49 protein-coding genes (1 of these 49 only partly in view) are annotated in these 56,584 nt (G+C 71.5%); 26 read left to right on the forward strand and 23 right to left on the reverse strand.

What is annotated here, in order from left to right; translation table 11 throughout:
- The 4 genes from FCH28_RS17080 to FCH28_RS17095 form a co-directional block, all read right to left on the reverse strand.
- Nucleotides 1-835, reverse strand: the 5' portion of a protein-coding gene (locus tag FCH28_RS17080; protein WP_136740899.1) for a 1,4-dihydroxy-6-naphtoate synthase. 35 nt of this gene lie to the left of the window's left edge; 835 of the gene's 870 nt are visible here — the first part of the coding sequence; its start codon is at nt 833-835; its stop codon lies off the left edge, out of view.
- A gap of 9 nt (nt 836-844) precedes the next feature.
- Entirely contained in the window at nt 845-1,564 is a 720-nt protein-coding gene (locus FCH28_RS17085) for a futalosine hydrolase (protein WP_136740900.1), read from the reverse strand.
- Between the two features lie 25 nt (nt 1,565-1,589).
- Nucleotides 1,590-2,096 (reverse strand): hypothetical protein, encoded by a 507-nt coding sequence (locus FCH28_RS17090; RefSeq protein ID WP_136740901.1) that lies wholly within the window; start codon nt 2,094-2,096, stop codon nt 1,590-1,592.
- A gap of 78 nt (nt 2,097-2,174) precedes the next feature.
- Nucleotides 2,175-3,563, reverse strand: coding sequence for an MFS transporter (locus tag FCH28_RS17095; RefSeq protein ID WP_136740902.1), 1,389 nt, complete (start codon nt 3,561-3,563; stop codon nt 2,175-2,177).
- A gap of 428 nt (nt 3,564-3,991) precedes the next feature.
- On the opposite strand from FCH28_RS17095, the gene FCH28_RS17100 reads away from it, so the two are divergent.
- A complete protein-coding gene (locus tag FCH28_RS17100) occupies nt 3,992-4,903 on the forward strand; it encodes a DUF3027 domain-containing protein (RefSeq protein WP_136740903.1) in 912 nt (303 codons plus the stop codon).
- Between the two features lie 124 nt (nt 4,904-5,027).
- The gene (locus FCH28_RS17105; RefSeq protein WP_136740904.1) at nt 5,028-8,318 is read left to right on the forward strand and encodes a sacsin N-terminal ATP-binding-like domain-containing protein; all 3,291 of its coding nucleotides are present in this window, start codon (nt 5,028-5,030) and stop codon (nt 8,316-8,318) included.
- Between the two features lie 97 nt (nt 8,319-8,415).
- Here the strand turns inward: FCH28_RS17105 and FCH28_RS17110 are convergent, their stop codons facing one another.
- From FCH28_RS17110 to FCH28_RS17120, 3 genes are all read right to left on the reverse strand, one after another.
- Nucleotides 8,416-8,613, reverse strand: coding sequence for a hypothetical protein (locus tag FCH28_RS17110; RefSeq protein ID WP_136740905.1), 198 nt, complete (start codon nt 8,611-8,613; stop codon nt 8,416-8,418).
- A 34-nt stretch (nt 8,614-8,647) separates the two neighbouring features.
- The gene (locus tag FCH28_RS17115) at nt 8,648-11,077 is read right to left on the reverse strand and encodes a cation-translocating P-type ATPase (protein ID WP_136740906.1); all 2,430 of its coding nucleotides are present in this window, start codon (nt 11,075-11,077) and stop codon (nt 8,648-8,650) included.
- 97 nt (nt 11,078-11,174) lie between these two features.
- Complete coding sequence (locus FCH28_RS17120; RefSeq protein ID WP_136740907.1) at nt 11,175-11,429, reverse strand: DUF2530 domain-containing protein; 255 nt, start codon at nt 11,427-11,429, stop codon at nt 11,175-11,177.
- A 294-nt stretch (nt 11,430-11,723) separates the two neighbouring features.
- Between FCH28_RS17120 and FCH28_RS17125 the strand changes: the two genes are divergently transcribed.
- Nucleotides 11,724-13,193 (forward strand): NCS2 family permease, encoded by a 1,470-nt coding sequence (locus FCH28_RS17125; protein WP_136740908.1) that lies wholly within the window; start codon nt 11,724-11,726, stop codon nt 13,191-13,193.
- Nucleotides 13,194-13,223: 30 nt separating this feature from the next.
- On the opposite strand, the gene FCH28_RS17130 is transcribed toward FCH28_RS17125, so the two are convergent.
- Entirely contained in the window at nt 13,224-13,448 is a 225-nt protein-coding gene (locus tag FCH28_RS17130; protein ID WP_136740909.1) for a ribbon-helix-helix protein, CopG family, read from the reverse strand.
- Between the two features lie 127 nt (nt 13,449-13,575).
- On the opposite strand from FCH28_RS17130, the gene FCH28_RS17135 reads away from it, so the two are divergent.
- From FCH28_RS17135 to thpR, 3 genes are read left to right on the forward strand one after another with little or no spacing between them, the layout of a single operon-like run.
- Nucleotides 13,576-14,013: a MarR family winged helix-turn-helix transcriptional regulator gene (locus FCH28_RS17135; RefSeq protein ID WP_136740910.1), complete on the forward strand. Its 438-nt coding sequence runs from the start codon at nt 13,576-13,578 to the stop codon at nt 14,011-14,013.
- A gap of 27 nt (nt 14,014-14,040) precedes the next feature.
- Entirely contained in the window at nt 14,041-15,651 is a 1,611-nt protein-coding gene (locus tag FCH28_RS17140; RefSeq protein WP_246102935.1) for an MFS transporter, read from the forward strand.
- Nucleotides 15,648-16,211, forward strand: a complete 564-nt coding sequence (gene thpR, locus FCH28_RS17145; RefSeq protein WP_136740911.1) for an RNA 2',3'-cyclic phosphodiesterase — start codon at nt 15,648-15,650, stop codon at nt 16,209-16,211. The genes FCH28_RS17140 and thpR overlap by 4 nt, the downstream gene beginning before the upstream one ends.
- 180 nt (nt 16,212-16,391) lie before the next feature.
- On the opposite strand, the gene FCH28_RS17155 is transcribed toward thpR, so the two are convergent.
- Together FCH28_RS17155 and FCH28_RS17160 are read right to left on the reverse strand one after the other, a co-directional pair.
- Nucleotides 16,392-17,390 (reverse strand): aldo/keto reductase, encoded by a 999-nt coding sequence (locus FCH28_RS17155; RefSeq protein ID WP_136740913.1) that lies wholly within the window; start codon nt 17,388-17,390, stop codon nt 16,392-16,394.
- Between the two features lie 66 nt (nt 17,391-17,456).
- Nucleotides 17,457-18,158, reverse strand: a complete 702-nt coding sequence (locus tag FCH28_RS17160) for a GDSL-type esterase/lipase family protein (RefSeq protein WP_136740914.1) — start codon at nt 18,156-18,158, stop codon at nt 17,457-17,459.
- An 89-nt stretch (nt 18,159-18,247) separates the two neighbouring features.
- Here FCH28_RS17160 and FCH28_RS17165 point away from each other — a divergent pair, with 89 nt between their 5' ends.
- Nucleotides 18,248-19,300, forward strand: a complete 1,053-nt coding sequence (locus tag FCH28_RS17165) for an esterase-like activity of phytase family protein (protein WP_136740915.1) — start codon at nt 18,248-18,250, stop codon at nt 19,298-19,300.
- 23 nt (nt 19,301-19,323) lie between these two features.
- Here FCH28_RS17165 and FCH28_RS17170 read toward each other — a convergent pair whose 3' ends face one another.
- Complete coding sequence (locus tag FCH28_RS17170) at nt 19,324-19,791, reverse strand: PPOX class F420-dependent oxidoreductase (protein ID WP_136740916.1); 468 nt, start codon at nt 19,789-19,791, stop codon at nt 19,324-19,326.
- Between the two features lie 162 nt (nt 19,792-19,953).
- Here FCH28_RS17170 and FCH28_RS17175 point away from each other — a divergent pair, with 162 nt between their 5' ends.
- The gene (locus tag FCH28_RS17175; RefSeq protein ID WP_136740917.1) at nt 19,954-20,751 is read left to right on the forward strand and encodes a DUF6333 family protein; all 798 of its coding nucleotides are present in this window, start codon (nt 19,954-19,956) and stop codon (nt 20,749-20,751) included.
- Between the two features lie 104 nt (nt 20,752-20,855).
- Here the strand turns inward: FCH28_RS17175 and serC are convergent, their stop codons facing one another.
- Nucleotides 20,856-21,974, reverse strand: coding sequence for a phosphoserine transaminase (gene serC, locus FCH28_RS17180; protein ID WP_136740918.1), 1,119 nt, complete (start codon nt 21,972-21,974; stop codon nt 20,856-20,858).
- Nucleotides 21,975-22,036: 62 nt separating this feature from the next.
- On the reverse strand, nt 22,037-23,128 hold the full coding sequence (locus FCH28_RS17185; RefSeq protein ID WP_136740919.1) for a helix-turn-helix transcriptional regulator: 1,092 nt from the start codon (nt 23,126-23,128) through the stop codon (nt 22,037-22,039).
- An 85-nt stretch (nt 23,129-23,213) separates the two neighbouring features.
- On the opposite strand from FCH28_RS17185, the gene FCH28_RS17190 reads away from it, so the two are divergent.
- Nucleotides 23,214-24,797, forward strand: coding sequence for an FAD-binding oxidoreductase (locus FCH28_RS17190; RefSeq protein WP_187363853.1), 1,584 nt, complete (start codon nt 23,214-23,216; stop codon nt 24,795-24,797).
- 48 nt (nt 24,798-24,845) lie between these two features.
- Nucleotides 24,846-27,812, forward strand: a complete 2,967-nt coding sequence (locus FCH28_RS17195; protein WP_136740920.1) for an FAD-binding and (Fe-S)-binding domain-containing protein — start codon at nt 24,846-24,848, stop codon at nt 27,810-27,812.
- 1,161 nt (nt 27,813-28,973) lie between these two features.
- Here the strand turns inward: FCH28_RS17195 and FCH28_RS17210 are convergent.
- Nucleotides 28,974-29,501 carry an ATP-binding protein gene (locus tag FCH28_RS17210; protein WP_136740921.1) on the reverse strand — a complete coding sequence of 176 codons (528 nt, stop codon included), beginning with the start codon at nt 29,499-29,501 and terminating at the stop codon, nt 28,974-28,976.
- A gap of 225 nt (nt 29,502-29,726) precedes the next feature.
- On the opposite strand from FCH28_RS17210, the gene FCH28_RS17215 reads away from it, so the two are divergent.
- Entirely contained in the window at nt 29,727-30,578 is an 852-nt protein-coding gene (locus FCH28_RS17215; protein ID WP_136740922.1) for a helix-turn-helix domain-containing protein, read from the forward strand.
- A 16-nt stretch (nt 30,579-30,594) separates the two neighbouring features.
- Nucleotides 30,595-30,795 carry a DUF397 domain-containing protein gene (locus tag FCH28_RS17220; RefSeq protein WP_136740923.1) on the forward strand — a complete coding sequence of 67 codons (201 nt, stop codon included), beginning with the start codon at nt 30,595-30,597 and terminating at the stop codon, nt 30,793-30,795.
- Here the strand turns inward: FCH28_RS17220 and FCH28_RS17225 are convergent.
- Genes FCH28_RS17225 through FCH28_RS17235 form a run of 3 tightly spaced genes read right to left on the reverse strand, consistent with a single transcriptional unit; the run spans nt 30,724 to nt 33,020 of the window.
- Entirely contained in the window at nt 30,724-31,386 is a 663-nt protein-coding gene (locus FCH28_RS17225) for a DUF5753 domain-containing protein (protein WP_136740924.1), read from the reverse strand. The genes FCH28_RS17220 and FCH28_RS17225 overlap by 72 nt on opposite strands.
- Nucleotides 31,387-31,402: 16 nt before the next feature.
- A complete protein-coding gene (locus FCH28_RS17230; protein ID WP_136740925.1) occupies nt 31,403-32,251 on the reverse strand; it encodes a helix-turn-helix domain-containing protein in 849 nt (282 codons plus the stop codon).
- Between the two features lie 13 nt (nt 32,252-32,264).
- Nucleotides 32,265-33,020, reverse strand: coding sequence for a DUF6879 family protein (locus FCH28_RS17235; RefSeq protein ID WP_136740926.1), 756 nt, complete (start codon nt 33,018-33,020; stop codon nt 32,265-32,267).
- Between the two features lie 170 nt (nt 33,021-33,190).
- Between FCH28_RS17235 and FCH28_RS17240 the strand changes: the two genes are divergently transcribed.
- From FCH28_RS17240 to FCH28_RS17255, 3 genes are all read left to right on the forward strand, one after another.
- Nucleotides 33,191-33,406, forward strand: coding sequence for a hypothetical protein (locus FCH28_RS17240; RefSeq protein WP_136740927.1), 216 nt, complete (start codon nt 33,191-33,193; stop codon nt 33,404-33,406).
- Between the two features lie 1,079 nt (nt 33,407-34,485).
- On the forward strand, nt 34,486-34,692 hold the full coding sequence (locus tag FCH28_RS17250) for a hypothetical protein (protein ID WP_136740929.1): 207 nt from the start codon (nt 34,486-34,488) through the stop codon (nt 34,690-34,692).
- The gene (locus FCH28_RS17255; protein WP_136740930.1) at nt 34,676-35,200 is read left to right on the forward strand and encodes a DUF6879 family protein; all 525 of its coding nucleotides are present in this window, start codon (nt 34,676-34,678) and stop codon (nt 35,198-35,200) included. Before FCH28_RS17250 ends, FCH28_RS17255 begins: the two co-directional genes overlap by 17 nt.
- Nucleotides 35,201-35,290: 90 nt before the next feature.
- Here FCH28_RS17255 and FCH28_RS17265 read toward each other — a convergent pair whose 3' ends face one another.
- The 3 genes from FCH28_RS17265 to FCH28_RS17275 form a co-directional block, all read right to left on the reverse strand.
- On the reverse strand, nt 35,291-36,187 hold the full coding sequence (locus tag FCH28_RS17265; RefSeq protein WP_136740931.1) for a DUF2268 domain-containing putative Zn-dependent protease: 897 nt from the start codon (nt 36,185-36,187) through the stop codon (nt 35,291-35,293).
- Between the two features lie 142 nt (nt 36,188-36,329).
- A complete protein-coding gene (locus tag FCH28_RS17270) occupies nt 36,330-36,830 on the reverse strand; it encodes an RICIN domain-containing protein (RefSeq protein WP_169314186.1) in 501 nt (166 codons plus the stop codon).
- A gap of 452 nt (nt 36,831-37,282) precedes the next feature.
- The gene (locus tag FCH28_RS17275) at nt 37,283-38,152 is read right to left on the reverse strand and encodes a LysR family transcriptional regulator (protein WP_136740933.1); all 870 of its coding nucleotides are present in this window, start codon (nt 38,150-38,152) and stop codon (nt 37,283-37,285) included.
- Between the two features lie 285 nt (nt 38,153-38,437).
- Here FCH28_RS17275 and FCH28_RS17285 point away from each other — a divergent pair, with 285 nt between their 5' ends.
- Nucleotides 38,438-39,319 (forward strand): EamA family transporter, encoded by an 882-nt coding sequence (locus tag FCH28_RS17285; protein WP_169314199.1) that lies wholly within the window; start codon nt 38,438-38,440, stop codon nt 39,317-39,319.
- Between the two features lie 124 nt (nt 39,320-39,443).
- Here FCH28_RS17285 and FCH28_RS17290 read toward each other — a convergent pair whose 3' ends face one another.
- Together FCH28_RS17290 and FCH28_RS17295 are read right to left on the reverse strand one after the other, a co-directional pair.
- Nucleotides 39,444-40,967: a cytochrome P450 gene (locus tag FCH28_RS17290; protein WP_169314187.1), complete on the reverse strand. Its 1,524-nt coding sequence runs from the start codon at nt 40,965-40,967 to the stop codon at nt 39,444-39,446.
- Between the two features lie 249 nt (nt 40,968-41,216).
- A complete protein-coding gene (locus FCH28_RS17295; protein WP_136740935.1) occupies nt 41,217-41,678 on the reverse strand; it encodes a hypothetical protein in 462 nt (153 codons plus the stop codon).
- 382 nt (nt 41,679-42,060) lie between these two features.
- Between FCH28_RS17295 and FCH28_RS17300 the strand changes: the two genes are divergently transcribed.
- From FCH28_RS17300 to FCH28_RS17335, 8 genes are all read left to right on the forward strand, one after another.
- The gene (locus FCH28_RS17300) at nt 42,061-42,870 is read left to right on the forward strand and encodes a TIGR03084 family metal-binding protein (protein ID WP_136740936.1); all 810 of its coding nucleotides are present in this window, start codon (nt 42,061-42,063) and stop codon (nt 42,868-42,870) included.
- A complete protein-coding gene (locus FCH28_RS17305) occupies nt 42,867-44,612 on the forward strand; it encodes an acyclic terpene utilization AtuA family protein (protein WP_136740937.1) in 1,746 nt (581 codons plus the stop codon). The genes FCH28_RS17300 and FCH28_RS17305 overlap by 4 nt, the downstream gene beginning before the upstream one ends.
- The gene (locus FCH28_RS17310; RefSeq protein ID WP_136740938.1) at nt 44,609-46,216 is read left to right on the forward strand and encodes an acyl-CoA carboxylase subunit beta; all 1,608 of its coding nucleotides are present in this window, start codon (nt 44,609-44,611) and stop codon (nt 46,214-46,216) included. The genes FCH28_RS17305 and FCH28_RS17310 overlap by 4 nt, the downstream gene beginning before the upstream one ends.
- Nucleotides 46,217-46,224: 8 nt before the next feature.
- Entirely contained in the window at nt 46,225-48,087 is a 1,863-nt protein-coding gene (locus FCH28_RS17315) for an acetyl/propionyl/methylcrotonyl-CoA carboxylase subunit alpha (RefSeq protein ID WP_136740939.1), read from the forward strand.
- A gap of 61 nt (nt 48,088-48,148) precedes the next feature.
- Nucleotides 48,149-49,312 carry an acyl-CoA dehydrogenase family protein gene (locus tag FCH28_RS17320; protein ID WP_425471954.1) on the forward strand — a complete coding sequence of 388 codons (1,164 nt, stop codon included), beginning with the start codon at nt 48,149-48,151 and terminating at the stop codon, nt 49,310-49,312.
- A gap of 163 nt (nt 49,313-49,475) precedes the next feature.
- The gene (locus FCH28_RS17325) at nt 49,476-50,924 is read left to right on the forward strand and encodes a zinc ribbon domain-containing protein (protein WP_136740941.1); all 1,449 of its coding nucleotides are present in this window, start codon (nt 49,476-49,478) and stop codon (nt 50,922-50,924) included.
- Nucleotides 50,905-51,705: an enoyl-CoA hydratase family protein gene (locus tag FCH28_RS17330; protein WP_136740942.1), complete on the forward strand. Its 801-nt coding sequence runs from the start codon at nt 50,905-50,907 to the stop codon at nt 51,703-51,705. The genes FCH28_RS17325 and FCH28_RS17330 overlap by 20 nt, the downstream gene beginning before the upstream one ends.
- The gene (locus FCH28_RS17335) at nt 51,693-52,334 is read left to right on the forward strand and encodes a TetR/AcrR family transcriptional regulator (protein ID WP_136740943.1); all 642 of its coding nucleotides are present in this window, start codon (nt 51,693-51,695) and stop codon (nt 52,332-52,334) included. Before FCH28_RS17330 ends, FCH28_RS17335 begins: the two co-directional genes overlap by 13 nt.
- Nucleotides 52,335-52,395: 61 nt before the next feature.
- Here FCH28_RS17335 and FCH28_RS17340 read toward each other — a convergent pair whose 3' ends face one another.
- Nucleotides 52,396-53,499 (reverse strand): citrate synthase 2, encoded by a 1,104-nt coding sequence (locus tag FCH28_RS17340; RefSeq protein ID WP_136740944.1) that lies wholly within the window; start codon nt 53,497-53,499, stop codon nt 52,396-52,398.
- Between the two features lie 496 nt (nt 53,500-53,995).
- Here FCH28_RS17340 and pdxH point away from each other — a divergent pair, with 496 nt between their 5' ends.
- Together pdxH and FCH28_RS17350 are read left to right on the forward strand one after the other, a co-directional pair.
- Nucleotides 53,996-54,637, forward strand: a complete 642-nt coding sequence (gene pdxH / locus FCH28_RS17345; RefSeq protein ID WP_136741140.1) for a pyridoxamine 5'-phosphate oxidase — start codon at nt 53,996-53,998, stop codon at nt 54,635-54,637.
- A gap of 580 nt (nt 54,638-55,217) precedes the next feature.
- Nucleotides 55,218-56,558 (forward strand): PAS domain-containing protein, encoded by a 1,341-nt coding sequence (locus tag FCH28_RS17350; RefSeq protein ID WP_425471955.1) that lies wholly within the window; start codon nt 55,218-55,220, stop codon nt 56,556-56,558.
- Nucleotides 56,559-56,584 lie beyond the last annotated feature (26 nt).

Here is a 56,584-nt window from a genome sequence, read left to right on the forward strand (position 1 = left end):
CATCGCGGCCGAGGGGCGGTACCAGCCCCTCGGCCGCGGCGCGGGTGAGCAGCCCGCGCACCGCGGCATAGCCGTCCTCCCCGAGGGCGGCGGTGTACTCGTTGACGTACAGCCCGATGTGCTGGTCGGCGACGTCCGGGTCCATCTCCTGGGCGTGCTCCAGGACATATGGCCGCGAGGCCTCCGGGTCGTCCCAGGCCATCCGGACCGAGGTGCGGACGGCCGCCGCGAGACCGCGCAGCGTCTCCTCGCCCAGCGACCGCTTGGCGATGATCGCGCCCAGCGGGATCGGCAGCCCGGTGGTGTCCTCCCAGTGCGCGCCCATGTCGGCGAGGCAGCTGAGGCCGTAGTTCCGGTAGGTGAAGCGGGCCTCGTGGATGACCAGTCCCGCGTCCACCTTGCCGTCCCGCACGGCCGGCATGATCTCGTGGAACGGCAGCACCACGATCTCGCCGACGCCGCCCGGCACCGCGGTGGCCGCCCAGAGCCGGAACAGCAGATACGCGGTGGACCGCTCGCTGGGCACCGCGACGGTCCTGCCCGCCAGATCCGCCGCCGTGCCCTGCTCCTTGGTCAGCACCAGGGGGCCGCAGCCGCGCCCCAGCGCACCGCCGCAGGGCAGCAGCGTGTAGTCCTCCAGCACCCACGGCAGCACCGCGTACGACACCTTCAGCACATCGAACTCACCGCGCTCGGCCATGCCGTTGGTGAGGTCGATGTCGGCGAAGGTGACCGCGAGCTCCGGCGCGTCCTGGACGCGGCCGTGCGCCAGCGCGTCGAAGACGAAGGTGTCGTTCGGGCACGGCGAGTACGCGATGTGCAGCGGCCGGGTCACGGGTCCTCCTCAGGGATGGTGCGTCGGCCCGGCCGGTCCCGTGACCGTCGCCAGGGCTCCGGGGAGCGTACGGAAGGCGCCGGTCAGCGCGGCGAGGGCGTCGCCGATCCGCCAGGCGGCGCGGTCGCGGGGGCCGACGGCGTTGGAGACGCCACGGATCTCCATGACCGGTACGCCGTGCGCGGCGGCCGCCTCGGCGACCCCGAAGCCCTCCATCGCCTCGGCCAGCGCGCCCGGGTGACGGGCCGCCAGCTCGGCGGCCCGCGCGGCGCTGCCGGTGACCGTCGAGACGGTGAGGACGGTGCCGGCGGCCGCGCCGCAGGCCGCCGCGACGGCCTCGACCAGCGCGGGGTCGGGGCGGTGCGCCACCGTCCCGAAGCCCAGATCGGTGACGGGGGTGAAGCCGTCGGGGGTCTCGGCGCCCAGGTCGGCGGCGACGATCGCGTCCGCGACGACGACGGAGCCCAGTGGCGCGCCGGGGGAGAAGCCGCCGCCGATACCGGCCGAGACGGCCAGCGCGTACGGCTCGCCGGCGAGCGCGGCGGTGGTCAGCGCGGTGGCCGTGCCGGCGGCCGCGGCGGCCGGTCCGACACCGGCGGCCAGCACGTCGAACGGCCCCGCCCGGTGCACCACATAACCGCCCGGCAGCCGCACCGTGTCGTGCGGCTCCGCCGCGGCGCACACCGCGTCACCTTCGGCCGTCACCGCCGTGACGACAAGCACCCGCATCAGACGCGCACCCGCCTCAGCTGACTCAGTTCGCCTGCTTCAGCGTGAAGTGCCACATCGTCTTGGGGCCGCCCTCGCCGTCGCCGAGCTCGGCGACCTGGAGGGTGACCTCCTTGGTGTACGTGGTCTGGCCGGTCTGCGGATTCTGCTGCTGGAAGAGCGTGTCCGCGTCGAACGTGCGGTACGTGTCCTTGCTGGGCTCGCGCATCACGGGGCCGCCGCCGATCACGATCCAGCCGGACTTGGCGACGTCCGGCTCGACGCCGATCCGCACCTTCTCACCGGCGTGCACGCTGATCGACTTGCCGCCCTGCTTGGTGATGCAGGATTCGATCGTCTTCTTGTCGAGGACCTTGCCCTCGCCGTCGCAGCCGGGGGTGGCTTCGGACTGCACCGTCGTCGAGCCGACGGTCACGGTCGCGAGCGCGGTCGGCTTCTCGCAGGCGGAGAGGGTGATGAGGCCCAGGGACACGGCACCGATGGCGGCAGCGGCTCGGCGGCCCTTGCCCCAGGAGATCAACGCAGCGGTCATACGGGCAGGCTATCGGGCGCCCCTGCTCACACCACGCGCGGGTACGGCGTGCCGCGAACCGAGGCCGCCCCGGCCACGTCACGTCACCCGCGCGCCCGCCCGTCCGCCGTGCCGGGCCGCGCTCAGCAGCCCCCGTACGGCCAGCACCACGCCGGTCATCACCAGCCCCGAGGCGACCGCCATCCCCACCGTGCCGTACAGCGGCAGCGAGATACCGATGGCGCCGCCGACCACCCACGACATCTGCAGCGCCGCCTCGGACCGGGCGAACGCGGAGGTGCGGACCTCCTCCGGCATGTCGCGCTGGATCATCGCGTCCAGCGACAGCTTCGCCAGCGCCTGGCACAGGCCCGCGGTGGCTGCGGCGGCCGTGACGACGACGATCGCCAGCACGTCGTAGAAGACCGCCGCGGTGACCGTCGCGCACAGCGCGAACCCCAGCATCGCCGCGATCAGCCGCTCAGGGCCGCGCGCCTTCAACCAGGCGCCTACCGCCGTGCCCAGCGCGTTGCCGGCGCCCGCGGCCACCACGACCAGGCCCAGCGACGCCGCGGGCCCCAGCCCGCCCAGCGGGTGCTCACGCAGCAGGAAGGCCAGGAAGAACGTCAGGAAACCGGAGAGCGCCCGCAGACAGGCGTTGGCCTGCAGCCCGTGCAGCACCGACGGGCCGACGGTCCGCAGCCCCGGCCTCCGCGGGGCGGGCGCGGGGCCCGCCGACTCGTCCCGGGACGCCAGCCTGGCCCGGCCCTCGCCCTTCGCCGAATCGACCTTGTGCGGCAGCGAGAACGACAGGAACGTGCCGGCCGTGAACACCACGAACGCGCCGTACAGCGGCCAGCTCGGCCCGATCAGGTGCAGCGCGCCGCCCAGCGGCGCGGCGATCCCGGTCGCCAGCAGCCCGGAGAGCGTCACCCGCGAGTTGGCCTTCACCAGAGAGATCCGCGGCGGCAGCAGCCGGGGCACCACGGCACTCCGGACCACGCCGTACGCCTTGGACGCCACCAGTACGCCCAGCGCCTCCGGATACAGCTCCAGACCGCCGCCCACCACCGCGCCGGACAGCGTCAGCGCCAGCAGCGCACGGGCCAGCATGGAGCCCGCCATCGCCGCCCTGCGGCCGTGCGGGATGCGGTCCAGCATCGGCCCGATCACCGGCGCGAGCAGCGCGAACGGCGCCAGCGTGACCGCCAGGTAGAGCGCCACCCGGCCCCGCGCCTGGTCTGTCGGGACCGAGAAGAACACCGTCGAGGCCAGCGCGATGGTGACCATCATGTCGCCGGCGGAGTTCACCGCGTGCAGCTCGATCAGCTTGCCCAGGCCCGACTCGCCGGCGCCCTGCGCATGCGTGGCGCGGCGTACCCGGCGGGCCGCGCCGGTGATCGGCTGGTGCAGCGCGCGGCCGACAGCCCGACCCGCCCGGCGGGCCCGGTTGCCCTGCGCGCCGTCCCGGGTCGAAGCCCGCGACACCCGCGATGTCCTCGACACTCTCGACGCCTTCGGCACTTTCGACGACCTTGCGGCAGCCACCTCGCCATACTGCCCCAACTCGCCCGGGACATGGCGGTTTCTCCGCCCGCCCGCGTGGGGCGCACCCGCTCGGGACGGCGGCCGGAGAGATTTGGCGCTCCCGCCGAAGAGTCGTACACGGTTGAAGGGGTAGCGTGTGTAGCGCGCCACCGGCGGTCGTTTTTGGCCGCGTGCCTCCTCTCGATCCCGCAGAATGGTTCGTAGGAGGTGCGCTCGACCGAAACGACCGGGCGCGGACGTCGACGCGGTCCCCAGGTCCGCTCCGCCCGCCCCGGCCCCCGCCGGTCGTCCGGACAGGACAGGACAGCTCCGGCTGGCGCACTCGTGAGACGGCGTGGAAGAGAGAATCGATTCTTGTGAGTGCTGCGATGCGAAGCCGTACCCCCGACCGCCTGTGCGCCGAGGCGGTCGACCTTGCCCGTGCGGCGGCCGAGGAGGCCGCGCTGCCCGGCATGGTCGGCGAGCACATTGACACGGTCGCCGACGGGGACCGCGTCGTCACGCACCTCTTCGCCTGCAACGAGGCCGGCTACAAGGGCTGGCGCTGGGCCGTGACCGTGGCCCGCGCCTCCCGCGCCAAGATCGTCACCCTCGACGAGACCGCGCTGCTCCCGGGCCCCGAGGCGCTGCTGGCCCCCGAATGGGTCCCGTGGAGCGAGCGGCTGCGCCCCGGCGACATGGGCCCAGGCGACCTGCTGCCCACCGAGGCCGACGACCTGCGCCTGGAGCCCGGCTACAGCGGCGAGGACGTCCCGCCGCCGAACTCCGTCGTCTCCGAGGCCATGGCCGAGGTCGCGGACGTCGCGGAGGCCGAGGACGCGGACGTCCTCCCGGGCTCGCCCGCGGTCCAGCCGGCGCCCACCCGCGGCGGTATCGCCGACCTCGCCGAGGAACTGGGCATGCGCCGCGCCCGGGTCCTGTCCCGCTACGGCCTGCACGCCGCGGCCGACCGCTGGGAGGAGGCGTACGGCGCGAAGACGCCGATGGCGCAGGCCGCCCCCGCCACCTGTATGACCTGCGGCTTCCTCACGCCGCTGACCGGCTCGCTGCGCCAGGCGTTCGGCGTCTGCGCCAACGAGTTCGCCCCGGCCGACGGCCGGGTGGTCTCCCTCGCCTACGGCTGCGGCGCGCACTCCGAGGCCGCCGTCATGCCGAAGCCGCCGCGGCCGGCCGCACCGGTCGTGGACGAGACGGTGGTGGAGCCGCTGGCACTCCGTCCCGAGCGGGACGGCGGCTCGGTCGAGGAGGCCGGTCCCGCCGAGGAGCTCGGCCACAGCTAGGCCTTTCCGACCCTGACCCAGCGGACAGGTCCCGGTCCGCTGGATCGGGTCCGCCGCCCTCTGCTCCCCGCGCCCGCCGGAGGAGATACCGTCGGGTCACCGACCAGGTAAAGGGAGCGGACAAGTGGCTGGTACGTCGTGGGTGCGGGGCGCGACCGAGGGTGGCGCCGACCCGTTCGGAACCGCGCGTCTGCGCCGCGGCGTGCTGGATTCCTGGGCCGCGTCGCCCGCCCGGTTCCGGGAGGACGCGAACGCCGAGGAGGACCTCGCGCTCGGCGGCTACCGGGACCGGCTCGTCGTGGAGCTGGCGCAGAACGCCGCGGACGCCGCGGCCCGCGCCGGTGTCCCCGGGCGGCTCCGGCTGACGCTGCATCCGGCGGACGACACCGAGACCGCCGTCCTCGTCGCCTCCAACACCGGCGCGCCCCTGGACGCCACCGGCGTCGAGTCGTTGTCCACGCTGCGCGCCTCCGCCAAGCGGGAGACCAGCGTGGCGTCCGGCGCGGTCGGCCGGTTCGGCGTGGGCTTCGCCGCGGTGCTGTCGGTGAGCGACGAGCCGGCGCTGGTGGGGCGCACCGGCGGCGTCCGCTGGTCGCTCGCCGAGGCCCGCGAGCTGACCGGGGAGGTGGCCGCGCACAGTCCGGGACTGGGCGGCGAGGTGCGCCGCCGCGACGGCCATGTCCCGCTGCTGCGGCTGCCGCTGCCCGCCGAGGGCAGCGCGCCCGAGGGCTATGACACCGCCGTCGTGCTGCCGCTGCGGGACGGCGCGGCGCAGGATCTCGCCGAGCGGCTGCTGGACGCGATCGACGCGGCGCTGCTGCTGACGCTGCCGGGCCTGGCCCAGGTGATCGTGGAGACCCCGGAGGGCGTACGGGAGTTGAGGCGGCGCCAGGACGGCGACTGCGTGCTGATCGAGGACAGCGAGCGGGGCGCCACCCGGTGGCGGGTGGCGAGCGACGGCGGCCCGCTGGATCCGGCGCTGCTCGCGGACCGCCCCGTCGAGGAGCGGCTGCGGCCCGTGTGGTCGGTGACCTGGGCGGTCCCGGTGAACGAGGAGGGCGCGCCGGCCCGGCCAGGGACGGCGCCGGTGGTGCACGCGCCGACGCCGACGGACGAGCCGCTGGGGCTGCCCGCGCTGCTGATCGCGTCGTTCCCGCTGGAGCCGACCCGGCGTCATGTCGCGCCGGGCCCGCTGGCGGACTTCCTGACCGAGCGGGCGGCGGCCGCGTACACGACGCTGCTGCGCGACTGGCAGCCGGTGTCGGTCGGCACCCTGGACCTCGTACCGGGGCCGCTGGGCAAGGGCGGTCTGGACGGTGAGCTGCGCCGGCGGGTGCTGGAGCTGCTGCCGCGGGTGCCTTTCCTGCCGAGCGCGGGTGCGGGGTCCGGCGGCGGGGCCGAGGCGTTGGTGGAGCCCGGCTGGGACGAGGGCGCGGACGAGGCGGAGCCGTATGTGCTGCGGCCTGTGGACGCCGAGCTGCTGGAGGGCGCCGGCGCGGCGACCGTCGGCGTGCTGGCCGAGCTGTTCCCGAGTCTGCTGCCGGCCGGGCTGGAGCGGCGTCCCGAGCTGCGGGCGCTGGGCGTGGCCAGGGTGCCGCTCGGCGAGATGGTGGACCGGCTGGCGGGTGTGGAGCGGCCGCCGGGCTGGTGGTGGCGGCTGTACGACGCGCTGGCCGGCACCGATCCGGACCGGCTCAGCGGTCTGCCGGTGCCGCTGGCGGGCACCGAGGGCCAGGGTCCTGGCGGTGCGAAGGGCAGCGCGCGGACCACGATCGGGCCGCGCCAGGTGCTGCTGCCGCTGGTCGGCGGCGGTGGCGACGGCGGTGATGCCGAGGCGATGCACCGTACGCTCGCCCGGCTCGGGCTGAAGGTCGCGCATCCGGACGCGGTGCACCCGCTGCTGGAGAAGCTGGGCGCCACCCCGGCCGCACCGCGCGCGGTGCTGACGACTCCTCAGGTCCGGGCGGCCGTGGCGAACTCGTTGGACGCGGACGAGGACGCCTACGACGTCTTCGCGGACGAGCTCGGCGAGGCCGGCCGGGGCGCGCCGCTGGGCGCCGAGGAGCTGGCGGAGACGGTGCTCGGGCTGGTCCGGGATGCCAATCTCTCGCCGGGTGACGAGCCCTGGCTCGGCGCCCTCGCACTGTGCGACGAGGACGGTGAGCTGGCCCCCGCGGGTGAGCTGGTCCTCCCGGGAAGCGCCTTCGAGCAGGTCATCCGGGAGGGTGAACTGCCCGCCTGTGACGCGGAGTTGGCTGAGCGCTGGGGCGAGCAGCCGCTGACCGCGGTGGGTGTGCTGGCCGGCTTCGCGCTGGTCCGTGCCACCGACGTGGTGCTCGACCCGGACGAACTGGAGCCGCGCGAAGGGGACTTCGCCGAGCCGGACGACGCCGGGCTGCTGGACGCGGTGGACGTGTGGTGCGAGGACATCCTCGACGCGCTGCCGGACACTCCGGTGCCGCCGGTGGTGACCGAGCTGGTCGCGGTGCGGGATCTGGATCTGGTCGACGACGACGCCTGGCCGCGGGTGCTGGAGATGCTGTCCCGCCCGCCGCTGCGGGACGCGCTGACCGCGCCGGTGCGGGTACTGCTGCCGGACGGCACCACGGAGTCCGTACGGCCGTACACCGCCTGGTGGTTGCGCGGGCACCCGGTGCTGGACGGGCGGCGGCCCGCGGGCCTGCGGTCGGCGGGCGGTGATCCGCTGCTGGCCGGTCTGTACGAGTCGGCCGACGCGGGCGAGGTCGACGCGCAGGTGCTGCGCGCGCTCGGGGTGCGCACCTCGGTCGCGGCGCTGCTGGACGAGCCGGGCGGTGCGGCGGAGCTGCTGGCCCGGCTCGCCGACGAGGAGTCGGAGGTCGGCCCTGCCCAACTGCACGCCCTGTACGGGGCGTTGACCGACCTGGACCCCGATCGGGTGACGCTGCCGGATGAGCTTCGGGTGGTCGTCGGAGGGGAGATCCGGGTGGTGGACGCGGCGGACGCCGTGGTCGCCGACGCACCGGATCTGATGCCGCTGGCCGCGGACCTCCCGCTGCTGCCGGTCCGGCCGACGCGCGCCGCCGACCTGGCGGAGCTGCTTCAGGTGCGCAGGCTGAGCGAGGTGGTCGGCGTCGAGGTGCGCTCCGAGGGCGTACGGCACGAGGTCCCGGAAGCGGTGCGGGTGCTGCTCGGTGCCGGGACGCCGGAGTCGTATGTGGAGCACGAGGAGCTGGTCGTCGGCGACGGCTCGGAAACCACCGAGCTGGACTGGCGGTGGGCGCCGGACGGCACGCTGCACGCCTCCACCCTGGAGGGCGTGGCGGCGGGTCTGGCCTGGGCCGCGGGCCAGTGGCCGCGCCGGTTCGAGGTCGCGGCGCTGCTGGAGGACCCGGAGCGCGGGGACGAGCTGGCGCGCGCCCGCTGGTTCGACTGAACAGCTGGGCGGTGAGGGTGGGAAACAGCAGCCGGCGCGGGGTGGGGAACAGCAGCTGGGGCGGTGCCCGCACGGGGTGCGGGCACCCGCCCAAGGCTCAGTTGGAGCCGAACTTCTTGATCAGGCTCACGATGACGACGATCGCGCCGATGCCGATGGCGGCCACCCACACCCAGGTGTCCACACCGCCGCCGGTGCCGTCTCCGTAGCCGCCGCCGGAGTGGTAGGAGTGTCCGCCGTGGCCGTGTCCGCGAGCCAGGATCTCGTACTTGAGGTCCCCCGTGTTGAATGTCATGAGCATGGACCCTAGGGGAAGGCGGCCGTCGCCCTCAAGCCGGGAACCTGCCGCCCACCCACCGCCAGGCGGCCTCCAGCAGCAGTGACGCCACCACCGCGATGCCCACCGCCGCCCACGGCAGCGTCGTACCGACCAGCTTCAGATCGAAGAACCGCTGGAGCCACGGTGTGACCAGGACGGCGAGGAAGCCCGCGGCCATCGCCAGGACCAGTCCGATCCGCCACCAGGTGTAGGGGCGGGCGATGATCACCAGCACCCACATCGCGGTGAGGAACAGCGTCAGGGTCGCCGCGCTGGTCTCCGCGGCCAGCGCGTCGGGCCCGCTGTAGTAGCCGCGGGCCAGCAGATAGGTGCCGAACGCGGCGGCGCCCGCGATGAGGCCGGACGGCACCGCGTACCGCATCACCCGCCGTACGAAGTGCGGTCTGGCGCGCTCCTTGTTGGGGGCGAGGGCCAGGAAGAACGCCGGGATGCCGATGGTCAGGGTGGACAGCAGGGTCAGATGGCGCGGGAGGTACGGGTAGGGGATCTGCCAGCAGGCGACGAGGATCGCCAGCAGCACCGAGTAGACGGTCTTGGTGAGGAACAGCGTCGCGACGCGGGTGATGTTGCCGATCACCCGGCGGCCCTCGGCGACCACGGACGGCAGCGTCGCGAAGCTGTTGTTCAGCAGGACGATCTGTGCGACGGCCCGGGTGGCCTCGCTGCCGGAGCCCATCGAGACGCCGATGTCCGCGTCCTTCAGCGCGAGGACGTCGTTGACGCCGTCGCCGGTCATCGCGACGGTGTGGCCGCGCGTCTGGAGCGCGCCGACCATCGACCGCTTCTGCCGCGGGGTGACCCGGCCGAACACCGCGCCCGTTTCGAGCGCGGACGCCATCTCGTCCGTGGTCCCGGGCAGCCGGCGGGCGTCCACCGGGGCGTCCGCGCCCGGCAGACCGAGCTGCCCGGCCACCGCGCCCACCGACACCGCGTTGTCGCCGGAGACGACCTTGGCCTGGACGCCCTGGTCGGCGAAGTAGCGCAGGGTGGCGGTGGCGTCCGGGCGCAGCCGCTGTTCGAGGACCACCAGCGCGGCGGGCCGGACGCCCCGCGCCACCTCGGGATCGTCCAGCTCCTTGGCGGCGCGGGCCAGCAGCAGCACCCGCAGGCCCTGGGAGTTGAGGTCGTCGATCTCGGTGAGGCCGGGGTCGCCGGACGGCAGCAGCACGTCGGGGGCGCCGAGCAGCCAGGTGGTGCTCTCGCCGTCCGGCCCGTTGAGGGAGGCGCCGCTGTATTTGCGGGCGGAGGAGAACGGGAGTGACTCGGTGCAGCGCCAGCCGGCCTCGGCGGGACAGACGTCGATGATCGCCTGGAGGGAGGCGTTGGGCCGCGGGTCGGACTCGCCGAGGGCCCCCAGCACCTGCCGGACGTACGCCTCGTCCGCCCCGTTCCATGGCCGCAGTTCGCGGACGTCCATCCCGCCCTCGGTGAGCGTGCCGGTCTTGTCCAGGCAGACCACATCGACCCGGGCCAGCCCCTCGATGGCGGGCAGCTCCTGCACCAGGCACTGCCGGCGGCCGAGCCGGATGACGCCGATCGCGAAGGCGACGGAGGTCAGCAGGACCAGTCCCTCGGGGATCATCGGGACGATACCGGCGACCATCCGGCGGACGGACTCGTCGGCCGGCAGGTTGAGCGTGTAGAGGTGGCTGAGGATGAGCCCGAGCGCGGTCGGGACCATCATCCAGGTCACGTACTTGAGGATCTGGCTGATGCCGCTCCGCAGCTCGGAGTGGACCAGGGTGAACCGGCTGGCCTCCTCGGCGAGCTGGGCCGCGTACGCCTCGCGGCCGACCTTGGTCGCGGTGAAGGCGCCGGCGCCCGCGACCACGAAGCTGCCGGACATCATCCGCTCGCCGGGCTGCTTGAGGACCGGGTCGGCCTCGCCGGTCAGCAGCGACTCGTCGATCTCCAGGTTGTCGGCCTCCAGCACCTCGCCGTCGACGATGACCTTGTCGCCGGGCCCGAGTTCGAGGACATCGCCGAGGACGACCTCGGAGGTGGGGATCTCGGCGGCCCGTCCGTCGCGCCGCACGGTCGGTCTCGCCTCGCCGATCACCGCGAGGTTGTCCAGGGTCCGTTTGGCGCGCAGCTCCTGGACGATGCCGATGCCGGTGTTGGCGACGATGACGAAGCCGAACAGGCCGTCCTGGATCGGGCCGACGAACAGGATGATCGCGAAGAGCACGCCGATGATGGCGTTGAAGCGGGTGAAGACGTTGGCGCGGATGATGTCGGCGGTCGAGCGGGAGGACCGTACGGGGATGTCGTTGACCTCGCCCCGGGCCACCCGTTCGGCGACCTCGGCGGCGGTCAGCCCGCGGTGGACCGGTGCCGGGGAGGCCCCGCCGTCGGGCCCGTCGGCCGGTCCGGGTTCCTCTTCGGGTTCCTCGACTTCGGTCTTCGCCCGCTGCGTCATGCCCCCGACGTTACGGGCGGAATGCGCATATCACCCGCTGGGCGCGGCGTCCGCTCGGGACGGCTGCCCAGGGGTGCGACCGCTCAGGCGCGTCCGCTCAGGAGGCGTCGGCCGCCGCGCGCTTGATGGCGGCGTCGCGCTTGCGGACGTACCAGATGCCGATCAGGCCGAGGCCGCCGCCGGCCAGGCAGGTCCACACCCACCAGGCGTGGTCGTTGTCGGCGTACCAGCCGTAGAAGGGGAGCTGGCCGAGGAAGAGCACGAACCAGATGATGGTGCCGCCGGTGATCGTGCCCACGACGGGACCTTCGAGCGGCGCCGGGGCCTCGCGCAGTTCGGACCTTTTCCACATGGGGGTCAGCTTACGGGGCGGGCGTGCGGCGGCTGCGCGCGGCGGCGGGCGGGACGCAGGGCGGACACGGGCCCGGCCGAGGGCGGGCGAAGGCCCTGGCACAGCCCTTGCGCCACAAGGCTCTACGCGCGGAGATAGCGATCAGAGCCTTGTTTATTCATACTGAACCTTTCTGGATCTGACCGAATTGGATCGTCGATTCATCCAACCTGATCCGGTTATTGATGTAACTCCATGTGTTCCGGGCCCTCGGGCCCCCGCGCCTTCCCCAGGCCCGTCCGACTGAGGTCCGCCATGCCGCCCTCGACCAGCACACCGGTCGACCCCCTCAAGAGCCCAGGTCACCCTCCGAGGAACGGATTCGACCGGTTCTTCAAGATCTCCGAGCGGGGGTCGACGGTCGGCCGCGAACTGCGCGGCGGCCTGGCGACGTTCTTCGCGATGGCCTACATCATCGTGCTGAACCCGATCATCCTCGGCTCCGGCACCGACAAGTTCGGCCACCACCTCGACAATGCCCAGCTGGTCACGGCCACCGCGCTGATGGCCGGTCTGAGCACCGTCCTGATGGGCGTCATGGGCAACGTCCCGATCGCCATCGCCGCCGGCCTGGGCATCAACGCCGTGGTGTCGCTCCAGCTCGCCCCCAAGATGAGTTGGCCGGACGCGATGGGCATGGTCGTCCTGGCCGGCCTGGTGCTGATGCTCCTGGTCGCCTCGGGTCTGCGGCAGCGGGTGATGGACGCCATCCCCAACGGGCTGCGCCGAGCCATCGCGATCGGCATCGGCCTGTTCATCTCGCTGATCGGCCTGGTCGACGCGGGCTTCGTGACCCGCAACCCGGACGCCGCGCACACCACCGTCCCGATGGGCCTGGGCCAGGGCGGTCAGCTCGCGGGCTGGCCGGTGCTGGTCTTCGTCATCGGCCTGGTGCTGATGTTCATGCTGATCGTGCGCAAGACCAAGGGCGCGATCCTCATCGGCATGGTCACCATGGCCGTCTTCGCGATCGTCATCAACGCCATCGCCGACATCCCGGACGCCGCCTGGGGCCTGGCCGTCCCGAACGTCCCGGACCAGATCGTCGGCGCCCCCGACTTCGGTCTGATCGGCCAGATCAGCCTCTTCGGCGGCTTCAGGGAAGTCGGCCTGCTCACCGGCTGTCTGTTCGTCTTCACCGTGCTGCTGTCCGGCTTCTTCGACGCGATGGGCACCATCATCGGCGTCGGCGAGGAGGCCGGGCTGCTGGACAACGAGACCGGCAATCTGCCGGGCATGGGCCGGATCCTGATGGTGGACGGCATCGCGGTCGCGGGCGGCGGATTCGGCTCCGCCTCCGCCAACACCTGCTTCGTGGAGTCCACGGCCGGCGTCGGCGAGGGGGCCCGTACGGGCCTCGCGAACCTGATGACCGGCGGGCTCTTCCTTCTCGCGCTGGTCTTCACCCCGCTGGCGACGGTGGTGCCCTCACAGGCCGCGACACCGGCGCTGGTCGTCGTCGGCTTCCTGATCATGGCCTCGAACGTCCGGGACATCGACTGGGCCGACTTCACCGTCGGCATCCCGGCGTTCCTGACGATGATCTCCATGCCGTTCACGTACAGCATCACCAACGGCATCGGCATCGGCGTACTGGCCTACATCCTGCTGCGGACGGCGACCGGCCACTTCAGGAAGATCCCGTGGCTGCTGAACGCGGTCGGGCTCTGCTTCCTGGTCTACTTCCTGCTGAACCCCATCGAGCAGCTGCTCGGGGTCGGTTAGCCCCGTCGGCCAGCCCCTCGGGCGGCCCCCTCAGGTAGCCCCGGGGGCTTCTATCGCGGCGCCGGCCTCTATCGCGGAGCCGCGGTAGAACCTCTCCGTCTCGTCGACCGACGTCTTGAAGCGTTCGTCGAAGTCGTCGCGAATGAGCGTCCGGACCACATAGTCCTGGACGCTCATTCCGCGTTTGGCGGCGTGCCGCTGGATGCGCTCCAGCAGCTCCGCTTCGACCCGCAGGCTGAGCACTCTCGATCCCATACGGACACGGTCCCCGCACCAGACGGTCAGGCGAGTCACTTTCGGCCGCGTCCTCACTCATACGGGTGATCCGGGGAGGTCACCCGAAGGCTTTGCTTAGATAAGGTAATGAGTTACCCTAATGAACATGCCGGAACTGTCCAGCGGCGACGACGCTGCTGCCGTGAGCGCTCTGCGCGGCGCCGTGATGCGCCTGTCCCGCCGACTGAAGAACCAGCGGGTCGACGAGTCGCTGAGCCCCACCGAGATGTCGGTGCTCGGCACCCTCGCCCGGTGCGGCCACGCCACCCCCGGCGAGCTGGCCCGCAAGGAGCATGTGCAGCCGCCGTCGATGACCCGCATCGTGGCGATGCTGGAGGCCAAGGGACTGGTCCGGTTGGAGCCGCACCCCGACGACCGTCGCCAGAAGGTCGTCACCCAGACGGAGCAGGCCGAGGCGATGCTGGAGGAGAGCCGCCGCAGGCGCAATGCCTGGCTCGCCGAGCTGGCCTCCGGACTGGACGATGACGAATGGGAGAAGGTGCGGGCCGCGGCTCCCGTGCTGGAGAAGCTCGCACAGTTGTAGAACCCAGACCGAGGAGGCGAACCCACTTTGAGTACGGGATCCGGAGCACACTCCGCCCCCGCACCGCACTCCGATCACGACACCGCTGCCGGCGACGCGACCGAGGCCACCACGGGCCCCGACCCGGAAATAGCCGCCGCCGCACCCCAGACGGCAGCCCCCTCGCGCAGGGGCACGTTCAGCTCCCTGCGCATCCGTAACTACCGCCTCTTCGCCACCGGCCAGGTGGTCTCCAACACCGGCACCTGGATGCAGCGCATCGCCCAGGACTGGCTGGTCCTGAGCCTCACCGGCTCGTCCGCCGCGGTCGGCGTCACCACCGCCCTGCAGTTCCTCCCCATGCTGCTCTTCGGGCTGTACGGCGGCGTGCTCGCCGACCGCTTCCCCAAGCGCCGGCTGCTGCTCATCACCCAGACCGCCATGGGCCTGACCGGCCTGGCCCTCGCCGTACTCACACTCAGCGGCCACGTACAGGTCTGGCACGTCTACCTGGTGGCGCTGCTGCTCGGCCTCGCCACCGTCCTCGACAACCCCGCCCGGCAGGCGTTCGTCGTCGAGATGGTCGGCCCGGACGACCTGCGGAACGCCGTCAGCCTCAACTCCGCCAACTTCCAGTCCGCGCGGCTGATCGGCCCCGCCGTCGCCGGTGTCCTGATCACCGCCTTCGGCAGCGGCTGGGCCTTCCTCTTCAACGGCCTGTCGTTCCTCGCGCCGATCACCGGCCTGCTGATGATGCGCACCGCCGAACTCCACAAGGTCGACCGCGTCCCCCGCAGCAAGGGCCAGCTGAGAGAGGGCCTGCGCTATGTGTCCGGGCGCCCCGAACTGGTCTGGCCGATCGTCCTGGTCGGCTTCATCGGCACCTTCGGCTTCAACTTCCCGATCTGGCTGACCGCCTTCGTCTACCACCTCTATCACCAGGGCGCGGGCACATACGCCCTGTTCAACGCCCTGATGGCGGCCGGATCCCTGATCGGCGCGCTGCTCGCCGCACGGCGCGCGTCCTCCCGCCTCCGGCTGCTGGTCGGCGCGGCGGCGCTGTTCGGCGTCCTGGAGATCACGGCCGCCCTCGCCCCGTCCTTCTGGATCTTCGCGGCGCTCCTCGCGCCCATCGGCATGGTCGGCCTGACGATCAACGTCACCGCCAACGCCAGCGTGCAGCTGGCGACGGACCCGGCGATGCGCGGCCGCGTCATGAGCCTGTTCATGATGGTCTTCATGGGCGGCACACCGCTGGGCGCACCGCTGGTCGGCTGGGTCACGGACGCGTACGGGGCCCGGGTCGGGTTCCTGGCGGGCGGCGCTGTGTCGCTTGTGGCCGCGAGCGTCATCGGCCTGATCCTCGCCGGTCCGCTGCGCTTTGCCCGGGCGGCTGTGTGGCTCTCCCGCCGTGCCGGCGGACCGGGGAAACAGCCATGTGCCCGCACACTCGGCAACGTACCTCCACACCCCACTCACCTCCCCGTCCCACCCTCAACGGGAGGGGACGGGCCGCGGGACGGAGTCGTGCGGCCCGTCACCGCACCCGACAGCCCCGCGCAGCGGCCACAGCCCGCCGCAGGCGCAACGGCGCCGCAGCCGACGGCGAACGGGAACTTCGTCGGCTCAGGCCAAGCGCAGCAGACAGGTGCGACATGAGACTCTTCGCCGCCATCCTCCCGCCCGCCTCCGTCATCGCCGAACTGGCCGATGAGGTCGCGCAGTTGAGGGCCCTCCCCGGGGCGGGCCAGCTCCGCTGGACCGGGCCGGACGGCTGGCATTTCACGCTCGCGTTCTTCGGGGAGGTGCCGGTCGAGGTGCTGCCCGAGCTGGAGGAGCGGCTGGCGCGGGCCGCGCACCGGCACCCGCCGTACGAGCTGAAGATCGCCGGCGGCGGGCGGTTCGACGACCGTGTGGTGTGGGCGGGCGCCGAGGGCGACCGGGAGACCATGCGGAAGCTGGCGGACTCGGCGGCCGCGGGCGCCCGCCGGGCCGGCGTCCCGATGACCGACCACCGCCCGTACCACCCGCATCTCACGCTCGCCAGGAACCGTTCCCGGCTCGGCCTCGCCCCGTTCGCGGAGGCGCTGGCGCACTTCGAGGGCACCTCGTGGACGGTCGGCGAGCTGGCTCTCGTGCGCAGCCACCCGCCGGTCCCCGGTGTCGCCGGCAAGCAGCCGCGGTACGAGACGGTGGCGGCCTGGCCGCTCGGTCACTGACGGCTGGCTCAAACGTTCGGGACCGGTCCGGTTACGCTCACTGGGTGGATCCCAAGACCCGTAACCGGATCATGTCCGGTCTTTTCGCCGTGCTGCTCATCGTCGTGATCGTGGCGGCGGCCGTCCGCTGACCGCGCGGCCGCCCGCCGCCCGCCTCACCGGCGTCGGTCACTCACCCGCTCACCAGGCGAACGCCTCCGGGGACGGACCCGGCCCCGGGAAGATCGCGTCCAGTTCCGCGAGGAGCTCGGCCGGCAGCGTCAGATCGACCGCGCGCAGCCCGGAGGCCAGCTGCTCCGTGGTGCGCGGGCCGACGATCGGTCCGGTCACCCCGGGCCGGCTGAGCAGCCACGCCAGCGCGACCTCGCCGGGCGCCAGACCGTGCTTGTCGAGCAGGTCCTCGTACGCCTGGATCTGGGCGCGGATCGCCGAGTTGGCCAGCGCGTCGCCGGACCGCCCGGACCCCGAACGCGCCGCGCCCCCCTCCCGCTCCTTGCGGATGGCGCCGCCCAGCAGCCCGCCGTGCAGCGGCGACCAGGGGATGACGCCGAGACCGTAGCTCTCGGCCGCCGGAACGACCTCCATCTCGGCGCGCCGCTCGGCGAGGTTGTACAGGCACTGCTCGCTGACCAGCCCGTACGAACCGCGCCGCCGCGCGGTCTCGTTGGCCTGGGCGATGTGCCAGCCGGCGTGGTTGGAGGACCCGGCGTAGAGGATCTTGCCCTGCTGGACGAGGACGTCGATGGCCTGCCAGATCTCGTCCCAGGGCGTGGCGCGGTCGACGTGGTGGAACTGGTAAAGATCGATGTGGTCGGTGCGCAGCCGGGTGAGGCTGGCGTCGACGGCGCGCCGGATGTTGAGGGCGGAGAGCCTGTCCTGGTTGGGCCAGACCTGTGCGCCGTCGGCGGCCATGTTGCCGTAGACCTTGGTGGCCAGCACGGTCTTGTCGCGCCGCCCGCCGCCCTTGGCGAACCAGGAGCCGATGATCTCCTCGGTACGGCCCTTGTTCTCGCCCCATCCGTAGACGTTGGCGGTGTCGAAGAAGTTGACGCCCGCGTCGAGCGCGGCGTCCATGATGAGGTGGCTGTCGGACTCGTCCGTCTGGGGCCCGAAGTTCATCGTCCCGAGGACGAGTCGGCTGACCTTGAGTCCGGTGCGTCCGAGCTGCGTGTACTTCATGGTTGCCCAGCCAACGCCTTGGAGTGCGCTCGAATCAAGGGGACGAGGGGGTGCGTCGGCCGGCCCTCAGCGCACGCCGTGGGTCTCGTACGCGGCGTACGGCCCCCCGACCCCCCACGCCTGGTGCATCGCGTCGGCGAAGGCGCCCGCCAGCAAGTGCTCGCCCGACACCGACGGATGCGTGCCGTCGTACGTCGCGCGGTCGATCTCCCAGCCGGCCGGTTCGGAGGCGAGGAGCAGCGGTGAGGCGGGGGTGTCGAGGTCGGCGACGGCCTTGGCCAGGAGTTCGTTGAAGCGGTCGCACTGTGCGCCGAACGCGGTGTCCGTGACGGCTCGCACGTTGGGTATGACGGGCATCAGCACCGCCCGGATGTGCGGCGCCGCCTCCCGCGCCGCCGTGACGAAGCGTCGTACGTTCTCCGCCGTCTGGTCGGCGTTGGTGTAGAAGCCGAGGTCGATGAGGCCGAGCGAGACGAGCAGCGTGTCGGCGCGGTGCTCGCGTATCGCGTCGCCGATCAGTGGCGCCATGTGCAGCCAGCCCTCGCCCCAGCCGGCGAGGTGGCGGCGGGCCCCGCCCGGGAAGCCGGGGTCGCCGTACTCGTGGGAGGTGGCGGCGTCCTGGAGGGTGTCATGGAGCGCGTCGCGCGGGCCGACGATGCGGTACCGGCCGTCGAAGGTCGCCTGCAGGTGCTGCCACATGCGATAGCGCCAGGTGAAATCGCCGGTGTGCCCAATGGTCATCGAGTCGCCGACGAACATGATCCTCATCCGGCAATGATGGCCGACAGACCTTACTGCCGGGTACGTGACGCTCGACACTCCAGGCGGTCCGCGGCCCGGGATGGCAGTCTGTGCCCATGCGTTCGCTTCTGTGCGCGGCCGGTGCCGCGGGGATGGTGCTGTGCGCGGCGGTCGCGCCGGCCGCCGCCGACGAGCCCGACGGCTTCAAGATCGGCGATACCAGGATCACCGAGTCCAGCGGTCTGGCCGCCAGCCGCGTGCACCCGGGCATCTACTGGACCCACAACGACAGTGACGACGGCCCGTACGTCTACGCCGTCGACGCCGAGTCCGGGCGTACGGTCGCCACCCTCACCCTGCGGGGGATCGGCGCACCGCGTGACGTCGAGGCGGTCTCGATCGGTCCGGACGGGAACATCTACGTCGGCGACATCGGCGACAACCGCGGCGGCACCTGGGACCACGTCTGGATCTACCGCTTCCCCGAGCCGAAGCGGCTGCGCGACGCGACCGTCACCGCCGCGCAGTTCACCGTGACGTACGCGGACGGGCCGCGCGACGCGGAGGCGCTGATGGTGCATCCGAAGACCGGCCGGGTGTACATCGCCAGCAAGAAGCAGGACGGCGGGGGCGCGTTGTACGAGGGCCCGCCGCGGCTCAGCGCATCCGGCACCAACACCTTTCGCCGGGTTTCGCCGATCGATCTGTGGGTGACGGACGGCGCGTTCTCCCCGGACGGAACCCGGTTGGCGCTGCGCAGCTACTTCGGTGGCCGGATGTACCGCTGGCAGGACGGCCGTCCGAAGGACCTCGGCAGCGTGAGCGTGCCGTTCCAGGGACAGGGCGAGTCGGTCACCTTCGCTCCCGACGGCCGGACGCTGATGTACGGATCCGAGGGCCCCAACAGCGAGGTCGAGCCGGTCGGACTGACGGGCGATCAGCTGCCGGACTCGGCGCGCGACGCGGCGCCCGGGGACGGCGGCAACGGCGATGCGGGAAAGGGCGATACGGGGAAGGGCGGCGGTTCGGGACAGCCGGGGGACTCGGGGGCCGCCGGAGCGTCCGGGGATCCAGGGGCCCAGCCCGGCTTCGGCAAGGGGGCGGTGCTCCTTCTCGGGATCGCGGCGCTGGTCGTGGCACTGCGAAAGCTGGTGCGACGGAGCAAGTAGCGGGTGCCTGCGGGTGCCCCGGCTTACGGAGTGCCCGGCTCCGCGCTCTCGTGCTCTCCCTCTCCCTCTCCCTTTCCCTCTCCTTCTCCCTCCCCCTCGATCAGCCGCAGTTCGTAATGCAGCGTCTTCTCCTTCTTGAGGCGGTGCGCCATCGGCACCAGCAGGCCGTGGATCAGCGGGTATTTACGGGTCAGTGAGCGCTCCGCGCGCCGGTACTCCCGGGTCTCCGGGTCGAGCAGCCGCATCCGGGCCTTGAGGGTGGGGCCGGTGGGCTTGCCGCGCAGGGTGGAGGCGCAGATCTCCACCTCCGGGAAGTTCCGCATCCGTTTCGCCTTCCAGGCGCTGCCGTACGTGCGGATATAGGCGTGGTCGCCGTCGACGGCGATGTTGACCGGGGTGCCGACGCCGGTGCCGTCCCGCTTGAACGTGGTGAGCAGGATCGTCCCCTGCCGCTCGAAGGGGGCGAGGCCGGGGCTCGGTGGAATCGTCATGTCCCCATACAGGCACAAACGGACCGTTCCGTCATTCCCGCGGTCACCCATTCGGCCGCGTACGGGCGGCGATCAACTTTGCGATGCCGTCCGGAAGCGCCGCCAACGGGGAAGGCGGCCGGCCCAACGGCGTTGTCAGTGGGTGCAGTTACTCTCCGAAGCATGGATGTGGATCAGGATGAGAAGAACACCGGCGAGGACGAGAAGCCCGAGTTCGTCGGGGCGTGGGTCGATCACCCCGACCGGGTGCGGCCCTGGCGGGGCAGTACGACCGAGCTGATGCTGTACTTCCCGCCGTTCCCCGAGCCGGGGACGAGTGCCGGACCGCCGGTGCTGGAGCCGCATGACCCGGTGCGCGCCCGGCGGATCGTGGAGACGCTGGGCACCGTGGACGAGGTCCTGGAGCAGCTGCCGGACCGCCGGCGGGAGGACCTGGCGGAGCCCGAGGAGCGTGCCGAGCTCGCCTATGTCGCCGTCGGCTGCTGGGGCAACTATGTGTGGATCAGTGACCCCGCGCTGGGCGACTACGGCATGGGGTGCGGAATGGATCCGGAGGTCGAGCGGCAGCGCGAGCTGAATCCGCAGGCCCGGATAGTCGGCACGATGCACATGGACTACGCGCTCAACTACTACCAGGATGTGGTGGTTCTGCCCGGGGGCCAGCGGCTGGACGCCAGTGGGTGGGGTGACGCCGACCCGGGGATCGAGGTCTACGGCGACCCGGAGGAAGTGCTGCGGGCCGCGGGATTCGACCCCGCGTCGGTGACGGACAGGTACATAGACCCCGAAGAGCCCGACGATCCCGGTTGTGCCTACTGGAGCTCCTACACCGACCTGTTCCTCGGGGGCTTCGGCGACATCGAGTGGCACGTGCGGGACGAGCTGACGGTGTCGTTCTTCCGGGTCCGCCGCTCGGAGCGCGCCGAATCCGACCTGGAGGAGGTGTGGCTGGGCCCCTGAGCGGGCCGCGCGTCACAGGCCCCGCGCACGGGCCCCGGAAACGGCAGGGGCCCCGGCGGTTCGCCCGCCGGGGCCCCTCGGGAAGCCGCGACCGCGGCCCGCCGTTACAGCTTCTCGATGACGTAGTCGATGCAGGCCGTCAGCGCCTCGACGTCCGCGGGGTCGATCGCCGGGAACATCGCGACGCGCAGCTGGTTGCGGCCCAGCTTGCGGTAGGGCTCGGTGTCGACGATGCCGTTGGCGCGCAGGGCCTTGGCGATGGCCGCCGCGTCGATGTCGTCGGTGAAGTCGATGGTGCCGATGACCTGCGAGCGCTTGGCCGGGTCGGTGACGAAGGGGGTGGCGTGCTTGGAGTCCTCGGCCCAGCCGTAGAGGGTGCGCGAGGAGGCGGCGGTGCGGCGGACCGCCCAGTCCAGGCCGCCCTGGCCGTTGATCCACTCCAGCTGCTCGTTGAGCAGGAAGAGGGTGGACAGGGCCGGGGTGTTGTACGTCTGGTTCTTGAGGGAGTTGTCGATCGCCGTGGGCAGCGAGAAGAACTCCGGGATGTGCCGGCCGGACGCGTGGATGGTGCGGGCGCGCTCCAGGGCGGCGGGGGAGAAGGCGGCCAGCCACAGTCCGCCGTCGGAGGCGAAGGACTTCTGCGGCGCGAAGTAGTAGACGTCGGTGTCGGTGATGTCGACGGGCAGGCCGCCGGCGCCGGAGGTGGCGTCGACCAGGACGAGGGAACCGGCGTCGGCGCCCTCGACGCGCTTGATGGGCGCGGCGACACCGGTCGAGGTCTCGTTGTGGGTGAACGCGTAGACGTCCACGCCCGCCTCGGCCGAGGGCTCGGGGTGCGTGCCGGGGTCGGCGGAGATGACGGTGGGCTCCGCCAGCCAGGGCGCGAGCTTGGCGGCCTTGGCGAACTTGGAGGAGAACTCGCCGAAGGTCAGGTGCTGGGACTTGTTCTCGATCAGGCCGTGCGTCGCGATGTCCCAGAACGCGGTGGAGCCGCCGTTGCCGAGGACGACCTCGTAGCCCTCGGGGAGCTTGAACAGTTCGCGTACGCCGTCGCGCACCTTGCCGACCAGGTTCTTGACCGGGGCCTGGCGGTGGGACGTGCCGAGAAGGGAGCTGCCGGTGGCGGCGAGCGCGGCCAGCGCCTCCGTACGCACCTTGGAGGGGCCCGCGCCGAAGCGTCCGTCGGCGGGCTTGATGTCAGCGGGAATCTGGATATCAGCCACGGACGAAGCCTAATCCGTCCCGGCCGGGGCTCCTGCGGCGCGTCCACCGGATGAGATGAGGGTCAGTCGCCCGGTGAGACGCCGCCGCGCGGGTCCGGGGTGTCCGCGGCGTAGACGTTCGCGATGGCGGCCGCGGCACGGGCCAGCACCTGGCGGGCCTCGGGCGGGTCCAGCACCTCAACGGAGTCGCCGAACTGGAGCAGTTGGCGCACGGCGCTGAGAACGGGGTAGGCGAGGTCGAGGACGGCCCAGCCGGAGGCGGGAATGTCCGCCGATCGGCTCGCTTCCCCTTCTTTGCCCGGCTTCTTCGCCTCCTCCGCGGCGCCCTCCGCGTCACCCGCCGGTTCGTCCGCCTCACCCGTTCGTGGCGGGCCGGTCAGCGTGTTGCCGAGGATGCGTACGGCCAGATCCAGCCGGTCCCGGCGGATCCGGGCGGTCACCCGTACCGGCGCCGGACGCTCCTCCACCCCGCGCCGCAGCACCTGCCAGACGTCGGCCAGCTCCACGCCGGCGCGGCGGCGCACCGGCGCGTCGGTGACGGCGGCCGACGCCACCCGGTCGGCGCGGAACAACTGCGGTGCGCCGCGCCGGTCCGCGACGAGATACCAGGTCCCGGCCTTGGCGACGAGCCCGTACGGGTCGACCGTGTAGGTACGCGTCCGGGTCTCGCCGCTGTGCCGGTAGCGGATGCGCAGCCGCAGATCGGTGAAGACGGCGGTGTGCAGCTCGTCGAGGTCGACGGCGGGGCGCGGCCCGCTCAACCAGCGGTCCGGGTCGACCAGGATGCGGCGGCCGGTGAGTTCCGCGGCCGGTCGGTGCGGCGCGGGCAGCGCGGCCATCACCTTGCGCAGCGCCGAGCCCAGCGCGTCGTCCAGACCGAGGGCGGTGTGCGCGCCCTGCGCGGCCAGGATGAACAGCGCGCGGGCCTCGTCGCTGGTCATGCCGGTGACATCCGTACGGAAGCCGGGCAGTAGCGCGATCCCGCCGTACCGGCCGCGCTCCGCGTAGACCGGCACACCGGCCGCCGACAGCGACTCGATATCGCGGTAGACGGTGCGGGTGGAGACCTCCAGCCGCTCGGCGAGCTCGCTCGCGGGGACCCGGCCGCGGGTCTGGAGCAGCAGCAGGACGGCGAGCAGGCGGTCGGATTTCACGGCGGATTCTCCGGTTGCACGGGCGGGTTCCTCCGGGATTTATATATGACGGCGGGTGTCAGGTTATGGCGGCAGAGTGCGGGCCATGGAGATCAACACCGCTACGCAGAGCCCCGCCATCGGCAACGTCACCGAGCGCCCCACGACCGGCAACGCCACCGCCACCGTCACCGAGCGCCCCGCCACCGTCAATGTCACCGGCAGCGCCGCCGGGCGCCCGCTCGCCCACCACCCCGCCCCGGCCCTCGACGCCGCCGCCCGCACCGAACTCGCCCCCCGCGTCCAGGGCCCCGTCCTCCTCCCCGGGGACGACGGCTACGACGCCGAGCGGTCCGGGTTCCAGGCGGCCTACCGGCACCGGCCGGCCGTCATCGTGGGGGCGGCCGGCGCGGACGACGTGGCCGCCGCCGTCCGCTTCGCCCGCGACCACGGGCTCCCGATCGCCGTCCAGGCCACCGGCCACGGGCTGTCGGCCGCCACCGACGGCGGGCTGCTGATCAGTACGCGGCGGATGACCGGCGTCCACGTGGACCCGAAGGCCCGCACCGCGCGGGTCGAGGCCGGCGCGGTCTGGGGCCCGGTGGTCGAGGAGGCCGCCCGGCACGGACTCGCCCCGCTCAACGGCTCGGCCCCGGGCGTCGGCGTCGTCTCCTACACCCTCGGCGGCGGGGTGGGCGTGCTGGCCCGCACGTTCGGGTTCGCCGCCGACCAGGTGCGGTCCGTCGATCTCGTCACCGCCGACGCCGAGCAGCGGCACCTCACCGCCGACAACGACCCCGAACTGTTCTGGGCGCTGCTCGGCGGCGGCCACGGCCTCGGCGTGGTGACCGCGATGGAGTTCGCGCTGCTGCCGGTGGCGCGGCTGTACGGCGGGCAGCTGGTGTTCGGCGGCGACCTGGTGGACGAGGCGCTGGCGACGTACCTGAGCTGGACCGAGACCGTCCCCGACGAACTGACCTCCTCCCTGGCGCTGATCGCCTACCCCGACATCCCGCAGCTGCCCGAAGCGCTGCGCGGCCGCTACCTCGCGCACATCCGGATCGCGTACACGGGAAGCGCCGAGGAAGGCGAGCGGCTGGTGGCGCCGCTGCGCGCGATCGGACCGCGGGTCGGCGACGATCTGCGGGAGATGCCGTACGCGGAGTCCCACACCATCCACCGGGACCCGAGCGATCCGCACGCCTACAGCGGGGACAACGCAATGCTCGGCGGGCTCGACGCGGCGGCGCTGCGGCGGGTGGCCGCGCTGACCGGGCCGGCCGCGCCGGTGATGACCGTGGTTCAGCTCAACCATCTCGGGGGCGCGTTGGCTGCGGCAGGAAAGGCCGACGCCGTCGGCCACCGCGACGCACGCTTCGCGCTCCGCCTGCTCTCCCCTCTGGACGGCACCGACCTCACGGCCGTACGGGCGCTGCACACCGAGGCCCTCGCCGCCGTCGCACCCTGGCGGCTCGGCCGCAGCGTCAACTTTCTCTTCGGCGAACACCGGGACCGGGCGGACGCGGCGGAGGTGGCGCGCAGCGCCCACGGCGCCGAGGTGCACCGCCGACTGGCCGCACTGAAGGCCGCCCGCGACCCGCGGAACCTGTTCCGGTTCCACCCCTACGAGGCCGCCGCGGCGGCCCGCGAGCCGCTCCCCGTGGCATCCGCCGTATCTCCCGCCTCGTAACGGGCATGCCGAAGCGCCATCCCGCCTCCCAGTGGGCAGGCTGGGGACATGGCTGATCGTACGGAGACGGAGCAGCGCAACCTGGAGCAGGAGTTGGCGGCCGCGGTGCGAGGGGAGGTCTCGTTCGCCGCGGCCGACCGGGCACTGATGACGATGGACGCGTCCAACTACCGGCGGGTGCCGGAGGCGGTGGTCGCGCCACGCGACGCGGCGGATGTCGCGGCGGCACTGCGGGTGTGCCGGGAGCACGGGGTGCCGGTGGTGGCGCGCGGCGCCGGGACCAGCATCGCCGGGCAGGCGACCGGCGTCGGCGTGGTGCTGGACTTCACCCGGCACATGCGGCGGATCGTGTCGCTGGACCCCGCGGCCCGTACCGCCGTCGTCCAGCCCGGCGTCATCCTCGACGACCTGCGGGCGGCGGCCGCGCCACACGGCCTGACCTTCGGCCCCGACCCCTCCACCCACAGCCGCTGCACCCTCGGCGGCATGATCGGCAACAACTCCTGCGGCTCCCACTCGGTGGCCTGGGGCACCACCGCCGACAGCGTGCGCGAACTGGAGCTGCTGACCTACGGCGGGGAAGAGGTGCGGGCCGGCCGCGGCACCGACTCCACCGGCGCCCCCACCGGACTGCCGCCGCGCCTGCGGGACGGCGTGAAAGCGCTGGTGGACCAGGAACTGGCGCTCCTGCGCACCGGCTATCCGCACGACCTCCCGCGCCGTATCTCCGGCTACGCACTGGACGCACTGCTGCCCGAAGCGGGCACCGACCTCGCCCGCGCCCTCACCGGCAGCGAAGGCACCCTCGGCGTTCTGACCGAGGCGACCGTACGCCTGGTGGAGACCCCGGCCGCCCGCACCCTCGCGGTCCTCGGCTACCCCGACGAGAGCGCGGCCGCCGAGGCCGCGCACACCCTCCTCCCGCACCGCCCGATGACCGTCGAGGGCATGGCCGCCGACCTGGTGGGCGGCGCGGCCGGGCTGCCGAAGGGCGGCGCCTGGCTGTTCGTGGAGATGGGCGGCACCAGCCGCGCCGAGGCGGCGGCCCGCGCCGAAGCGCTCTGCCGGGCGGCCGCCGACGGCACCACCGACCACGCCATCGTCACCGACCCGGCCGGTCAGCGGGCCCTCTGGCGCATCCGCGAGGACGCCTCCGGCACCGCCACGCGCATGCCGGACGGCTCCGAAGCCTGGCCCGGCTGGGAGGACTGCGCCGTACCCCCCGCCCAACTCGGCCCCTACCTGAGGGACTTCCGAGCCCTGCTCGCCCAGCACCACCTGCGCGGCACCCCCTACGGCCACTTCGGCGACGGCTGCATCCACATCCGTATCGACTTCGACCTGATGACCGCGCCCGGCATCCGCCGCTTCCGCGAATTCTCCACCGACCTGGCCGAGCTGGTCGTCTCGCACGGCGGCTCCCTCTCCGGCGAACACGGCGACGGCCAGGCCCGCGCCGAGCTGCTGCCGAGGATGTACGGCCCGGAGCTGGTCGGCCTCTTCGGCCGCTTCAAGGACCTCTGGGACCCGGCCGCAGGCCTCAACCCCGGAATGCTGGTACGCCCCGCGAAGCTCGATGAGAACCTCCGCTTCGACGGACTCCCCAGGCGCCCGGTCCCGGTCGAATTCGGCTACCCGCACGACGACGGCGACTTCTCGGCGGCGGTGCGCAGGTGCGTGGGCGTGGCCAAGTGCCGGACGGAGTCGTTGGGTGCCGGCTCCTCGGACGTCATGTGCCCCTCCTTCCGCGCCACCGGCGAGGAACAGCACTCCACCCGGGGACGGGCACGCCTGCTGCACGAAATGCTGACCGGCGAGGTCGTCACGGACGGTTGGCGGTCGCCCGAGGTACGCGACGCCCTCGACCTCTGCCTCTCCTGCAAGGGCTGCCGCAGCGACTGCCCGGTGGGCGTCGACATGGCCACCTACAAGGCGGAGTTCCTGCACCACCACTACGCGGGCCGGGTGCGGCCCGCCTCCCACTACTCCATGGGCCGGCTGCCCCAGTGGCTGCACGCCGCCGCCCCCGCCGCGCCGCTGCTCAACGCCCTGGCGCGGACCCCGCTGGCGGCGCCCGGCAAACGGCTGGCCGGGATCGCACCCGAGCGTCCGATCCCCCGCCTGGCCACGGAACCCTTCACCCGCTGGTGGTGGCGGAGGCGGGCGCCGGGCCGGCCGGCGGACGGGCGCCCGGCGGAGGGACGTCCGGCGGACGGGCGCCCCGTCATCCTCTGGCCCGACACCTTCACCAACTACCTCTCCCCGTCCGTCGGCCGGTCCGCCGTCCAGGTCCTGGAAGCCGCCGGACTGCGCCCCCTCCTGCCACCCACCGCACCGCTGCGCCCCGCCGCTGGCGGCGCCTTCCCCCAGCCCCGTCTGCCCCGGCTGCGCCGCCCGCCCCTCTGCTGCGGACTGACCTATGTCTCCACCGGCCAGCTGGACCAGGCGCGCAAGGTCATGCGCCGTACGGTCGAGGTCCTGAGCCCGCTGCTCCGCGACGGCCGCCCCCTGGTCGTCCTCGAACCGAGCTGCGCCGCGGCCCTCCGCACCGACCTGCCCGAGCTGCTCTCCGACGACCCACGGGCCGCCCGGCTGGCCGCCTCCGTACGCACCTTCGCCCAGACCCTGGAGGAACACGCCCCCGACTGGCAGCCGCCCCGCGTCAACCGCCCCGTCACCGGCCAGACCCACTGCCACCAGCACGCGGTCCTGGGCGACGCGGCCGACCGCCGCCTGCGCGAACGGGCCGGACTGGCAGGCGAGTTGACCGGCGGCTGCTGCGGCCTGGCCGGCAACTTCGGCTTCGAACGCGGCCACTACGACGTATCCGTGTCCTGCGCCGAGGACCAACTCCTCCCAGCGGTACGCGACGCCGCCCCCCACACCGAAGTCCTCGCGGACGGCTTCTCCTGCCGCACGCAGCTGGAGCAACTCGGAGGCCGCCGGGGCCGGCACCTGGCGGAGGTATTGGCGGAGGGGTTGGGGGAGGAGCCGGGGGAGGGGGACGAACGCTGATTCCGGGCCGACGTGCAGGGCGAAGGGTGATTCCGGGCGGGGGCCCGTCGGGGCGCTCTCCCACCCCCGCCACCCACCCCGCCACCCACCCCCGCCACGTGGGGCGATCCCGCTTCGCTTACGGAGAACCGTCCCGCGGCCTTATGAATGAGCCGAACCCTTCCGCTCGACCGGCCCGGCGAGGGCAAGACATTCGCGTACGGCTGACAAGAGCGAGGAAAAGGACCGGCCTCGCCGACCACTCCACCCAGGCCCAGGAGCAGTTGAGGGCCAGGCCACAAGGTTCGTTCCGGCGGAGTGCGGCCATGGCCCCCACCTGCACGTCGGCGCCCACCCACCCGAGCACGCGCTGTTCCTCGTACTCGGCCAGGCCCGATGCCATCCTCCGCGCATCCGCACCGATGAGCCGGACCGCGCGTACGGGACTGAGCGTGCCGAACGCCGACCAGCTGGCCAGCACATCCGCGTGCATCGATCGATAGGCGAGCCGCTCGCACCAGAAACCGGGCGTGGTGAGGCCCGGCGCTGCCCCACGTGTCATGCGGCCCCTTGCCCACTCGGGACCCGCGCGGGAGCCGCCGTGCGCGCACTGCGGTCCGGGCGAGCAACGAGTGCGTACGTGCATCCATCTGCGTCAACTGCCCTAAGAACGAAGGGGATCCCGACTGCAAGCCCGTCCACCGCCCACTGGTGTTCGGCTCGTTCGTCCAGCCACGCCCGCACCGCTCCGTCGTACGGGGCACCTAACTGCTGCGCCACGTGTTCCGCCCGCTCCCGGATCCAGCCCACGGCACGGCCGGGCGAGTACGACACCCACTCACCGAGGTCGATCGGAGACCCGCCCGGACACTGAACTTTGGCTTCTGCTCGGTAGGCCATGCGTTGCGGGGGCATCGCCGCCTGAGTGGTGCTGGTGACGGCTCCAGCGCCGAGGCGTCGCATACAGCCAACTCGGCCCACGCGGTTCTTCCGGTGTCGTCCCGGCCGGCGCCCCAGCCACTTGCTAAGGCGTTCACCAGCACCAATCCACGCCCACATTCTTCGATCTCCTAGGCATAGGTGATTACGTGTTGTTCGTCGTTCGTGTCCTGCGTCGCCAGTAGTCGGCATCCGGCGGTGGTGCCGGCGGAGGAACTGGGGAGGACGGACGCGATTGAGGATTCAGGCAGCGATCCCATAGGGGCCACAGCGGTGGGCCAGCTCGTACCAGAGGAATTTGCCGGTGCTGCCTGTACCGGACGGGTGCTGGCCGTACGCGTAGCCGCCCCAGTCGTCCGCACAGAGCTGGACAAGAAGCAGCCCGCGCCCGTGGGTTTCCTCCGTGGCTGCCTCTGCCGCCCGGGCAGCCACCGTCCCGTGCGCACATGAGCTGGGTGGCTGGTCGAAGGGGGTGGGGATGACGGGGTTGCTGTCCCAGACGCTCACCCGGAGCCGACTCTCCGCGAGACCTCGTACGCGCACCCTGGTGGGGCCGTCGGGCGCGTAGCGATAGGAGTTGGTCACCATTTCGCTGGTCAAAAGCACTGCAGTGTCGGCCAGTTCGGTCATCCCGTGCCCATCGAGCACGGCACGCAGCGCGAGGCGCGCCACGCGGACGGACCGGGGGCTGTGGGGGAGGTGGAAGGAGTAGGCCCAACGCTCGTAGGCCGGCTCGGGCGAGGGGGATTGCGGGGATACGGTACGGCTCATCGAGTTCTCCTCATGGGATGCGGAGTTGATGTGTGCGTAGAGGCGCGTACGAGTTCCGCCCCGTCCCCGCGCGGTGCGCATCCGCTGGTAGGGGTGGGTGGTTGAGCGGCTTGACTCACACCGTAGCCCGGCCGGTGATAGATATATCCATCACTCTGTGAGATTCATATCAGTTCCACTCCTGTGAGTGACCCCATGCGCAGTGCGCGCGGACAGGAAGCAGCGATGACAACAGCCAGCGCTCCCACCCTCAGGCAGCGCCGACTCGGCGCTGAGCTGCGAAAGCTTCGTGAACGTGCAGGGCTTTCCTCGACCCAGGCGGGCAAGCGCCTCGGGGTGCAACAGGCTCGGGTCAGCATGATCGAGGCTGGCCGCTACGCCGTCGGCGCAGAACGGGTGCGCGCCATCGCGCGTGAATACTCCTGCACGGACGAGAAGTTGATGGACGCGCTGGCGGGGATGACGGGCGGGCGCACCCGCGGATGGTGGGACGAGTACCGGGATTACCTTCCAGCGGATCTCATCGACATCGCGGAACTCGAACATCATGCTCACGGCTTCCGAGTGGCACTCGCGATCCACATTCCGGCGCTGCTCCAGACTGTCGACCATGCGCGAGCGCTGCTTCGCGAAGCGGTGCCGGCGTTCCGGCCCTACGAGATCGAGCACCGGCTGAGCTACCGCATCAAGAGGCAGGCCGTGCTCCACAGCGAACGGCCAGTTCGCTACTCAGCGATTCTCCACGAGGCGGCGCTGCATATGAGATACGGCGGAGAGGGCACTGCTCGTGCCCAGCTGAAGCACCTCATCGAGGTCGGCGAGCAGGAGAACATCCAGGTCCGGGTAATTCCCTTCACCCGTGGCACATTCCCTGGGAACGGTCAGTCCTTCGACTACCTGTGCGGGCCCGCCCCCCAGCTCGACACTGTCCAACTGGACACCCACCATGGTTGCGAGTTCCTGGACGCAGAGGCTCAGCTCGGCAAGTACCGTTCCGTGCTGGAACGCATGGAGGCGAACGCACTGAAGCCGGACGAGTCTCGGGACTTCATCCGTCGCATCGCGAAGAGCATCTGAGAGGAAACGCGTTTCTATGTATGACTGGCAGAAGTCCAGCTTCAGCCCCGATGGTTCCAATTGCCTTTACTTGGCCGCGAGCGCAAGCGGCGGCGTGCTCATACGCGAGAGCGACGACCCCCGTCAGGCGATCGCGGCCACCAGCTCAGCCGCGCTCGCCGCCCTGCTGCGCGGGATAAGGGCCGACGCGTTCGGGCGATGTCTGAATCGACCGTAGTACTGCGTTGATCACGTTCAGCGCTTCGTCGCCGAACACTGCGGACTCCCGGAGGGTGTTCCATGCCTTCATGTACGTGGCGATGCTGTCCACGTCGTCCAGCCGCAGCTCCGCGTGCCAGTCCTCAACCATTGCCAGCCGGTCATCCATGACCCAAAAGCCGTTGGCTGTGGCGATCTTCAGCGGAGCCCTGAAGGGAACAATCCCTAGTTCGACCGTCTCCAGGCCAATAACGCCGACGAGATGGTCGAGCTGGGCGGCGAGTACGGACGGCGGGCAGATCCGAGCATGAAGCGCCGCCTCCCACATGATGATCCGGAACTTCCTCCCCGGCTGGTGCAGCAGATCATGGCGTTTCAGCCTGGCTTGTACGGCTTCCTCCGTGTCCCGTGCGGAGTTATGAAATTCCGCGTAGCGGGAGATGACGTGGCGTGAGTAATCGGCCGTCTGGAACATTCCTGCAATGAGGGCTTCTTCCCACGCGTAGATGACCGCACTCCGTTCAACTTCAGCGGTCCAAGTGTCTTGCAGCGGGCGGAATCCCGCGACAAGCTGCTGTTTCCATGGGCGGATGTGGGATCCAGGCTCCATTATGTACTTCCTTGTCTCAGCGGGGGCTGATGGAGTGCCGGGCGCGGTTGATAATGCGGTGAGCGTCGGCGCCGTAAACAGCGGACTTCTGCAGTGTTTGCCATGTGCGGAGATATGTTGCGACGCTGTCGGCATCTTCGATCCAGAGTTCCGCATGCCACGTCTCAACGACTGCAAGGCGCTCGTCATGGATCAAGAACCCGCTGGCAGGTGGGATCTTGACGGGCGCTGAGAGCGGTACGATGCCCAGTTTGACGGTATCCATTCCGATGGCCCCTGTGAGCCGGTCCAGTTGGCCAACAAGAACGGGTGGTGGGCAGACCAACGAATACAGCGCTGCTTCCCACATCAAGATGTGATACTTCCTGCGGTGATCGTAAATCCCTTGCTGGCGTTGCATCCTTGCGCGCACCGCGTCCTCAATATCTTTCGGAGACCGGTGCAGGTCCGCATAGCAACTGAATATATGACGCGCATAATCAGGTGTCTGGAGAACTCCGACTATCATCGCGTTCTGCCAGGCGTGAAACACTGTGGATTGTGCATGCTGTACGTTCAGGTTCTCTTGCACTGCTCTGTGGCCGGAGGCGAGCTGCCTCCTCCAAGAACGGTGGTGCGACTCTATTCCGTGAAGCAGTGCTCGGAGTTCACCAAATACCTCTGGCTGATCAGTTCCTTCAGCCCATCTCTGCAAGTCTTCTACGGTGGCCGTCTGGCGACCCCGCTCCAACTTGCTGACCTTGGACTGCGTCCAGCCGAGGCGTTCAGCCAATTGGGTACCGGTGAGCCGACCTCCAGGGCGCGAGGTACGGAGTTCGCGGAGCCGAGCCCCGAGGGCGGCTCGCGCTTGCTGGAAGTCGGTCACCGAATCACGCTCGCTACTCCTCTGCGGTCAGGCGTGCCGCAAATTGCTGGAAGGGAACGGCGTGATGCCACGCCGCGTCGCGCACTTGCGCGTACCTGATCACCCTCGCGGGCTCCGTGATCAGCTCGACGTCGATCAAATTATCCGCGTCGTCGAAGTTGAGCAGTGCGACGAGCCGCGAATCGAAGATCCAGAAGTCCTCTGCCGGCAGGTGCAGTCGCTCACCATCTGCGCGCCACAGATTGCGGATGTCCTCGCCCACTGCGCTGTTCCGCTTCGCGTTGTTGAGGAGGTAGAGCTGGCCCGTAGTCGGCGGGTTGTCGACGATTCGGACCCGCTCGAAGCGCTTCCCGAGGGCGGACTGTTCCCGGCGCTGAGCACACCAGTCTGCGCTCACGCCGTCCCACACCACAGGCTCACCCCTGGTGAACTGGGCGTAGGTGTCGGTGGATTCGTCGCTCGCGTAGCGACCGCGCGTCTCCAGCCGCCAGGCGGTGTGCTCGAAAGAGGTGAAGAGCCGCCCGAAGGCTTCCAGGTCGATGATCCTCGGCACGCGGGTGACCTCCTCGGGGCCGAAGTCGACGAGCAGTTCGCGCGGGACCACGATCGGCGTCTCCCCCGGAGACAAGTGCTGAAGTCGTGCGATGTCGTCAGGGTCGGTGAGCTGTGGGCCGTGCACGATGATCTCCCCACTGTCGAGGTCTTCGTGCACCGACGGGCAGCCGTCGTCCCCGCTGCCCGTGCCGTTGAAGCGCAGTCGTCGCGCCATGATCTACCCCCTTCGTAGGGCTGTGGAGATCAGCATTGCGTTCTGCTTCGCGGCTCATCCAGGGGTCCGGTCCCACAACATGAGAATGGCAGAGAATACTCGAACAAGTCGCGAGAATATCGGCGAATATTTGTCTCCATCGCCATCTTGCGCTCCCTAGCGTTCTGTTCATGAGCTCAGTGAACGAACATCAGTGGACTGACCCCGTCGAGGCGGCCGAGTCCCTGCGCACCGCGCTGTCCTCCGTCGGGATCGTCCTGCCATCGCTGGCGGCTGACGCCGCGTCGCCCGAGCTGCGGTTGGTGGACCTGGGGCGTGTTCGCGCGGAGGTCGCCGTTGAGCTGGCCGACGCGATCCGGCGGGACGGCGATAGGTCAAACCGCTGAGGCCGTACGAAGACTCCCGCCCCGGCCGGCATTCCCTGGCAGGACACGGCCGGAGCGGGTGGGCCCGCAAGGGGGCCCTCGCAAGTGCACGACTGCGCGCGGATCGACCGTGTGCAGGACACAGCACCTGAGGTGATGACCATGCGACACCGCTTCGAACTGGTCAAGCACGGCGGCGGGGACGAAGGGGAGGGCGACTCGGGCGGCAGTCCCAACGGTGGTTGCGGCGACGGCCAAGGCTGTGGCCGTCAGTAGACCGTGAAGCGGGCGGCCCCGTCCCCGGGGGCGTGGGCCGTCCCTTCGAATGGCGCTGACCAGGGAGAGAGATGGGGAGCGGGAGACAGGTGGCGAGGCCGCACCACCACGCGTACGTCTGGCTTGGCCCCGGTGACGTGCTCGTGAGGCCCGGGGATGCTCATCGGCGTCCGGGGCACCCGGAGTTCCGGTCTGCCCAGGTGATGCCCCTGGAGTGTGCGGACTGGCTCCTGAAGCCGGCCTCTCGGATCGAGGCGACGTTTTACGAGGCGAGGGTAGGGGCCGAGTGGTATGCGGGGCGCATCGCGCAATACAGGTGTGTGTTCGTCGGGTCGTACGCGGTGGGGCCCTCGTATGACGAGACCGTTCGGGCCTTGTCTGCGGGGGAGGACCGGGTCGGTGGGTGGTGGGTGACCGGTGGGCGGTTTCTCTCGCTCAATCTCATTTCCTGCGGCCCGCATCGCGTGCGACTGGAGTATGCGTGTCCGCTGAGCTGACCGGACGAGGTCGCGTCACCGGCAACCACGGCACGCTCCGGAAGGATGGATCGCCCCCGCGGTCCCTCGCCCCGCCCGACGATGATCTCTCTTCGCGTTCTGACATTGCGTGCATCCTTGTTCGCCAGTCCTCAACCATTGCCAGCCGGTCATCCGTGTCCGCAAAGCCGGTGGCTGTCGCGATCTTCACAGGATCCCTCAGGTAGCTGCTCACCTGGATTTATGCGACAACGCGCATAGCCGCGTTCCTGCGCAGACGTCGCCAACGGCACCTCGTATGGTCATGGCCGACAGGCCCAACCAGGGGCATACGCAGGGGGTTTCAGCGTGGCGCGCGAGGAACTGACCCGGCTCACCGGCAACGGCAACGGCACCTGCGGTGATGAGGACTGCCCGAACATCTACCGGACTGCGAGCGGTTCGCTCGTCGTCCAGGGAAGCACGTGTGAAGCGTTCACGCCGCCGTCCGGCGAGGCCCTGGTGGAGATCCCGGAAGAAGTGCTCAGGGAGGCTGTACGTGCTCTTGGATGGTGACGAGTGGCGTCGTCGGTTCGCGGACATCAAGCAAGAGGCATGGCGGCTTGAGGTACTGCCGCAGTACCTAATGCCACACGAGGCGGAAGAGTTCGCGGCCTTCCGTGAGGGACAACCCATGTCCCCGTACACAGCCGCCTCGTACACAGAACGCGTCTCGCGTCAGCACGCCGAGGGGAAACGCAACGGACGGGTGCACATCGTCACGCAGCCGCTCTCGGACTATCTGCGATTCGAGTTCGCCCGCTACTACGAGGTGCACGTCAGGGCTGGGGACGACATCCGCATCCTCGACGTGACCAATCGGCCCAATCCCCTTGAGGGGGCACAAGACTTCTGGATGTTCGATCGCGAAGAAGTCGTTCTCATGAACTATGAGGCGGACGGCCGGCAGATTAATCGCGAGGTCTTCGAAGGGGATGTCTTGCCGTTCGTCGAGTACCAACGGATCGCGGTGTCTGAGTCGGTCCCCTTCGAGGAGTACGTGAGCGGTGGCCATCGAGCCTGACCGTCTTGACCAGTCTGGTCTGGAGCCGGCGGCCATACTCAAGCGTCTTCGCAAGCAAGCCGGGCTCTCCAGAGGGAAGGGGCGGCGCAGTCACGCGACGGTCGGCACGCCCGCGTTGGTGAGTATCTCGCGTGCCGGCAGGGCGGTGCTCTGGGCGGCGGTCAGGCCGGAGGCCGTCAGGTGGGCGTCGACGATTCGTAGTCCGACCGGGTATCCGGCGAAGTCCGGGAGTCCCACCGGCGGTTGCCCCATGCGCTGTGCGGTGGCGTCGCCGAGCACATACGCGGTCAGGTTCTGCATGCCGGCCACGTCGATGTCCGTGGTGATCTTTTCGTAGGCGCTGTCCAGCGCGGCGCCGGTCAGGGCCTTCGACCACGGGCCCAGGGCCGCCTCGCCGGCCAGCTCCCGTACGAAGGCCTCGGCCAGTCCCTCGGCTACGACGTGTTCGCCCACCGTGACGGTCATCGGGTTCCACGCCACGTTCGCGTAGCGCACGTTGTGGTGGAGCTCGTGCGCGGCGGCGTGCCCGATCTTCGCCAGGCTGGTGTCGGTGGGCCACATGGTGAGGTGGATCGCGCCAGGGATCCCGCCCATTCCGAAGTAGCCGGCGCTGCGGACCGTCAGGTGGTCGTCGTCGGGGTTGCCGAGCACGAGCACGACATGCACGGTCTCGGCGTGTCTGATGCCGGGGACCGCGCCGCTGATTCGGTTCCACGCGGTGGTGAGGGAGTGCTCGATCCGGTTCCATACGTCGGCATCCCGCATCTGGTGCAGGGCCGGCAGGTAGCGCGGGTCCTCACGGTCGAGGCGGAAGCCGCTGTCCAGGTTCCGGTGCATCTCGACCATGTCGATATTGCCCGCACCCGTCACGGACATTGTGTGCTGGAGGGGGCTGAGGATGTCCCGCAGGGCGTCGGGGCGCTCCTCCAACGGTCGTCGCAGGAGGTCGAGGAGGGCGGACGCGGTGTCATGAACAACGATCTTCATGAACCGGGACCGTAGGGCCTCCCGTTACGGGAGGGGCAAGCCGTTTCGGTGTCACACCCGTGGTCGTACAGAGCGATGAGCCCGGCATTTCTGCCGGGCTCATCAGAAGCTGGGGGGAGCGGGTAATTCCGCTGTGGTGAGGCTATTTGGTGAGCGTCATCCACGTCTGGCTGTCGGCACCGGTGCACGTCCGCAGCGACACCGCGGAGCGATTGCCGTTGTCCTCGATGCAGCCGCGCGGGAACTTACGGCTCCGGAAGGCGGAGCCGTCCTCCGAGATGGTGAAATTCCAATACTGTGCCTGGACGTCGCTGTTACAGTTCTCCAGCTTCACCTCCTTTCCGATTCCCTTTGCCGTGGCGCACTTACCGGGGTAGAACTTGCTTGCGATCTGGTAGCCCGCGAGGCGGCCGGTCCGCAGGTAGAAGTCCTGCGTGCCGGACCTGTCCGCCGTCCACGACAGCACGGAGTTGTTTCCGGTGGCGTCGAGGTTCCGGTCGGTGTCGAAGTTCTGGAACGTGTACCAGACGTCCGCCGAGGGCGCCGCGTCGGCGGCGGTCGCGGGGGTGCCGGAGGCCAGCAGTCCACCGCCGAGCAGGGTGGCGGCGGACAGTGCGACGGCGGCTCTCTTGAATATCGCCACGTTCTCTGCCTCTTCCTTCTCTGTGACCCGGCGGGTCGCTTTTCGGGGAGTGGACGGGGCAACTGCCGGGGGCGCTTGCCCCATTGGCTTGCCGGGAAGAACGTAGAGCGAGTCGAGGAGGTAAAGGTAGGCGGATTCGGGTCAATGCCACGCTGTGGAAGTCGGTAGGAAGTCGGTAATTCAACCTTTTGGATTCCCGCATTCGCCATGCCCTTGGCAAGTGCGTGGAAAGCGTCGTCATGGTGTTGTCTGTAATTCGCCGCAACGTTTCCGGTGGGAATGCCGGGCGGGAATGCCGCGTTCCGTGGTGGGGCTGTTCGGGAAGGGGGCCGGGGTGTCGGACGGTGGCGGAGTGCGGCAGATTCCGGCCAGCGGCGTTACGCGACACTCTCTGCGTACCGGCCCGAATGCGAGGGAAGAGGCATGTCCGAAATCGAGGTCGAAATGGTGCTTCACGGCCGCACGCCGCGCCCGCCGATGACCTCCCGGGCCAGCGCGATCAGGTCCGGGATGCGCGGATGGCCCGGGCCGTCGCGCCAGGTGATGACCACCGGGACGGGCGGGGCGTCGGTCAGGGGGATGTAGGCCATCGCGGGATGGGGGTGCATCTGGGCGGTGGCGGAGGTGGTGACGCCCACCGCGCGGCCGCCGGTGATGGCGGCGATCCAGTCGTCGGTGTTGCCGATGGTGATCGTCGAGGTGGGGCGGGCCGCGGCGGGCCAGAGGTCGAGGCCGGTGATCCCGGAGACGGTGTTGAGGGCGATGGTGCGCTGCGCGAGGTCGGCGAGGGAGAGGGCGGGGCGGTGGGCGAGCGGGTCGTCGGCGGGCAGGCCCACCACCCGGGGTTCGGTGGTCAGCCGCTCGGTGAGGAGGCCGGGGGCCCGGACCTCGCCGCGCAGCAGGGCGGCGTCCACATCGCCGCGGGCCAGGCCCGCTGTGCGGTCGTCGATGCGGAGGAGTTCGAGCGGGGTGTCCGGGTGGGACCGGTGCCAGCGACGGAGCAGGGCGGGGGTGTAGGTGCCGGCGGCCGACCAGGCGTGGCCCAGGCGCAGTGGCCGGACGGTGCGGTGGGCGTGCCGGAGCGCCTGGTCGAAGGCGGTGACGGCGATCGTCGCCTGGTCGCGGAAGGTGATGCCGTCCGGGGTGAGCGCCAGGTGGTGGGTGGAGCGGTCGACGAGGCGCAGGCCCAGTTCCTGCTCCAGCTGGCGCAGGGTGCGGGAGACGGCCGGCTGGGTCAGATGCAGGCGCTCGGCGGCGCGGGTGATGCTGAGCGTGTCGGCGATGGCGAGAAAGCAGCGGAAATGACGCAGCTCGATGCTCATGCGTGCGGAGCATAACAACAGGCGGAAAGGCATTTCACGGACCGGAAGGCGGGCCTTAGCGTGGGGTGCGTGAACCCTTCGCCAGCCAGCCCCGACGGCTCCTTTGCGGCCACTTCCGACCCGGCCTCCCCCCTCGCCTCCCCCTCCGCCCCTGTCTCCCCCTCCCCCTCTGCCGGTTCCTCCCGCCCGGTTGCTTCCGCCGCAGCCGCACCCGCCGCCGGTACGGCCGCCGGTACGGCCGCCGACGGGGCGATACCGCAGCCCGTGCCGCCCTCGCCCGAGGTGATGACGGCGGAGGCGCGGGCCGGGGCCGCCGGGGCGGCGGGTGCCCGGGGGCGGCTCGGGTCGGTGGCGCTGGTGATCGGCGGCATCGTCTCGCTGCAGTTCGGCGCCTCCGTGGCGGTGCTGCTCTTCCCGCGGGCCGGTGCGCTGGGCGTCGTCACCCTCCGGCTGGTCGTCGCCTCGCTGGTGCTGCTGCTCATCTGCCGTCCCAAGCTGCGCGGTTACACGCGCGGCGACTGGGCCACGGTCCTGGCGTTCGGTGTCGCGCTGGCCGGCATGAACTCCCTCTTCTACGAGGCGATCGACCGGATTCCGCTGGGCGCGGCGGTGACGCTGGAGTTCCTCGGGCCGCTGATCCTCTCGGTGGCCACCTCGCGGCGGATGCTGAGTCTGCTGTGGGCGGCGCTGGCGCTCGGCGGTGTGGTGCTGCTGGGGCGGGAGGGCTTCGACGGCCTGAATCTGCTCGGTGCCGGGTTCGCGCTGGCGGCCGGCGGGCTGTGGGCCGCGTACATCCTGCTCTCGGCCCGTACGGGACAGCGCTTCCCGCAGGCGGACGGGCTCGCGCTGGCGATGACGGTCGCGGCCGTGCTGAGCCTGCCGCTGGGCATCGTCAGCGCGGGCACCGCGCTGCTGGACCCGGTGACGCTGGGCCTGGGCGCGGCCGTCGCCATGATGTCGTCCGTACTGCCCTACACCCTGGAACTGCTCGCCCTGCGCAAGCTCCCGGCATCCGGCTTCGCGGTCATGATGAGCCTCGAACCGGCCGCCGCGGCCACCGCCGGGTTCCTGGTCCTGCACCAGACGCTGGGCTGGGCCGAGGTCCTGGCGATCGGGCTCGTCGTGGTCGCGAGCGTGGGCGCGGTACGGGGGGCGCGGAGCGCGTAGCCGAGGTACGGGGCACGGCGCGCCGGCGCCCCGTGTCGCTTGCCCTCCTTTCTCCCCGCCATGGGGGTGCCGCTGTGCCCACCCGTGCCGCCCAGCGGCACGACTGCCCACAGCTGGGTGGGACTCAGTCCGCCCGCCGCAACGTGGCCCGCAGTCGCGTCGCCGGCTGGAGCAGCAGGCTCGCCTTCGGCGTCACCGTGCCCGGGGCGATGTCCAGGTGGAAGCGCTGGGCCAGCGTGGCCAGCAGCAGTACCGCCTCGACCTGGGCGAAGCGGGCGCCGAGGCAGGTGCGTTGGCCGCCGCCGAACGGGAACCAGGCGTGCTCGGGTACGACGTCCGGGGCGTCCGCGTCCCAGCGCTCGGGGCGGAAGGCCGCGGGGTCCGGAAACCAGCGGGGGTCCCGGTGCGTGGACCACTGGCTGCACCACACCATCGTCCCGGCCGGGATACGGCTGCCGCCCAGGGTGGCGCCCTCGCGCGCGGCGGCGGCGATGGTCCAGGCCGGCGGGTACAGCCGCAGCGTCTCCTTGACGATCTGCTGGGTCCAGGGCAGCCGGTCGTAGTCGTCGAAGGTGGGCGGCCGCCCGCCGAGCACCCGCTCCAGCTCGTCGTCCATCTGGGCGCGCGCCTTCGGCGACCCTCCGAGCAGGTACCAGGCCCAGGTCAGAGCGGTGGACGTGGTCTCGTGGCCGGCCGCCCAGAGCGTCACCGCCTCGTCGCGGACCTCCTTGGCCGACAGCGGCCGGCCGTCGGCGTCCCGGGCGGCGAGAAGCCGGCCCAGCAGATCGTCCCGGTCGCCGGAGTCCGCGCCGGGGCAGGGGTCGGAGTCCGAGCCGGGGCAGGGGCCGGTGCCCGGCCGCCCGGCGGAGGCCGCGCCCGCCACCTGCCCGTCCAGCCTGCTCAGCCCATCCAGCCCGCCCCGCCCAAGCTGTCCGGCAGCCCGCACCTGCCCCGCCTGGCGGGCGCGGATCAGCCGGTGCACCTCGGCGTCGATGGTGGCGACCGCGGCGAGCAGCCGACGCCGCCCCGGGGTGCGCACCCAGCCGGGCAGGAACAGGCCGATGCCCCGCAGTTCGTCGCTGACGACCTGTTCGGCGACGCTCATCGCCCGGCCCAGCGCCCGCGTCTGATCGCCGAGATCGTTGCCGAACAGGGTGCGGAGCACGATGCGCTGGGTGATCAGCGCCATCTCCTCGTGCACATCGATCTGCCGGCCCTCCCGCCAGCGCTCGGCGGTCACCTGCGCGCTCTCCACCATGGCCGGTGCGTACGCGCGCACCTGGCGTGGCCGGACGGTCGGCTGCACCAGCCCGCGCTTGCGGCGCCACTCGGCCCCCTGGCTGAGCAGCACGCTCTGCCCGGTCACCTGCCGGAACGCCCAGAGGATGTCCAGGACGTCGAAGGCCTGCTCCCGGGTCGTCAGCATCTCGGTGATGTGCTGCGGGTGCGAGAGGAACAGACTGCGCATCGGGCCCAGCGACCAGGTCACCGCGTCGCCGAAGTCGTCCCGGAGCCGGACCAGGAACGCCAGCGGGTCCTTGCCGAACGCGGGGAGGTTCCCGATCCACGGCAGACCGCGCGGACCGGGTACGGGACGGAGCGGTAGCGGGCGGGGCGGAGCGGGACGGGACGGAACGGCGAACGGCATGGACAAGGCTCCTCCAGACGTCGAGTCGCGCGGGGCGATACGCGCCGGCCGATGCGCCATACGTCGGTACGCGGTCGGTGCGATACGCACGGGCGCTACGCCTGAGTGAGGCGCAGGAGGCGCCGTGCGTCGGTTGATACGCGTAAGTCGCTAACGCATAGGCCGATACGCGTCATTCGATACCCATCACCCGATTTACCACGCCGGAGGGGGCATGCAGGGGGGATCGCCCACGGCGTCACGAAGCGCTCAGGAGGCGTCCGTGCAGACCGCGTACGCCGTGCCTTTGATCGCCGCGCGCTGCGGCATGTCGTATGCGACCTTCTGTGCGTCCTCAAGGTCCCTACGGGCGGCCTCACGGCTCGCGTCGGTCGTGGCGTTGTCCACCGCGTCCTGCTTCCCCTGGAGGGAGTCCAGCTGTTTGAGCAGGTCGGGGTTGACCGCGCTGGCGCTGACCACCCAGCCGGTGCCGTCGCTGGTGGGCCGGGAGGTGGTGATGGTCTGCTCCATCTCGTAGCCGGGGGCGTGGAAGCCGCCGCTGGTCACGCGGTACCCGTCGGGGCACCAGGCGGTCAGCCGGTCGAGCTTGCCTTCGACGGAGACGGTCCGGGTCCAGGGGCCGTCCTGCGGTGCCGCGCTCGCGGCCACGGCCGTGCCGCAGGCGAGCAGGGCGACGGTTGCTGTGGCGAGGGTCAGTGCGGTGGCGCGCATCGCTGATCGGCCGTCCTAGTCGGGGGAGGGAGAAGCCTTGGGTGGGGGAAGCCTTGGAAAGGGCAACCTCGGGAGGGGAAGCCTTGTCCTGATAGGTGTCACGTGCGCCCTGTTGACCATCTTCCGGGGCGTCAATTTCACCGGCTTGGCGGGAGTTGTCGCGCCCGGATGCGGGGGAGGTTCACCGGCTTGGCGGTCGCCCCGGACGGAAAATCATGCAGGCGTGCTTGATTGTTTCTGTCGGTGCTGCCACGCTCGGAGCGCACCACACCGCACCCGCACCACATCGCACCGGTACGGCCGCGGCGCCTCGCCGCCGGTCGTCGTCGTATGTCAAAGGGCCCTGGACGCACGGCAGTCGGGCCGTTGAGGGGAGTGTCGCGTGTCCGATCCCGGCGCCGTACTGGCGGATCTCAGGGACGAGAGTGACGAGCTGGACGCCCTGGTCGCCGGGCTCCCGGCGGGGCGGTGGGCGACCGCCACCCCCGCCGAGGGATGGACCGTCGCCCATCAGATCGCCCACCTGGCCTGGACCGACCGGCAGGCGCTGCTCGCCGCCACCGACCCGGACGCCTTCCGGGAGGCCGTGCGGAAGGCCCTCGCCTCGCCGCTCACCTTCGTCGACGAGGGCGTGGCGGACGCCGCCGATACGCCGCCCGCCGAGCTGCTGGCGGACTGGCGCACGGGTCGCGAGGCGTTGCTGCGGGCGCTCCTGGCGCGCCCGGCCGGCGAGAAGCTGCCGTGGTACGGGCCGCCGATGAGCGTCATGTCGATGGCGACCGCGCGGCTGATGGAGACCTGGGCGCACGGCCAGGACGTCGCCGACGCGCTGGGCGTGACGCGCGCTCCCACCGCCCGGCTGCGGCATGTCGTCCATATCGGCGTGCGGACCCGGAACTTCTCCTTCGTGCTTCACCAACACGCCCCGCCCGATGAGGAGTTCAGGGTGGAGTTGCGGGCTCCGGACGGCGCCGTCTGGGCGTACGGGCCCGCGGAGGCCGCGCAGCGGGTGACCGGTGACGCGCTGGACTTCTGCCTGCTGGTGACCCAGCGGGTGCACCGCGACGATGTGCCGTCGCTGCGCGCCGAGGGGGCGGACGCGGAGCGGTGGCTGGGGATCGCCCAGGCGTTCGCCGGGCCGCCCGGGAAGGGGCGGGGACCGGACGCGGCGAGCGGCGGTGGCCGCGGATGACCGACGGTGGCCACATAGGCGCGAGCCCCGGTGGCATCGGCACCCGTCCCGATGTCCTCCGTATCGGCAACGCCTCCGGCTTCTACGGCGACCGCTTCGACGCCCTCCGCGAGATGCTCACCGGCGGCCCCCTCGACGTACTGACCGGCGACTATCTCGCCGAACTGACCATGCTGATCCTCGGCAGGGACCGGCTGAAGGACCCCGCGCGGGGCTACGCCAGGACCTTTCTGCGGCAGCTGGAGGACGGCCTCGGGCTGGCCGCCGAGCGCGGGGTGCGGATCGTCACCAACGCGGGCGGCCTCCATCCGGCCGGACTGGCCGACGACATAAGGGAGTTGGCGGCGCGGGTCGGGGTCCCCGTGCGAGTCGCGCATGTGGAGGGCGACGACCTGTTGGCGCGCGGGGGCTGGGGCGAGGGCGTGCTGACCGCCAACGCCTATCTCGGCGGCGGCGGGATCGCCGCCTGTCTGCGGGCCGGGGCCGAGGTGGTGGTGACCGGCAGGGTGACGGATGCCGCGCTGGTCAGCGGCGCCGCGGCGGCACACTTCGGCTGGCGGCCCGACGACTGGGACCGGCTGGCCGGGGCGGTGATCGCCGGGCATGTGCTGGAGTGCGGCGCCCAGGCCACCGGCGGCAACTACTCCTTCTTCGGCGCGCACGACCTACGCCGCCCCGGCTTCCCGCTGGCCGAGATCGCCGACGACGGCTCCTCGGTCATCACCAAGCATCCGGACACCGGCGGCGCGGTCACCACCGGCACGGTCACCGCCCAGCTCCTGTACGAGACCACCGGCGCGCGGTACCCGGGACCCGATGTGACCGCGCGGCTGGACACCGTACGGCTCGCCCCGGACGGCCCGGACCGGGTCCGTATCGAGGGGGTGCGCGGCGAGCCGCCGCCGCCCACCGTCAAGGTCGGCCTGACCCGGCTCGGCGGCTGGCGCAACGAGGTCACCTTCGTGCTGACCGGCCTGGACGTGGACCTCAAGGCCGACCTCGTCCGCACGCAGATGGAGGCGGCGTTCGCGGCCTCCGGACGCCGCCCGGCCGAGGTGCGCTGGCAGCTCGCCCGCACCGACCACCCGGACGCCGCAACCGAGGAGGAGGCCAGTGCGCTGCTCCGGCTGGTGGTACGGGACGCCGGCCAGGAGGCGGTCGGCCGGGTCGTCAGCGGCGCCGCGGTCGAGCTGGCGCTGGCCAGCTACCCCGGCTTCCATGTCACCGCGCCGCCCGGCAAGGGTTCCCCGTACGGGGTCTTCGAGGCGGCGTACGTACCGGCCGGGGACGTCCCGCACACCGCCGTACTGGCGGACGGCCGCCGGGTGGAGATCCCGCCGCCCGGCACCACCCGCGAACCGGCGCCCGCGCCCGAACCGCCGCTGCCCGCACCGCTCCCACCCGGGGGCGCCACCCGCCGCGCCCCCCTCGGCCTGGTCGCCGGGGCCCGCAGCGGCGACAAGGGCGGCGCGGCCAACGTCGGCGTCTGGGCGCGTACGGACGAGGGCTGGCGGTGGCTCGCCCACGCGCTGACCGTCGAGAAATTCCGTCAACTGCTGCCCGAGACAAGGGACTTGCCCGTCGAGCGGCACGTACTGCCACGGCTGCGGGCGCTGAACTTCGTCGTCGAGGGACTGCTCGGCGAGGGCGTCGCGGCGCAGGCCCGCTTCGACCCGCAGGCCAAGGCCGTGGGGGAGTGGCTGCGCTCACGGCACATGGACATACCGGAGGTGCTGCTTTGACCGTGCTCGGAACCGGGCTGGACACCGCGAGCCCGGAGTACGCGGAGAACCGTGCGGCGATGCTCGCCAAGCTGACAGAGCTCGACGCCGAGCACGCCAAGGCGGTCGACGGCGGCGGGCAGAAGTACCGCGACCGGCACCGGGCGCGCGGCAAACTGCTCGCCCGCGAGCGGATCGAGCTGCTTCTCGACCCCGACACGCCCTTCCTGGAACTGTCGCCGCTCGCGGCCTGGGGCAGCGACTATGCCGTGGGCGCGTCGCTGGTCACCGGCATCGGCGTCATCGAGGGCGTGGAGTGCCTGATCACCGCCAACGACCCGACCGTACGCGGCGGCGCCTCCAACCCCTGGACGCTCAAGAAGGCGCTGCGCGCGAACGAGATCGCCCACGCCAACCGGCTGCCGGTGGTCTCGCTGGTCGAGTCGGGCGGCGCGGACCTGCCCAGCCAGAAGGAGATCTTCATCCCGGGCGGGGCGCTCTTCAAGGACCTCACCCGGCTGTCCGCCGCCGGCATCCCGACCGTCGCCGTCGTCTTCGGCAACTCCACGGCCGGCGGCGCGTACGTCCCCGGCATGTCCGACCACGTCATCATGGTCAAGGAGCGGGCCAAGGTCTTCCTCGGCGGGCCGCCGCTGGTGAAGATGGCGACCGGCGAGGAGAGCGACGACGAGTCGCTGGGCGGCGCCGAGATGCACGCCCGCACCTCCGGGCTCGCGGACTACTTCGCCATCGACGAGCCGGACGCGCTGCGACAGGCGCGCCGGGTGGTCGCCCGCCTCAACTGGCGCAAGGCACAGGCCGATCCGCCGGCCGCCGCGCCACCCGAACACGACGAGGACGAACTGCTGGGCATCGTCCCCGGCGACCTCAAGGCACCCTTCGACCCCCGCGAGGTCATCGCCCGGATCGTGGACGGCTCGGACTTCGACGAGTTCAAGCCGCTCTACGGGCCGAGCCTGGCGACCGGCTGGGCCGAACTCCACGGCTACCCCGTCGGCATCCTCGCCAACGCGCAGGGCGTCCTGTTCAGCGCCGAGTCCCAGAAGGCCGCCCAGTTCATCCAGCTGGCCAACCAGCGCGACATCCCCCTCCTCTTCCTGCACAACACCACCGGCTACATGGTCGGCAAGGAGTACGAGCAGGGCGGCATCATCAAGCACGGCGCGATGATGATCAACGCGGTGTCCAACTCCCGCGTCCCGCACCTCTCCGTCCTGATGGGGGCCTCCTACGGCGCCGGGCACTACGGCATGTGCGGCCGCGCCTACGACCCGCGCTTCCTCTTCGCCTGGCCCAGCGCCAAGTCCGCCGTCATGGGCCCGCAGCAGCTCGCGGGCGTGCTGTCGATCGTCGCGCGCGCCTCGGCCGCCGCCAAGGGGCAGCGATACGACGACAAGGCAGCCGAGGCGGACGCCGCCCTGCGCGCCATGGTGGAGCAGCAGATCGAGTCCGAGTCGCTGCCGATGTTCCTGTCCGGGCGGCTCTACGACGACGGCGTCATCGACCCCCGCGACACCCGAACCGTCCTTGGCCTGTGCCTGTCCGCCCTCCACACCGCCCCCGTCGAAGGCGCGCGAGGCGGCTTCGGCATCTTCCGGATGTGAGGCCGAACATGATCACCTCTGTGCTCGTCGCCAACCGCGGCGAAATCGCCCGCCGGGTCTTCCGTACCTGCCGTGAGCTGGGCATCTCCACCGTCGCCGTGCACTCCGACGCGGACGCCGGGGCCCCGCACGTACACGAGGCGGACGCCGCCGTACGGCTCCCGGGGGACACCCCGGCCGACACCTATCTGCGCGGCGACCTGATCGTGAAGGCCGCCCTCGACACCGGCGCCGACGCCGTCCATCCCGGCTACGGCTTCCTCGCCGAGAACGCCGGCTTCGCGCGCGCCGTGCTCGACGCGGGCCTCACCTGGATCGGCCCGCCGCCCGAGGCGATCGAGGCGATGGCCTCCAAGACCCGGGCCAAGGAACTGATGGGCATCGCCCCGCTGACCGAGGTCACCGAGGACGATCTGCCGGTGCTGGTCAAGGCGGCGGCGGGCGGCGGCGGCCGCGGGATGCGGGTCGTACGGGAGCTGTCCCGGCTCGACGAGGAGCTGGCGGCGGCCCGCGCCGAGGCCCGGAGCGCCTTCGGCGACGACGAGGTGTTCGTCGAGCCGTACCTGGAAGGCGGCCGGCACGTCGAAGTCCAGCTGATGGCCGACGCGCACGGCACGGTCTGGCCGCTCGGCACCCGCGACTGCTCCCTCCAGCGCCGCCACCAGAAGGTCGTCGAGGAGGCCCCGGCCCCCGGCCTCACCCCCGAACTCACCGCCTCCCTGCACGAGATGGCGGTCCGCGCCGCCCGCGCCACCGACTACCGGGGCGCGGGCACCGTGGAGTTCCTGGTCGTCGGCGACACTGCGCACTTCCTGGAGATGAACACCCGCCTCCAGGTCGAACACCCCGTCACGGAGGAGGTGTTCGGCATCGACCTGGTCGCCCTCCAGATCCGCGTGGCGGAGGGCGAAACACTGCCCGCAGAGCCGCCCGAACCCCGCGGCCACGCCGTCGAGGCCCGCCTCTACGCCGAGGACCCGGCGCGCGGCTGGGCGCCCCAGACCGGCACCCTGCACCGCCTCTCCGTGCCCGGCCTGCGCCTGGACACCGGGTACGCGGACGGCGACCGGATCGGGGTGCACTACGACCCGATGCTGGCCAAGGCCGTCGCCTGGGCGCCCACCCGCGCGCAGGCCGTACGCAAGCTGGCCGCCGCACTGGAACGCGCCCGCGTCCACGGCCCGGTCACCAACCGCGACCTGCTCGTACGGTCCCTGCGGCACCCGGAGTTCACCGGGGCCCGCATGGACACCGGCTTCTACGACCGCCATCTCGCCGCGCTGACGACCCGGAACGAAGCCGGCGCGGCCCTCCAGGCGCTGGCCGCCGCGGTCGCCGACGCGCACGGCCGGTCCCGCTTCGGCGGCTTCCGGAACGTCGCCTCGCAGCCGCAGACCAAGACGTACGAGCACGGCGACCGCGGCTACGAGGTCCGCTACCGGATCACCCGCGAAGGGCTGCGGGCCGAGGACTTCCCCGGCGTACGGCTGCTCGGCGCCGCGCGGGACAAGGTCGTGCTCGAAGTCGAGGGCGTACGCCGCGAGTTCGCGATAGCGGCGGCCGGCGACCAGGTCTTCGTCGACTCCCCGCTCGGCTCGTGCGCGCTCACCGCGCGCCCCCGCTTCCCCGACCCGGCCGCCCGCACCGAACCCGGCTCGCTGCTCGCGCCGATGCCCGGGACGGTCGTCCGCGTCGCGGCCGGGCTCGCCGAGGGCGACCGGGTCGAGGCCGGGCAGCCGCTGCTGTGGCTGGAGGCCATGAAGATGGAACACAAGATCACCGCGTCGGGCGCCGGCACCCTCACCTCGCTGCCCGTCCGCACCGGGCAGCAGGTCGAGGTCGGCGCGCTGCTGGCCGTCGTATCGGACTGACTCGGGCACACACAAGGACCGGACCCACCCCGGCACACAAGGAGCCGTCATGAGCACAGCCATGAACAACCCTGTGATCGAGACCGAGGAACACCGCGCCCTGCGGGACGCCGTCGCGGCGCTCGGCAAGCGCTACGGCCGCGCATACTTCGCCGACGTCGTCCGCGACGGCAGGCACACCGACAAACTCTGGGCGGAAGCCGCGGCGCTCGGCTATCTCGGCGTCAACCTCCCCGAGGAGTACGGCGGCGGAGGCGGCGGCATAGCCGAACTCGCCATCGTCCTGGAGGAGTTGGGGGCCGCCGGGTGCCCGCTGCTGATGCTCGTCGTCTCGCCCGCCATCTGCGGCACGGTCATCGCCAGGTTCGGCACCGAGCAGCAGAAACGGACCTGGCTGCCGGGGCTGGCCGACGGCAGCCGCACGATGGCGTTCGGCATCACCGAGCCGGACGCCGGCTCCAACTCGCACCGCATCACGACCACCGCCCGCCGCGACGGCGGGGACTGGGTCCTCAACGGCCGCAAGGTCTTCGTCTCCGGCGTCGACATCGCCGACACGACACTGATCGTCGGCCGCACCGAGGACGCCAGGACCGGCAAGCTCAAGCCGTGCCTGTTCCTCGTCCCGCGCGACACCCCCGGCTTCGGCCGCAGCCCCATCCCGATGGAACTGGCCGCCCCGGAGAAGCAGTTCGAGCTCACCCTGGACGACGTGCGGCTGCCCGCCGACGCCCTCGTCGGCGACGAGGACGCCGGGCTGCTCCAGCTGTTCGCCGGCCTCAACCCCGAACGCATCATGACCGCCGCGTTCGCCCTCGGCATGGGCCGCTACGCCCTGGAACGGGCCGTGGACTACGCCCGCACCCGCCAGGTCTGGAAGGACCCCATCGGCGCCCACCAGGCGATCGCGCATCCGCTCGCCCAGGCCCATATCGAGCTGGAACTCGCCCGGCTGATGACCCAGAAGGCCGCCCACCTCTACGACGCGGGCGACGACATGGGCGCCGGCGAAGCCGCCAACATGGCCAAGTACGCGGCCGCCGAGGCCGCGGTCCACTCCGTCGACCAGGCCGTGCACACCCTCGGCGGCAACGGCCTCACCCACGAATACGGCCTCGCCTCGATGATCACGGCCGCCCGGGTGGCCAGGATCGCCCCGGTCAGCCGCGAGATGATCCTCAACTTTGTCTCACACCAGTCACTGGGGCTGCCCAAGTCGTACTGAGGGCGGGAGTCTCTGCTGGCCGAGCAGGCGGAGTCCGCTGCGTTGTCAGTGGCTCGCGCTAGCGTGGTCGTATGAGTTGGAGGGGGTTTTCGATGCTGTCGGATCGCCGATGCCGGCTTGAACTAACGGGCAAACAGGCCACACAGCGCCAGGGCGGAGCACAGTGAAGGTCACCCGCGTCGCCTACAGCCGCAGGCTCAATGCGGGGAAGTACGCGCAACTCGTCGAGCAAGCACGCCGTCTGGGCGCGGTCCGCTCGCTGGTGTGGCGCCAGTTCGGGTCACTGGCTGGAGTAGGCGTCTGCGATCGCACTATCCGCAACACATGGATGGCCGATGGCACAGCTCGTGGATTTGGTGTCCTGGCCAATGCGTGGAAAGAGACCGTGCGCGATGCGGTCGCCGACATCAAAGCGCACCGTGAAGCCAGTAAGGTGCCGGTCCGCAGGGCCATCCGGCAGCGCACCGCGAAGAAGACCGAGCGCAAATGCCTGTTCACCGCGCTCAAGCGCGACCAATGGACCGATGATCCGTACTTGTCCCGCATGATGCGTCGGCACTGGCGGCGCGGCCGGAACCGCACCCACAATCAGATCGTGGTGCGCTCAGACCAGTACCGCACCTACAGCCTCACCGAGGGGGGCAACGTCTGGCTCGCGGTGCCGTCGCTCGTGCGCAGGAAGATGGTCACCATCCCGCTGGGCACCACGGTCGCGCCGACAGGGACGCTGCGGCTGATCCTCCGTGACGGCCAGGTCGAGGTGCACTACGCCATCGACGCCTCTGCCCTGAAGTCCAGTCTGCGGCCCTGCGGCACTGAGAAGATCGGCGTGGACAAGGGATACAGCGAAGTCCTGACCGACTCGGACGGCAACCACCTCGGTCAGGAACTCGGCGACCTGCTTCGCGCAGAATCCGACTTCCTCAAGGCCAAGAACGCCCGTCGGGCAAAGATCCGTTCCATCGCCGAAAAAGCCCTTGAGCAGGGCGATGAGGCGAAGGCCGCCCGGATCACCCGAAACAACCTCGGCACAGTCAAGCGCAACGGGCGGCGCCGCGTCTTCGAAACGAAGGTACGCAGCATCACCTTCGCCTCGGTCCACCACGTTGTGGACAAGGCCCGGGAAATCGTTGCTGAGGATCTGACCCGGCCTTTCGTGTCCCGGAAGAAGCTGGGCAAGAACACCAACCGCCGCCTCGCCGCCTGGACCAAAGGAGTCACGGCTGAGGCGCTGGCAAGCGTGTCGGAGCGCAGAGGTTCTGTGCTGACGCTGGTCAACTCTGCCTACACCTCACAAGTCGCCCCCTGCTGCCGGATCCTCGGCAAGCGCCAAGGGGACCGGCTTCACTGCACCCAGTGCGGGGCGGTGTGGCAAGCAGACCACGCGGGAGCGATCAACGTCCTGGAACGAGATGGAGACCCCGACATCTCCCTGTACACCCCGCACACGCGGGTCAGGCAGATCATCCAGGAACGGGCCGATCGCCGACGGACCAGACTGCCGGTCCAGGACTCCAGCACCCCAGTGCGGAGAGCGAATCATCCGATCCGAGCAACAACGCTCAAGGAACAGGAAGCAGCTCGACGGCCCGATGACCGAAGTGACCGATGACAGAGGAAGGGGCGCGGCTGACTCGCCGGAGCCTCTCGTGCGGGTCGCGTATGAGCGCGGCATCACCACCGTCACCCTGGACTCCCCGCACAACCGCAACGCCCTGTCCGCCCGGCTCGTCGCCGGGCTCCACCAGGCGCTCGCGGACGCCGCGGCCGACGACGCCACCCGCGCCGTCGTGCTCACCCACACCGGCAACACCTTCTGCGCCGGCGCGGACCTCTCCGAGGCCACCTCCGGCGCCGCCAAGGACGGTCCGCTCGGTCTGGCCCGGCTGCTCCGCGCCCTCGTGGAGCTGCCCAAACCGGTCGTCGCCCGGGTCACCGGGCACGCGCGGGCCGGCGGCCTCGGGCTGCTCGGCGCCTGCGACATCGCGGCGGCCGGACCGGACGCGACCTTCGCCTTCACCGAGGCCCGGCTCGGCCTCGCCCCCGCCGTCATCTCGATGCCGCTGCTGCCCCGGCTGGACGCCCGCGCCGCCGGCCGTTACTACCTCACCGGGGAGAGGTTCGGCCCCGCCGAGGCGGCCAGGATCGGGCTGGTCACCCTGGCGGCGGACGACGTCGACGCCGGCCTCGCCCCCGTCGTGGAGGGCCTGCGCAAGGGCTCCCCGCAGGGCCTGGCCGAGTCGAAGAAGCTGGTCACCGCCGGAGTACTGGCGGCCTTCGACCGCGACACGGACGCGCTCGCCGAGCAGTCGGCGCGGCTCTTCGGGTCCGCCGAGGCCCGCGAGGGCATGACCGCCTTCCTGGAGCGACGGGCCCCGGCATGGGCGCGGTGAGCCCGGCGCGCGGCGCCCGGACCCTGTCCGGCAACCAGCCGCAGCAGGAACGCAGCCGCGCCACCCGCCTCAAGCTGCTGGAGGCCGCCGTCTCCTGCCTGGCCGAACGCGGCTGGAGCGGCAGCACGGTCTCCGTGGTGGCCGAGCGGGCCGGCGTCTCCCGGGGCGCCGCCCAGCACCACTTCCGCACCCGGGAGGACCTCTTCACGGCGGCCGTCGAACATGTCGCGGAGAAGCGGCAGAACGCGCTGAAGGCCGTCGCGCACAATCTGCCGCCGGTCGGCTCCCCGGCCCGCACCCGGATCATCGTCGAGGAACTGGTCGGGCTCTACACGGGCCCGCTGTTCCGGGCCGCGCTGCATCTGTGGGTGGCCGCGTCCGACGAGGAGCAGCTGCGCGAACGTGTCACCGCACTGGAGGCACGGGTCGGCCGGGAGGCGCACCGTACGGCGGTGGCACTGCTGGAAGCGGACGAATCCGTCCCCGGCGTACGGGAGACGGTGCAGGGCCTGCTGGACATGGCCCGGGGCCTGGGCCTGGCGAATCTCCTGACGGACGATTCGGGGCGGCGGGAACGGGTGGTGGAGCAGTGGGCCGGCAACATCCACGCGACGCTGCGCCTGGGCTGAGCGCGGCTCGGTCCCCGCGGGACCGAGCCGCGGCTCAGGCGGCGCGGGCGGTGCGCGGTGCTCAGCGGCCCGCGATGTCCTCGTACCCGACGATCTCCTGCGGGTTGCGCGCCGCGGGCCCCACGTAGCGGGCCGACGGCCGGACCAGTCGGCCGGTCCGCTTCTGCTCCAGGATGTGCGCGCTCCAGCCCGCCGTGCGGGCGCAGGTGAACATCGAGGTGAACATGTGCGCCGGGACCTCGGCGAAGTCCAGGACGATGGCCGCCCAGAACTCGACGTTGGTGGCCAGCACCCGGTCGGGGCGGCGGTTGTGCAGCTCCTCCAGCGCGGCCTTCTCCAGCGCCTCGGCGACCTCGAAGCGCGGGGCGGCCAGCTCCTTGGCGGTGCGTCGCAGCACCCGCGCCCGCGGGTCCTCGGCGCGGTAGACGCGGTGGCCGAAGCCCATCAGCCGCTCGCCCTTGTCCAGCGCCTGCCGGACGTAGGCGCCGGCGTCGCCGGTCCGCTCGATCTCCTCGATCATGCCGAGGACGCGGGAGGGCGCGCCGCCGTGCAGCGGGCCGGACATCGCGCCGACCGCGCCGGACAGCGCGGCGGCCACGTCGGCGCCGGTCGAGGCGATGACCCGCGCGGTGAACGTGGAGGCGTTCATGCCGTGCTCGGCGGCCGACGTCCAGTACGCGTCGACGGCCTTGACGTGCTTGGGGTCGGGCTCGCCGCGCCAGCGCTTCATGAAGCGCTCCACGACGGTCTCCGCCTTGTCGATCTCCTTCTGCGGGACCATCGGCAGGCCCTGCCCGCGGGCCGACTGGGCGACGTACGACAGCGCCATGACGGCGGCGCGGGCGAGGTTGTCGCGGGCCGTCTGCTCGTCGATGTCAAGCAGCGGTTTCAGGCCCCAGACGGGCGCGAGCATGGCGAGCGCGGACTGGACGTCGACCCGGATGTCACCGGAGTGCACCGGGATCGGGAACGGCTCGGCGGGCGGCAGACCGGGGTTGAACGCCCCGTCGACCAGCAGGCCCCAGACGTTCCCGAAGGACACGTGCCCGACGAGATCTTCGATGTCGACCCCGCGGTAGCGGAGCGCGCCGCCTTCCTTGTCCGGTTCGGCGATCTCCGTCTCGAACGCGACGATTCCCTCGAGTCCGGGTACGAAGTCGGACATCATTCGGCTCCTCATGATGGGGACGGCAGACGGCCGGTGACCGGAATGCCGTGCGGTCGAGTCTGGTGTGTGGTGCCGGTGCGGTTACGCGGCTGCGCCTGGCAGCTCGCGGTCCGTACCGGTCACCCCGGGTGATGCCCCGCCGGGGCAGGGGTCACGCGACAGTTCCTCCCGCGGTGGGTCGGGCCGCGGTGCGGTCACTGTGCGAAGTGGCGAGTCCCTGAAGTCGTGAGTGCTCCAGGCCGGACACGATAGCTCCCGATGTCCGGAGGCCACAGTGGGCAGGCCCATGATTTTGGCGGGTTCGTCACCTGCGGGGAGGCGTGAGATCCGGCACACTCGGCGATTCGCTGAAGAGAGGGTTACGGCAGGTCGACCAGGGGCAGACTTCCGGCCTTCCCGGCTGCCCGCGGCGCACGTGATGTTGCAAGATGAGGCCGTGCATCCCGCCGACGTGCCCTCTCCCGAAGCCCATGACGCCCCCGACCCGTCCTCCATGCGTGCGCACTATCGCAGTGAGGGACTCGCCGAGTCGGATCTCGCCGTCAGTCCGTACGACCAGTTCGCGCGCTGGTTCAAGGAAGCGGCCGTGGCCGGTCTGCACGAACCGAACGCGATGGTCGTCTCGACCGCGGACGCCGCCGGGCGGCCCAGCTCAAGGACCGTGCTCCTCAAGGCATTCGACAGCCGGGGTTTTGTCTTCTTCACCAACTACACCAGTCGCAAAGGCCGCGAATTGGCCGAAAACCCTTATGTCTCGCTGTTGTTTCCGTGGCACCCGCTGGCCCGCCAGGTCATCGTGACCGGCACCGCGGAACGTATCGGCAGGGACGAGACCGCGGCCTACTTCCGCACCCGCCCGCACGGCTCCCAACTGGGCGCCTGGGCCAGCGAACAGTCCGCGACGGTAGCCTCGCGCGCGGAACTGGAGCGCGCCTACGAGCAATTGGCGGACCGCTACCCGGAGGGCGAGCAGGTGCCGGCGCCACCGCACTGGGGCGGCTACCGGGTCGCCGCCGAGGCGGTGGAGTTCTGGCAGGGCCGGCACAACCGGCTGCACGACCGGCTGCGGTACGTACGCGAGGAGGGCGGCGGCCGCCGGGCCGGGCTCTGGCGGGTGGAACGCCTGGCGCCCTGAGACGGGCGGGCGGCGCCGGGCCCTGCGCACGCGGAGAGCCCTGCACACGCAGACGACCCGCGGGCTGCTCCTCCGCGCTCGGTGGCGCGAAGGGCCGGTCGGACGAACCGACAGCCCGCGGGTCGGGTGACTGCTTGGGATTGGCCGGCTGCGCATCTGCAGTATGCGCCGGTCCGGCGCTGCACTTCCGGTGAAGCGACGGGCCGCTAGCCCGCAGCCACCTCACGCGTCCGGTGCGAAATCATTGGCCGAACCACCTCCCTTCTCGTGTGCCCCACACATTAAGAAGCCGTCCCGGGCCGCACAACCGAATTTCCCGGAAGCAACGATTTCCGGGAATCGCGTGTGCCCTGGGTCACGGTCCAGTTGAATATCCGAGGTGCAGCACGTGCGGCCGTGTTCGTAAGGGGTGCCAGTGACTGCTTCGTCTGCCTCATCTGCCTCGTCTGCCTCCTCCGCCTCGTCAGCCTCCTTGGCGCATCCGCCCACCGCCGGACCGGAAGCCGAGCCGGATCCACGGGACCAGGGCCCGCCACCGGACAACGACGACTCCGGACTGCTCGCCGCGCTCCTGGACGGCATGGACGCCGCCCTGGTCGCCTTCGGCGCGGACGGCGCGGTCACCCACTGGAACCTCGAAGCCGAACGCGTCCTGGGCTGGACCGCCGAAGAGGCGGTGGGCCGTACGGGCCTGGGCGGCTGGGCGGCCCGTGAGCCGGACGCCGAGGAGATCGAGGCGGTGCTGGCCGCCGCGATGCGCTCCCCGGGCCGTCAGGTGCACGAGTTCGCGCTGCTGACCAAGGACGGCCGCCGGGTCCTGGTCCGTACCCAGTCCTCCGCGGTCCGCGGCCCCGATGGCCGGGTCGCCGGCGTGTACTGCGCCTTCAGCGAGGCGCATACGCAGATCGATCTGGAGCGGTCCATCGCGCTGAGCGAGGCGCTCTTCGAGGACGCCTCCTGGGGCGTGGTGCTGGTCGACGCCGATCTGCGGCCCGCCGTCGTCAACGCGCACGCCGCCGGCGCCCTCGGCGTCGGCCGTACGGCCCTGCTGGGACGCCCGCTCGGCGACTTCCTGGCGCAGGGCGTGGAGGAGGTGGAGGCGGCGCTCCAGCATGTCCTGGGGGAGGGCGCGCCGCCGGCCGCCGCCGAGATGTGGGTGGCGCTCCGCTCCGACGAGGGCGAACTGCCCCGCCGGTGCTGGCGCAGCGGCTTCGTCCGGCTGGCCTCGCCGCTGGCCGAGGAACCGGTGCCGCTCGGCGTCGCCTGGCTGTTCCAGGACGTCACGGAGGCCAAGCGGGCCGAGCGGGAGAACTCCCTGCTGCGCTTCCGCTCCCACCAGCTGCACCGTGCCTCGCGCGCGGCGGCGGAGTGCCGGGACCCGGCCGAGGCCGCGGCCGTCCACCTCGACTTCGCGCTGGCCGGATTCGCCGACCACGGCCTGGTCGACCTGGTCGCGACGCCCCCGCCGGCGTCCTACGGGGCGCTGGCGGAGCCGGCGGACGAGGCGTGCTGGGACGCCGATGGCGAGGCGGACGCGGCGGCGCCGCGGCTGGTGCGGGCGCTGGCCTCGCCCGCCGGTTCGCCCGGCCCCTCCGAGGCGGTACCGCCGACCGGGCTCCCGGTGGCGTACGCGCCGGGGCATCCGGCGGCGCAGGCGTACGAGCGCTGCGGGTCGGTGCGGACGAGCGCCGGCCCGGTGTCGTCCGACGGCTGGGCGGCCGCCCGCAAGTGGCCGGACGGCACGGTGCACGGGCTGTGCGTGGTGCTGCGCAGCCGCGGCCGCACGCTCGGCGTCGTGACCTTTCTGCGGGCACCCTCCCGCCGCCCCTTCGACCGCGCGGACGCGGTGTACGCGGAGGACGTCGCGGGCCGGATCGCGACCGCACTGGACCTCGCGGGAGCGGCGGCGGAGGCGGACTGAGCCACCGCCCCCGCCCCCGCACCGGC

Source organism: Streptomyces piniterrae (genome assembly GCF_005048155.1).
GTDB lineage: Bacteria > Actinomycetota > Actinomycetes > Streptomycetales > Streptomycetaceae > Streptomyces > Streptomyces piniterrae.

Bases quoted from the DNA above. Each gene is read 5' to 3' on its own strand.
- FCH28_RS17305 (WP_136740937.1), top strand. From the start codon at position 42,867: ATGACCGACGGTGGCCACATAGGCGCGAGCCCCGGTGGCATCGGCACC.
- FCH28_RS17225 (WP_136740924.1), bottom strand. From the start codon at position 31,386: ATGGAGCCTGGATCCCACATCCGCCCATGGAAACAGCAGCTTGTCGCG.
- FCH28_RS17175 (WP_136740917.1), top strand. From the start codon at position 19,954: ATGGATGTGGATCAGGATGAGAAGAACACCGGCGAGGACGAGAAGCCC.
- FCH28_RS17160 (WP_136740914.1), bottom strand. From the start codon at position 18,158: ATGAGGATCATGTTCGTCGGCGACTCGATGACCATTGGGCACACCGGC.
- FCH28_RS17335 (WP_136740943.1), top strand. From the start codon at position 51,693: ATGGGCGCGGTGAGCCCGGCGCGCGGCGCCCGGACCCTGTCCGGCAAC.
- FCH28_RS17110 (WP_136740905.1), bottom strand. From the start codon at position 8,613: ATGACATTCAACACGGGGGACCTCAAGTACGAGATCCTGGCTCGCGGA.
- FCH28_RS17220 (WP_136740923.1), top strand. From the start codon at position 30,595: ATGTATGACTGGCAGAAGTCCAGCTTCAGCCCCGATGGTTCCAATTGC.
- FCH28_RS17125 (WP_136740908.1), top strand. From the start codon at position 11,724: ATGCCGCCCTCGACCAGCACACCGGTCGACCCCCTCAAGAGCCCAGGT.
- FCH28_RS17085 (WP_136740900.1), bottom strand. From the start codon at position 1,564: ATGCGGGTGCTTGTCGTCACGGCGGTGACGGCCGAAGGTGACGCGGTG.
- FCH28_RS17295 (WP_136740935.1), bottom strand. From the start codon at position 41,678: ATGCGCGCCACCGCACTGACCCTCGCCACAGCAACCGTCGCCCTGCTC.
- FCH28_RS17170 (WP_136740916.1), bottom strand. From the start codon at position 19,791: ATGACGATTCCACCGAGCCCCGGCCTCGCCCCCTTCGAGCGGCAGGGG.
- FCH28_RS17130 (WP_136740909.1), bottom strand. From the start codon at position 13,448: ATGGGATCGAGAGTGCTCAGCCTGCGGGTCGAAGCGGAGCTGCTGGAG.
- FCH28_RS17320 (WP_425471954.1), top strand. From the start codon at position 48,149: ATGAACAACCCTGTGATCGAGACCGAGGAACACCGCGCCCTGCGGGAC.
- FCH28_RS17195 (WP_136740920.1), top strand. From the start codon at position 24,846: ATGGCTGATCGTACGGAGACGGAGCAGCGCAACCTGGAGCAGGAGTTG.
- FCH28_RS17215 (WP_136740922.1), top strand. From the start codon at position 29,727: ATGACAACAGCCAGCGCTCCCACCCTCAGGCAGCGCCGACTCGGCGCT.
- FCH28_RS17330 (WP_136740942.1), top strand. From the start codon at position 50,905: ATGACCGAAGTGACCGATGACAGAGGAAGGGGCGCGGCTGACTCGCCG.
- FCH28_RS17290 (WP_169314187.1), bottom strand. From the start codon at position 40,967: ATGCCGTTCGCCGTTCCGTCCCGTCCCGCTCCGCCCCGCCCGCTACCG.
- FCH28_RS17155 (WP_136740913.1), bottom strand. From the start codon at position 17,390: ATGAAGTACACGCAGCTCGGACGCACCGGACTCAAGGTCAGCCGACTC.
- thpR (WP_136740911.1), top strand. From the start codon at position 15,648: ATGAGACTCTTCGCCGCCATCCTCCCGCCCGCCTCCGTCATCGCCGAA.
- FCH28_RS17135 (WP_136740910.1), top strand. From the start codon at position 13,576: ATGCCGGAACTGTCCAGCGGCGACGACGCTGCTGCCGTGAGCGCTCTG.
- pdxH (WP_136741140.1), top strand. From the start codon at position 53,996: ATGCGTGCGCACTATCGCAGTGAGGGACTCGCCGAGTCGGATCTCGCC.
- FCH28_RS17235 (WP_136740926.1), bottom strand. From the start codon at position 33,020: ATGGCGCGACGACTGCGCTTCAACGGCACGGGCAGCGGGGACGACGGC.
- FCH28_RS17115 (WP_136740906.1), bottom strand. From the start codon at position 11,077: ATGACGCAGCGGGCGAAGACCGAAGTCGAGGAACCCGAAGAGGAACCC.
- FCH28_RS17340 (WP_136740944.1), bottom strand. From the start codon at position 53,499: ATGTCCGACTTCGTACCCGGACTCGAGGGAATCGTCGCGTTCGAGACG.
- FCH28_RS17315 (WP_136740939.1), top strand. From the start codon at position 46,225: ATGATCACCTCTGTGCTCGTCGCCAACCGCGGCGAAATCGCCCGCCGG.
- FCH28_RS17120 (WP_136740907.1), bottom strand. From the start codon at position 11,429: ATGTGGAAAAGGTCCGAACTGCGCGAGGCCCCGGCGCCGCTCGAAGGT.
- FCH28_RS17100 (WP_136740903.1), top strand. From the start codon at position 3,992: ATGCGAAGCCGTACCCCCGACCGCCTGTGCGCCGAGGCGGTCGACCTT.
- FCH28_RS17165 (WP_136740915.1), top strand. From the start codon at position 18,248: ATGCGTTCGCTTCTGTGCGCGGCCGGTGCCGCGGGGATGGTGCTGTGC.
- FCH28_RS17265 (WP_136740931.1), bottom strand. From the start codon at position 36,187: ATGAAGATCGTTGTTCATGACACCGCGTCCGCCCTCCTCGACCTCCTG.
- FCH28_RS17350 (WP_425471955.1), top strand. From the start codon at position 55,218: ATGGACGCCGCCCTGGTCGCCTTCGGCGCGGACGGCGCGGTCACCCAC.
- FCH28_RS17190 (WP_187363853.1), top strand. From the start codon at position 23,214: ATGGAGATCAACACCGCTACGCAGAGCCCCGCCATCGGCAACGTCACC.
- FCH28_RS17090 (WP_136740901.1), bottom strand. From the start codon at position 2,096: ATGACCGCTGCGTTGATCTCCTGGGGCAAGGGCCGCCGAGCCGCTGCC.
- FCH28_RS17285 (WP_169314199.1), top strand. From the start codon at position 38,438: ATGACGGCGGAGGCGCGGGCCGGGGCCGCCGGGGCGGCGGGTGCCCGG.
- FCH28_RS17210 (WP_136740921.1), bottom strand. From the start codon at position 29,501: ATGAGCCGTACCGTATCCCCGCAATCCCCCTCGCCCGAGCCGGCCTAC.
- FCH28_RS17275 (WP_136740933.1), bottom strand. From the start codon at position 38,152: ATGAGCATCGAGCTGCGTCATTTCCGCTGCTTTCTCGCCATCGCCGAC.
- FCH28_RS17240 (WP_136740927.1), top strand. From the start codon at position 33,191: ATGAGCTCAGTGAACGAACATCAGTGGACTGACCCCGTCGAGGCGGCC.